This is a genomic window from Mariniflexile soesokkakense, from assembly GCF_039650365.1.
GTDB classification, from domain to species: domain Bacteria; phylum Bacteroidota; class Bacteroidia; order Flavobacteriales; family Flavobacteriaceae; genus Mariniflexile; species Mariniflexile soesokkakense.
Window position 1 is genome coordinate 1 of the sequence record NZ_JAZHYP010000004.1, and the last position, 57671, is coordinate 57671.

Below are 57671 nucleotides of genomic sequence, written 5' to 3' on the forward strand. Positions count from 1 at the left end.
CAGCGGTTTGCACGATGGTAGCACCAGGCGCATTATCAGCAAAGTTTACCGTATAAGTAACCACAGCACCATCAACGCCTGTATCGACATTTTGAGCGATATCACCAGGACAGGCAATGCTTGGGTTTTCGTTATCAGTAATGGTTACATCAAAACTACACGTCGCCGTATTACCAGAGGCATCCGTTACCACAAAGGTATTGGTAGTGGTTCCAATAGGGAATGTAGCTCCTGAAGGTAGACCAGCGGTTTGCACGATGGTAGTACCAGGCGCATTATCAGCAAAGTTTACCGTATAAGTAACCACAGCACCATCAACCCCTGTATCGACATTTTGAGCGATATCACCAGGACAGGCAATGCTTGGGTTTTCATTATCAGTAATGGTTACTGTTTGAGTACAAGTTGCAATATTGCCAGACCCATCTGTTACGGTCCAAGTAAAAGTAGTATCACCAATCGGGAAAGATGTAGGTGCATCATTCGTTACTGAAGCTACTGAGCAATTATCAGCTACACTAGGTGAACCTAGAACAACTCCACTTGCAGTAGATAGACCAGAATCTGTATTTGCATTTACATTTGTAGGACAGGTTATGGTAGGTAATTCATTATCAATTACTGTTACAATTTGTGTACAAGTTGCGGTATTGCCTGATCCGTCAGTTACAGTCCAAGTAACAGTTGTGTCACCTAAAGCGAACGGTTGAACAGCATCATTAGTCACAGAAGCAACTGAACAATTATCACTAGTGATTGGAGAACCTAAAGCAACCCCACTAGCAGTACATAATCCAGCATCAGCACTTACTGAAACATTAGCAGGACAGGTAATAGTAGGTAATGTATTATCTAAAATTGTTATAGTTTGTTCAACATTAATTGAATTATTACAATCATCTGTTACACTATAATTTCTTGTAATTATTTCAGGATTAATACCATTATCAGAAATATCAGAAACAAAAGCAACTATTGGAGGTATCCCTGAATTGTCAGCTTCATCGGTTACCACTAAAATATTAGGATTTGGAACATCGGCTTTACATTGTACAGAAATAGATAGTGGATTACTTGCTGTAGGTGGCTGATTTGTATAATTTAAATAGTTTATGGCTATTAGACTTGGAACAGGAATTGGTTCTCCAACGCATAATCCAGAGGTTTGATAACCTAGAACTAAATCATTTTCAAAGTTAATATTAGAGATTGCTCCTGTACCTTTTACTGTACCATATAGCGCAACATTAGGATCGAATGATGGGTCTAATAACTTAGAACAGTCGGTGGTAACAGTTAATGAAAAACTAATATCTGCCAATACTGTGTCAGGATTTGAAGGTACTGGTAAAGTACCCAAATCCCAAACGATAGAGCCATTTGGGCCTAAACTAGGATTGTAAACAGGAGTATTGGTTGTTGTTAAAGGAGCGTATACGTTACTGATTATATTTAAATTACTAGGATTAATTGAGTTAGGAATTGGCACAGTAATTATGGTATTATTAGTTGCTTCAGTTCCCTTATTTCTTATTTCAATTTTATAGCCAGCTGCTTGACCAGGTTCAAGTGATTGAGTAGGTGGATTTGGATTACCATTAATTGATGTTGTAGTTAAAATACCATCAACTTGTGGCACATATGCATCTACTGAAAATGTAATATTAAATATTATATAGGTGTCTTGAGCAGAACCATATCTAAATGATGTAGATGTTTGATTGTTATTTATAATTGCATTACCAGTATTATTAACATTAAACATAGCTATATCTAATCCAGTATTGTTTTGATAATTAGGATTCCTAGCATTACCACCAGTTAAAATGGATGAATTAAAAAAGTTTGTCGCTGAATTATTACTGTGACTTAATGGTTGATATAAGCCTGTATTTCTCTGTTCTATTTGAAAATAATCACCAGTCCATTGTATATCACCTTCACCAGCCATAAGACCAAGTTTCAGATTTACATCACCATTTTGTACAGCATTAAAGCCAGAAACGTTTATGGTATGGTCAGCAACCCCATTGGTTACATGAGCATGTCCATCGAATACCGTAACATCTCTCCATTTCATTTTGGAGTTTTCGTAAATAACAACCATTCCCCAACCACCATAATAGCCTGTACCATCTACATTACCTTCTCTTAAGGCAATATCAGCAACAAAATAATTCCCAATTCCATATTGTCTAACATAATCAGTAACTTCAGCGTAAGCAGAGTACATATTTCTGTCGTCTCCATTTGTTGGAAATGCTATACCTGTTGCTGTAACTTCAGTATAAGCTGCTGCTGTTGGACCTTTTATGGAAACTTTGCGTTTATTGAAAGTTTTAGTAACTTGAGTTGTTTGTGCTACAGTTTGATTGTAAGTTACGTTTACTAAAGCTCTTGCTGGATTTTGTGACCTAAGAAAAGTAACTTGTAAAGTATAATTTGAATCAGAAAATATCAAATAAGGACTGTTAAATTGCTGTCCATTATTACTGCTATTTGAAGAAATTGTTGTCCAACTTCCATTATTTCTAGATACTTCAATTACAGGAGTGTTATTATTATAACGAAATCGAACATTATCACCAGCACCAGATGAAGAAAATGTAAATATTGTTGGATTGTTACCAGCAATACTCAGACTATAATTAGTGTTGGCTATAGAGTTTCCATTACGTATGTCAAGACCAGTATTTGTTACTTGTTGAGTTGTAGTACCTCCTGTAGGTACAGTTTTTGTAACTTGAAATGTTTCAGAATCGGTTTCGCTATCTCCAAAAGCCCTCCCAGTCCAATACAACCCTGCATAAATAATTTTAGAACAATCTGGTATAGCTCCATTTTCGGTAGAAAATGTTAAATTGGCTGAAGATGAGTTCCATGTATTACTATCGCCATCAATATCAACATATTGCATATCGTTAATGTTAGAAGCATTTGTAGGATATGTAAAACCAGCTAATTGTAGATTGGTATTACCAATCATGGTAAAATCACCTTTAATTTTATAGTTTGTTTTAGTTGGGGTATAGCTTGATGTCCTTGGGGTAAAAGGAACTCTAACTTGACCGTAGCTATTATATATTGTACTTAAAAGCAAAAAGGCAAATAGCATCAATTTAATTGAGCTGCTATTTGTAAATGTTTTGTTAGCGTATAGTTGTTTCATTTCTTAATCTTTTAAATGGATCTTATGCTTTTGCTTTTATGATGGAATTTCATTTTTATAAAAAACTCTGACATTGGAGTCTGTATTCACAAACTCTTTAATTTGTTGCTTAGAGCATTCAAAATAGCATTTTATAAGAATGTATTTTAAACTGTTTAAGCCACTAATTTCGGTTAGGTCTAATTTGCTGTTTAAATCATTAGGATTGTTTAATACTACTGTTATTAACTCAATACTATTAAACTCAGAATTATTTTGATTCAACAGATTGAAAGATTTAGTATCATTAAATGTTAATTTAGAAACCAATGAGTTGTCTTTATATTTTTTGATAACATTATTACCCACATACGAAGTTGGATGTTGCTTGTATATCAGGTTATAAAAATGTTCCCTGTCACCCTTTTTATTTTTATTAGAATTTTCTGACGATCTTGATACATCACTTGAAAATGAATTACTTTCATTAAGTTCATAAATACCATTTTCTTGAGCTATTGTTTCAGTAATAGAAAATAATGAAATACAAATAGAAAATAAAAATGCGTATAACGTTAAAGGAGATTTATTTCTCATGGCCTAATATGGTTATTTTATAATATTAAAATATATTTATAGGCACTAAAAAGGACTAAATTGTACTTGTTTAGTGTCTAGTTATTGATTATCAATAAAAATAATAATAAAGTTTTCGAGGGAAAAAACAGTGAGGGAAAAACATTGAATAACAATGCTACATTTATTTGTGAAATTAGATTTGGGGTCATAACTTTCAATTTTATAGGTGAAACAAATTAACGTATAAGCATATTAGTGGTCAAAATAAAATGATAAATCACTTATATATTCGTTTAAAAGCATCTAAAAACAATTAAACGAAATAATTGGTTTTTCATCGGCATGAATTATTAACGTCCTGATTATTTGATTCTTAAAAAACACTTGTTGATTAATAGCATTTTTATCATTTTGTTTATTAACTTTAATTAGCAAATAAAATGAATATTATCGATAAAAGCAACGTTTTGCCGATAATATTTACACTTAATCGAATATTATGAAAAGCTTAATTTTAGTCAGACACGCAAAATCTTCATGGGAACATAATGTTATAGACCATGAAAGACCTTTAAACGAAAAAGGCGTTAAAGATGCCAATAACATATCCACCTATTTGAGTGCAAATAGTTTAAATATTGATGCAGTTTTCTCCAGTGATTCTGTAAGAACCAAAACTACTGCCAATATCTTTTTTAATAACCTTAAAATAGATAGTTCAATGCTGCAATTAAATCATGAGTTATATGATTTTTCAGGAAGCAATCTTATCCGTGTTATTAAAGAATGTGATGATAATATAAATACTTTAATGGTTTTTGGCCATAACCACGCCATTACAGCTTTTGTGAATACATTTGGTGATGTATATATCGATAATGTACCTACTTGTGGTGTAGTAACAATTGCGTTTGAAATCAATAAATGGAAAGATTTAAATAAAGGAAAAACTGTAAGTACTTTATTTCCAAGAGATTTAAAATAAGAACTTTTTTATTAATATAATTTTTGAATCTATGAATGGTAATTAAATATGTTATCAATACTTAAAAGTCTGCTTAATCATTAGCTTTTAAGCAAATTATTTAGCCTAAATAGAATATATTTGTGAAAGCATCACATCATTATTACCAAGCATGACAAAACCAGAAATCCATTCAAATAGTTACATCAATAGAGAAATAAGTTGGTTGCAATTTAATGCAAGGGTTTTACAAGAAGCTTCAGATGAGAGAGTCCCATTAATTGAGAGATTGCGTTTTTTAGGTATATTTTCTAATAATTTAGATGAATTTTTTAAGGTTAGATATGCTACAGTAAAGCGGATTGTTGATGCTGGTAAAGGAGGGAAAAGTGAGTTAGGAGGTATTAAAGCCAATGAATTACTAGACATTATCACTCAAATAGTTATTAAACAACAAAGTGAAAGCTTAGAAGTTTTAGATTGTATTCAAAAACGCTTAGAATCCGAGAATATTTTTGTAATAGATGAAAATCAGATAGATAGTTCCCAGCACGATTTCATAAAAAGATATTTTATAAGAAAAGTAAGTCCGGCATTAGTTACTATTATTTTAAACGACTTGGTAGTACTACCTAATTTAAAAGATAGTGCTGCTTATTTGGCAGTTAGAATGGTAATGAAGGACGATAGTAAGCAATTTGCTCTTATTGAAATACCAAAATCGATCAATCGTTTTATTGAGTTACCTAAGAAAGACGATAAAAGTTTTATAATAATGATTGACGATTTATTACGTCATTGTTTAGGTTACATTTTTAACATTTTTGACTATAAAACAGTTTCTGCCCATATGATTAAAATAACGCGAGATGGTGAACTGGATTTTGAAAGCGATTTAAGTAAAAGTTTTATAGAAAAAATATCCGACAGCGTAAAGCACAGGCAAATAGGAGACCCGGTACGTTTTGTTTATGATAAAACCATCGATAAAGAAACTTTAGAATTTTTAATGTCTAAAATGGGTATTGATAATACCGATAGTATCATACCAGGTGGACGATACCATAATAGACGTGATTATATGAGTTTCCCAAGTTTAGGGAGAACAGATTTGCTTTATCCTAAAATTGAGGCATTGCCAATTAAAGGTCTTAGTTTAGAATCTAGTATTTTTAAAGCTATAGAACATAAAGATTATTTGCTTCATGCACCTTACCAAACATTTTCATACATCGTTAAGTTTTTAAGAGAAGCAGCCCTGGACCCTAAAGTAAAAACACTAAGAATCACAATTTACCGTTTAGCACAAATTTCGCATATTGCCAGTTCGCTTATTAATGCTGCTATTAATGGAAAATCGGTAACCGTTTCTATAGAGCTTCAAGCACGGTTTGACGAGCAAGCCAATATAGATTATGCGCAGCAAATGGAAGAAGAAGGCATCAACTTGGTTTTTGGTGTAAAAGGATTGAAAGTTCACAGTAAAATGTGTGTTATTGAACGTGAAGAAGGCAAAAAGTTAAAACGTTATGGCTTTATAAGTACTGGGAATTTTAATGAATCTACGGCTAAAATATATACAGATTATACACTTTTTACCGCAGATCAGCGTATTTTGAAAGATGTGACTAAAATTTTTAACTTTTTTGAAACCAACTATAAAATATTTAGATATAAACACTTAATAACATCACCTCATTATACCAAAAAAGCAATATTCAAATTGATTGATGCTGAAATTCAGAATGTAAAAAATGGTAATAAGGGTCTTATCAGATTAAAAATGAACAGCATATCTAGTTATAATATGGTTGATAAACTTTATGAAGCTAGCAATGCAGGTGTTAAAATTCAAATGATTGTTCGAGGTATTTGCTGTTTAATTCCTGGTATACCGGGTATGAGTGAAAATATTGAAGTGATTAGTGTTGTAGACAAGTTTTTAGAACATTCCCGAATTTATTATTTTGAGAATAATGGTAATCCTAAGGTTTATATTTCATCGGCAGACTGGATGACAAGAAATATTGAAAATAGGGTAGAGGTAAGTTGCCCAATTTATGATGACTCCATAAAACAAGAAATTATAGAGACCTTTAATATTTGTTGGAGCGATAATGTAAAGGCACGTGTTTTAAATGAGGCGCAAGAAAATGAATATAAAATAGATAATAATGAGGAAGTAAGGTCTCAGTTCGCTACGTATAATTATTATTTAAAAAAATTAGAAAATTAGTATGCTATCAATTAAAAAATATGCAGCAATCGATATTGGTTCTAATGCCGTTAGGTTGCTTATTTCAAATATTATAGAACAAAAAGGAAAACCCGTTCAATTTAAAAAGAACTCGTTAGTTCGTGTGCCTATTCGTTTGGGTGCAGATGTTTTTGTTAATAATAGAATTTCTAAAGATAATACCCAACGCCTAGTTGATACCATGTTGGCGTTTAAACTTTTAATGAAGTCGCATAAAGTAGTAAAATATAAAGCTTGTGCAACTTCGGCTATGAGAGAATCCGCCAATGGAAAACAGGTTGTGGACTTAATTTTGAAAAATTCTGAGATTAGTATTGATGTTATTGGAGGTGAAGAAGAAGCCGCCATTATTGCTGCCACCGATTTGAATTCTTACATAGACCCAAGCAAAACCTATTTATATGTAGATGTGGGTGGTGGAAGCACCGAATTCACTATTATACATGAAGGCAATCAGATGGCTTCAAGATCTTTTAAAATTGGTACGGTTCGTTTGTTAAATGATATGGTTTCAAAAGAAGCATGGCAAGAATTGGAACAATGGATAAAGTTGCACACAGCAGAATACGATAAAATATCACTTTTAGGTTCTGGTGGAAACATTAATAAAATTTTTAAAGTTTCTAACAAAGCTATGGGCAAACCCTTAACCTATTTCTATTTAACATCTTATTATCAAATGCTTCAAAGCTATTCGTATGAAGAACGTATTACCGAACTGGACTTAAACCAAGATAGGGCAGACGTTATCATTCCTGCCATGCGTATTTACCTATCTTCTATGAAGTGGAGTGGTGCCAAAAACATATATGTACCAAAGATTGGATTGGCAGATGGTATTATAAAAAGTATCTATTATCAGACCGTTTCAAGCAATACACAGTAAAATTTTGCATTTTACCTTTTAAAATTGCACCGATGTAATTTTATAATATATATTCGTACACATAAATTGCTAAAATTTATAACCCAAACCTATTTACTTATGAAAAAAATATTATTAATATTACTACTTGGTTTTTCATTTTATGGATTTTCTCAAGACGTAAAGTATGGTGTAAGAGGTGGTTACAATATTTCAAATTTAGATTTTGATAGCGCAACCCCGATGACAAACAAACACAGAAACAGTATCTACATTGGTTTTTTTGGTGACATTCGTTTCTCTAAAGCAGTGTCTTTAGCGCCCGAGTTACAATTTTCTGCTGAAGGTGCCCGAGTTGAAGTGTGGCACTTAGATTATATTCAAGCGCCTGTTTTATTCAAGTTTCGATTAAGCGAAAAAGTTCGTTTTGCCCTTGGCCCACAAGTTGGATTAAAAGTAAACAAAGTGGATGATGGTGCAAGAAATTTTGCTTATTCTGGTGTAGCCGGAGTAGAATATAAATTATCGCACATGTTGTTTGCCGAAATTAGGTATACCTATGGTTTAGTAGATGTTTTCGATGAAAATTCAGCTATTTCAGCTAAAAATTCTAACATTCAAATTGGTGTAGGATATAAATTTTAACCATGTATAGTTTCACTTTTTCCTAATTTAGCTATTATCTGACTCTCATATTCTAGAAGTTGTTGCCATTTGGTGTCGACTTCTTTTTTTTCGCCATACTTACGTGCAAATCCTAAAAACATGGTGTAGTGGTTGGCTTCACTTACCATAAGATTTCTATAAAAAGTTGCTAATTCTTGATCTTTTAATTCTTCCGATAACAATCTAAAACGTTCACAGCTTCTTGCTTCAATTAAAGCAGCATAAAGCAATCTGTGTACTAACTGAGTCGTTCTGCTACCACCTTTTGGGAAAAACTTGAGTAATTCAATAACATAATCATCCCGTCTGTCGCGTCCTAAAACCCAACCACGTTTTATAATTATATCATGAACCATTTTAAAATGACTAATTTCTTCTTTTACTAAAGCCGTCATTTCTTGTACCAATTCTGTGTATTCTGGAAAACTTACTATTAAAGAAATAGCGGTACTGGTTGCTTTTTGTTCACAAAAAGCATGGTCGGTTAATATTTCTTCTATGTTTTTTTCAACAATATTAACCCATCGCGGGTCAGTTGGTAATTTAAGTCCTAGCATAATTAAAGTATTTCGTCATATTCGAATTCTTTCACTTCGTAATTTCCACTTTTATCAACATCAATTTTGAATGCTAAACAGTTGTCTGTTTCAGGTATACAAAGCTCAACAATCAAAACAATTTTATCATTTAAGGTAGAATTATATTCAGACAGCCATATATTCTGAATTATAATTTTATCATAGAATTCTTTATTCAAATTATAAGAAGGGTCATTTTGAATAATAAAATTTTTATTAACTAGAAAATTAATTACTTTTTTATCTTCTTTGTATATTCTAATTTGAGCATTAAATTCTCTGTAATGATGCTTGAAAATGATAGAATCTTGTTTGAATTCATTCACAACACTATGATTCATATCAGTAAATGTTTTAATTTTCACATTAAAACCATTGCTTAAAATAGTGTCTGAATTTATTTCTGTATATTCTTTTGGTATATATTCTTCAATTTCAAGCGTGCCTAAAGTATCTTTAAATTTTTCAACAGATTCTTTTAAGGTATCGTTTTTTGTTTTTCCACCATTACAACTTATAAAGGCAAAAATAATTAATAAAACGCAAATTAACTTATTCATATATAATAGTTTATATGTCTAAGTCAAACGTTTTTCTTAAAGTATCTATATTGGGGTTTTTCTCTTTAAGTTTTTCAAACTTTTCAAGTGTGGTGTAAGCGTATTGCTTTTCCAATTCTTCGTTTACGGTAACAGATAAACTAATATCAAAATTGCTTAGTGTCTTTCGTATATACAACATCAGGTCGTATTGGTTACGCTCTAACTCTATTTTATTAGTCGCATTTGGATATTCTAAATGAACAACGGTTCCTTTTACTTTTGGCGTATCGATAGATAGAATAGATGCTAAATTATGCTTTCCATCTTTTTGAAGGATTACAATAAATTCGTTCCAGGCTTTTAGTAAATCGGCTTCTGTAAATGGTTCTTTAGGTAGGTTTTCTTCGTCTACCACTACATCCATTTGTTTAATAAGGTGTTCTTTTTTAACCTTTAAACTTTTTAAAGATAAGCCAGAAGCTCGCTTTAAATCTTGTTTTAATTCAATTTTAGCAGGTGGATTAACCTGAAACTTATTTGTGTTATTTGAAGTGCCGTTTACTGCTGTCTCCTCTTTTTTGGAACCATCCGTTTTTTTAACAATTGGTATTGCTTTGTTTTCTTCTTTATTTGACAGTGTTACAGGTACCGGTTTGATACCTTTTTTCTGAAAGTACGAAGGCGGAATTATGAAATGTCTAGAATTTTTTTTTTCTCCATCAAAAGTGATAGAGGCAAGTTGCATAAGGCATAATTCAATGAGTAAGCGTTGGTTTTTGCTGCTTTTGTATTTGAGGTCGCAATCGTTAGCCAGATTAATACCTTGAAGTAAAAAGTCTTGCGAGGCTTTTTGCGACTGTTCTAAATATTTCCTTTTGGTTTCGTCGCCTACTTCCAATAACTCGATGGTTTCGGGAGTTTTACTCACCAATAAATCCCTGAAATGCGATGCTAAACCTGCTATAAAATGGTGCCCATCAAAACCTTTAGAAAGGGTTCTATTAAATTGAAGCAGTAACTCTGGTATTTTGTTTTCTAAAATAAGATCGGTACTTTCAAAATAGGTTTCGTAATCCAGTACATTTAAATTCTCGGTAACCGCTTGTCTCGTTAAATTTTTACCAGAAAAACTAACCACACGATCGAAAATAGACAACGCATCACGCATGGCACCATCCGCTTTTTGAGCGATGATATGCAAGGCATCATCTTCCGCTTTCACACCTTGTTCTTCGGCTATGTATTTTAAATAGTCCTTAGCATCGGTTACTGTAATGCGTTTGAAGTCGAAAATTTGACAACGCGACAGGATGGTTGGAATAATTTTATGCTTTTCAGTAGTAGCAAGAATAAAAATACAGTGCTTTGGTGGCTCTTCCAATGTTTTAAGAAACGCATTAAAAGCCGCTTGCGATAGCATGTGCACCTCATCAATAATATATACTTTGTATTTACCAATTTGTGGTGGAATACGCACTTGGTCGGTTAAGCTTCTAATATCATCTACCGAGTTGTTTGATGCCGCATCCAATTCAAAAATATTGAATGCAAAATCTTCATCCCCCGTTTCAGAACCATCACTGTTAATCATTTTAGCTAAAATACGCGCGCAGGTAGTTTTACCAACACCACGAGGGCCTGTAAATAAAAGGGCTTGTGCTAAATGATTGTTTTCAATGGCATTAAGTAACGTGTTTGTAATAGCCTGCTGGCCCACAACATCTTTAAACGTTTGCGGACGGTATTTTCTAGCAGATACTACAAAGTGTTCCATGGAGATTCTTAAAGTAACAAAGTTAAAAAATGAATTCAGAATTCAGAATTTAGAATTCAGAATTTAATAGGAGTTATTAACAAATGAAAACTAAAAGAATTCAGCTTTTTATCTCCGCTTCTTTTTCCCGCTATACTTAACCTTATTTTTCCGTTGATTAAAAGGAATGGCATCATCAAAGGTATGTTTTGCTTCGCCGCTTGGTTTGTTTTTACGCCATTTATCGTTTTCTGGTAAGAGTACTTTTAATAAATCTTGTCGCCCTAATCTGTTAAGGGTATTTTTTATCCAATCTTTGTTTTCGTGTTTGTACCAAAAGAAAAAACGGTGCTGTTCATCTTTTTCCTGACGCGTTTTTGGGGTATTTACTTTTTTAAGTGTGTACGGATGGTAACCACTATAATAAATAACCGTAGCCACCGTCATAGGCGTAGGGGTAAACCCTTGTACTTGCTCCAATTGAAAGCCCATGTCTTTGGTTTCGGCAGCTAAATTTGCCATATCTTCCACTTCACAGGCAGGATGGTTCGATATAAAATAAGGAATCAATTGCAGGTTCAATTTGTTTTTTATATTTATTCTGTCAAAACGCTCTTTAAATTTATGGAAATAACTGAACGATGGTTTTCGCATCAATTTTAAAACCGGGTCGCTGGTATGTTCGGGTGCTACTTTTAATCTACCAGAAACGTGCTTGGTCATCAGTTCTTCCGTATAGGCATCAAGTTCTTTTGGGTCGGCATTTTTGTTGAATTCCGGCACCAACATATCATGGCGAATTCCACTACCAATAAACGATTTTTTAACTTTCGGATGGCTATCAACCGCTTGGTATAACTGGGTTAATGGCTTGTGCGACGTATCTAAATTGCTACAAATAACAGGCGAAATACATGAAGGCGCTACACACTTATCGCATATAGATTGGATTTTACCTTTCATTTTATACATATTCGCACTGGGGCCACCAATATCAGACAAATAACCTTTAAAATCGGGCATATTTGCCACAATATCTACTTCGCGCATTACAGATTCCTGACTACGGGATGCTATAAATTTACCTTGATGTGCCGATATGGTACAAAAACTACAACCACCAAAACAACCACGATGGATGTTGATGGAAAACTTAATCATTTCAAAAGCGGGAATGGGTCCGCGCTTATCGTATTTTGGATGTGGTAATCGGGTATAAGGCAAATCGAAAGACGCATCAATTTCATCTTCCGTCATGGTAGGGTATGGCGGATTGATCATCAATGTTTTGGTGCCAACTTTCTGAAAAATGCGTCGCGCCGCTAGTTTATTACTTTCCTGTTCAATGGTTTTAAAATTGGTGGCGTATGCTTTTTTGTTTTTTAAACAAGTTTCGTGCGAATTAATTTCAACATCTTCCCAATTACTGTTTTTGGGTACATCGTCTTCATTATCAATTAATATGGCAGTTTGCAATACCGTATTAATGTTCTTAAACGGCACGCCTTTTTGTAACAAGCGCACCACTTCACGCAGGGGTTGTTCGCCCATACCGTAAACCAACATATCGGCTTTTGAGCTTTCTAAAATGGTAGGCATCAATTTATCGCTCCAATAATCGTAGTGGGTTACACGACGTAACGATGCTTCAATACCACCAATTAAAATTGGCACATCGGGCCATTTTTCTTTTAAAATATTGGAATATACCGTAGTGGCATAATCGGGCCTAAAACCAATATCGCCATTAGGTGTGTACGCATCTTTATCACGCTTTTTTTTGTTGGCGTTGTAATTGCTAATCATGGGGTCCATACAGCCACCGGTAACCCCAAAAAATAATTTTGGAGCCCCCAATTTTACAAAATCCTGAAGATTATCGTTTACATTGGGTTGTGGAACAATGGCAACACGTAAACCGTAACTTTCTAAAATACGCCCAATAACGGCGGGCCCAAACGATGGATGGTCTACATAGGCATCGCCACTAAACAAAATAACGTCTAGCGCATCCCAACCCCGTATTTTAACCTCTTTGTTTGTGGTAGGTAACCAATCTGAAAGTTTTAATTCCTGCATAATAGTGCAAAAATAGTCAAAAATTGGTTGGTAAACATGATATGCTAATGAATCGTAAAAATTCAGTTTTGAATTGAGCATTTAGTTATTAACAAAATAAGGTTTTTTGCTGATATGTTTTTGTTGGGTTTGTAGAAAAAATCAACTAATTTAGCTTAGCATTCGATAAAAGGAATATTAATATAATTTCTATTCGTAAAAGAATATTGGGGGGTGTATTTAAAATTATGAAATAATAAGTATGACAAACAGACGAAAATTAACTGATATTCATAAAAAAAGATTAAAAATTTTAGAACCTCAATTAGTTAAGGCAATAAATGAAAAGAATTTAAAAGAGGCATCGAATGTTATTTCTGATTTACAATATATGCTCAAGCCTATTGGTCAAATTACAAAACTTATACAATATAAGAATTGGCTGTTCGAATTAGCTTTAGATTTAGAGAATTATTCTTTGGCTGAACAAGGATTTATCGGAAATAGAAAATTGGTGAATAAAAACACTAGAATTTATTTAGAAGCTACTACTTTACTAGCAATTTGTTATTTAAGAACAAATGAATATGAAAAATCTAAACCTTTGATAAGTGAAGTTTTAAGAAATGACAAAGTAATAAAGACCGAAAGAACAAGACAGATTTTCAAAAAAACAATAATAGAGAGATTTGATGAAGAGGTTTCTTTATATTCCATAAGAGAGGGCTTTATACCAAAATTCGATATTGACCAAATTCAAAATGAGGCTGGAATATTTGTAGCAACAAAGACGGAAGAAGATATTTATAAATATCTAGGTAGTTCAGTTCCGCAAAAAACTAAAAATTTATTATTTGATATTGATAATTTTTCAAAAAATCAATTATCATATGAGGAAAGAAAATTTTTGCCTTCACCAACTGAATTAATTAATAATGAATCAACAGGAAAAACTCTATTTTCCTCATTAAAACGAGTTATATATAATTCTATCTGCGACCCTAATAGTGAAATATATAAAGCTTGGTATTCTAATGGATTAAGTGTTGTTCTTGATAAAAAATACATTGCAGGTGCTGTAGTAGCTTCTTTAACTAGTTTAGGAATAGGCTTAAAAGCTTTAGCTGTATCAGCTGTGGCACTAATTATAAGATTTGGTTTAGATGTTTATTGTGAACATTATAAGCCAACTGGAATAATGGAAAGCCGAAAATTATAAAAAAGTGTGTGCAAATCATAGTATAAAAACGACTGTTTTCATTAAATATACTACAGCAAACACCCTGCGTTAGGGATAGAAGCGGCATCCTTTTGGTTTTTCATTAATAAGACGACTGCCTAAAAATAGACTTATAGTGTTGATAGTGGATTCTTGCCTTCGCAGGAATGACAAAAAACCAAAAGATATAGCGTATAGCCCGACCCCTTGTGGGTAACGCCCAAATTGTTATTTTAATTTTTTATTTGTTGGATATTGCCTGTTAAGTGTTGTACTTTTGCGGGAAGTAAATCGCCTTATCGCTGTCCCGATTCGTCGGGATGGAGGAAAGTCCGAACACCGTAGTGCAACATAGTGGTTAATGGCCACCAGCCGTGAGGTTAGGAAAAGTGCAACAGAAAGTATGTACAGGTAATGCTGTAGTGAAACCAGGTAAACTCTATGTGGTGCAATGCCATGTATACCAACGTTTGAGGGCGGCACGCTCGATTGTTGGAGGGTAGGCAGCTAAAGTGTTTTGGTAACAACGCACTAAGATAAATGATAAGGGTGTTTTGAATTTGTTTAGAGGTAACTTTAAATGGATTTAAGGCATACAGAATTCGGCTTATAGATTTACTTACACATAAATAAGCCCTTCTTTAGTTTTAAAGAAGGGCTTATTCCCTTAAAAAATGCATTGGTTGGTTATTATTTTGATGCGTATGCTAAATCTGGACGCATTTTTCCTGAATATTCTTCAAAACGTGAGGCATGACTCATAACTTTATTGAAAGTTTCCCAACTGTCCGGACCTAAAACAGCTTCGTTTTCTTTGGCTTTTGTAGCACCATCTATTTCATCTTTTGCCGAAACGGCTACTAAATAAAAATCTTCGGAGGTGCCAAAACCATTTCGGTAAATACGGTAGTGTTCTTTTGAGTTTTTTGCTACGTATAGGTCTTTTACCGCTTTCATACCTTCGCGTACTTTAGCTGCGTTTTCGGGCTTAAAATAAATATAAAACCATTTACGGTAGTCTTGTCCTTCTTGGGTCATGCTAATACCTTCGGGCATATAGGTTAAATCTTCTACTAAATGGATGATATAGCTTCCGTGCGAATCGTAACATTTATCAAATTCCTGGAACATTTTTTTCCAATTATCGCCCATTTTTTTTGCCATGTCTGTAAATGGGTCTTCGTCTAAATCTGCCATCTTTTCTATGGGGGAAATGTATAGGTATTTTAAATCGTTGGTATTTGCAACAGCCCAACTTGTTTTGGGGTTGTGCTGCTTACAGGCTTCTGCAAATTCTTTGGCTACTTTTTCGTATTGCATAATCATAGATGGGTTTACATTGTCTTGATGAACCCAAAACGTTTTTTGTGCTTGCGATACATTAAGGCATAGGCACAAAATAAATACCAGTAAAAAAGTTGTTTTAATTGTTTTCATAATTGATTATAGTTTGCTTAATATATGGCTTGTAGTTATTCAGAAGGCATTTCCTCGGCCATTTTAGCCGCTTCAATTTCAGAAATAGTGGCACTTATACCAGATGTATCGTAATAAGCGTATTCTTCAACTATTTTGCCATTTACAAATTGAACGGTTAAATGTACAGGAATAGATAGCTCTTTATCTGTTACTTTTGCTTTACCATGCCATGTATTCCAATAGTTTACCCATGTATCTCCATCTTTATCAATAATCATTTCATATTCTGCTTCTTTAGTATTGAAGCCATACGATGAAAAGTTGGATAACATTTGTTTCATGCCAACCATCATTTCATCTGGAGAAGCTGCTTTATTGGTATTGTGATATATTTTTGCTGTATCAGCAAAATTAGCTCTCCATGTGTCCCAATCTTGGTCTTCATAAGCTTTAATGCCTGTTTTTGTTGTTTCAATTTCGGCAGATTCTTCAAAATAACGTTGTGGCTTGTTATCACAAGCTGTAAATAGAATTACGGCTAATCCTAATAAAAAAAGTTTTCTCATTGGTTTATGGTTTAAAAATTAGTTCATTATTTAACCATAAAATAAGCGTAAGTACACATACTTGAATTTCTCAAGTAATAAATGTAATTTCAAAATGGATAGACACAGGGGACTATCTTAAGGAGGAGTCTAATTTACTTAAAAAAAAGCAATTACGTTGTGTTTTTTTTTTGAAATTTAAACGTTTTCGAAAAAACTAAACATGTTACCGCCGTAACTTTTTGAGTAGCTAAAGTTGTTTAAATGGGAGAGGTCGGTATGTTTGGAATGTTCTACTATTAGCAAACCATCTTCAAGCAATAAGTTGTTTTTAAACACTAATTCTGGAATTTTTGAAAATTCTTCAACTGAAAAATTGTAAGGAGGATCGGCAAAAATAATATTTGCCTGTAATGTAGATTTCTCTAAATAAGTAAACACATCGCTTTTAATGGTTTGTATGGGCATTTTAAAAGCAGCAGCGGTTTCATTAATAAATTTTATGCATCCAAAATCTTGATCTACACAAGTAATTTGTTCGGTACCTCTTGAAGCAAATTCATAACTGATATTGCCCGTTCCAGCAAAAAGATCTAATACAACTAGCTCATCAAAATAAAAGGTGTTGTTTATAATATTGAACAGTGATTCCTTGGCCATATCTGTAGTGGGACGCACTGGTAATTTTTTGGGTGCTACAATTTTCCTGCTTTTATAAATTCCTGATATAATGCGCATTAAAAACTTTTTATTAAAGTGAAATTGGAATGATTGGATTTTGGTGCTTCAACGTATTTAAATGTTTCATTTCGATTACCAAAACCAATGTGCCTTATGTATTTGTAAGCTATGGCATATAAGGCATCATCTTTTGCTACATCTCCTATAAAAACCAAATTAAATGTTTCCGGGTTTAGGTTTAGTTGTTCGGTAGCAAATAAAATATAGTAGATAAAATCTTCAGGTGTGTTGTACTCAAATGTGTTATATAATATAAGCTTAGCATTATCAACTATAATAGTTTCAAAATGGCTTTTACCAACATTTACATACACTTTTGGGGTGCTGGCATTTTTTTCAATCTGTAAAATTTCTTCAATTAAAACGGTAGATACATGCTTGAATGTAAATGCCCCAAACTGGTCGTAAATAAAGTTATTGATATTTATATAGGGCACATAAACATTAATACTATCGTTTATAACTACTTCATCGTGAGCTATAAAATCAGACACTAATATTTTAGAATTAAACTTTAAATAATCAGCAATACAATCTTCATTAAATAAAGGCTTGGGCACTAATGTTGAAAGTTCGTTATCGTGTATAATGTTTATAGAACCATACGTATTTTGGGTAACGTTTTCGGTATTAAAAAGATGTTTTAAATTATCTAAAAGTTCCAATGGGTTTAGCTTTTTTTGAAAGCTAATTTCTTTTAGAGTAGTAATGGTATTGGTATCTCTTTGTAGAATACAAAAAGAAAGTCCACTCAAACTTATTTGAATGGACAATTCTAGATTAGTTAGTTTGTTAAAAGCTTTATTCGTTTGCGCCATAAGTTTTTGGCCAGTTTCCAATGGTTTTTACTTCGTTCATAGAGCCTACTTTTAAAGCGTCTCCATTAACACCATCAACTGAAATTACTTGGTTTTCTTGTATTACCATATCCCTGTCCTGATCGTATAAAATAACATCTTTTTTTACAGATGCTTCAAATACAGGTATATCTATATCATTTTGTTTTAAAATTCCAGCTTGTAATTGAAACTTTTCTCCTGGTTTTCCAACAGGAACATTCATCATGGTTTTGTATCTTGTAGAGTTTTTAAATAAGGAGTCTTTTACAGGAACGTATCCTAATGTATCAATAATTACAATGTCTTTATAAGTATCTACTCCAAAACGTTTTGTTAATTCAGTATCTATAACACTTGCATCTTTACGTTGTACTATAGTGTATTTGCCTGTTTCTATAAATTTAACCAATTCATCAAAATCATCTGTAAACTTACCTTTTACTTGTTTGTAAGCTAGCTGAGAATCTCTTATATCTATTAAATTCTTGATTACTTTTGCATAACGCTTATTCTTTTCTTGATTAAATAAAATTGGTGTGTAAACAGACATGTAAGTTTGATAGCCCAAAAAAGCTATTAAAGCCCAAAGCGCTATATGTAATACAGGCTTGAATTTTGAAGGGATGTATTTATCAACTAACTTAACCAAGCCAATTGTAAGCAGTATGGCTGCAACAGCAATAAGAATAAATTTCAACATAATCGTTTTTTAATTTAAATAGTTTATTAAAGGTCTTTCGCAAATCTACAATTTTTTTTTAATCGTAAAAATCTATTATCGGTAAAAATCATTTCTATCTTTGAATAATTTATAATTTGTAAGTATTAATGTCTTCATCCGAATTTTATTCCCTTATAAAACAGCAGTTTCCGTTTCAACCCACCATAAAACAAAATATTGTTTTACAGCAATTATCAGAATTTATTTTTAATACAGCCCCAAATACGCTTTATGTACTAAAAGGCTATGCAGGTACTGGTAAAACGACCATTGTAGGCACTATAGTTAATAATTTATGGAAAGCAAAAAAATCTTCGGTATTAATGGCTCCAACGGGTAGAGCCGCTAAAGTAATCTCTAATTATTCGGGAAAAGAAGCGTTTACTATCCATAAAAAAATATATTTTCCAAAAAAGGAAAAAGGTGGAGGTGTTTCTTTTGTATTACAACCTAACAAGCATAAAAACACCATTTTTATTGTAGATGAAGCGTCTATGATACCTGATAGCCCTGGTGATTCCAAATTATTTGAAAACGGCTCGTTGTTGGATGATTTAATGCAATATGTGTATTCGGGACACCAATGTAAACTGCTTTTAATAGGAGATACAGCACAATTACCACCTGTAAAATTAGATTTAAGTCCTGCATTGGACGAAAACTCACTGGCTTTAAATTACAATAAAGAGGTCACCCGAATGGAGTTGGATGAAGTTGTTAGGCAAGAACAAGATTCTGGAATTCTAACAAATGCCACCGTGCTTCGTGAAGCGCTATCAAATGGATTTAACTATGCTTTTAAGTTTGATTTAGCACAATATAAAGACATCATTAGGCTTATTGATGGTCAAGAAATCATGGATGCCATAAACGATGCTTACAGCGCCTTAGGGAACGAGGAAACCGCCATTATTGTAAGAAGTAACAAACGGGCCAATTTATACAACCAACAAATTAGAAATCGGATTTTATTTAATGAAAGCGAATTGTCTACCGGCGATTATTTAATGGTAGTAAAGAATAATTATTTTTGGATTAAACCAACCACCGAAGCAGGATTTATAGCAAATGGCGATATTATTGAAGTACTGGAAATTTTCAGCATTACAGAACTTTATGGATTTCGCTTCGCGGAAGTGAAGGCTAGAATGGTAGATTACCCTAAAATGCCACCATTTGAAACGGTTTTATTGTTAGATACTATTGAATCTGAAACACCTTCGTTATCTTACGAAGATTCCAATAGGTTGTACCAAGAAGTGATGAAAGATTTTGAAAATGAAACCAGCAATTACCGAAAGTTTTTAAAAGTAAAAGGGAGCAAACATTTTAATGCGTTGCAGGTTAAGTTTTCGTATGCTATAACCTGCCATAAATCGCAAGGTGGTCAATGGAACACCGTTTTTGTTGAGCAACCTTATTTACCAAACGGTATTGATAAAGAATATTTGCGATGGCTTTATACCGCTGTTACCAGAGCCAAAGAAAAATTGTATCTTATTGGTTTTAAGGACGATTTTTTTGAAGCATAGTAAAACGCGATTTCAGTTGCAGTGGTAGCTTTTTAGAATTTTTTAAATTAAAGTTGTCCCTAATTATTGAAAACTTTATGATGAAATAATAATTATATTTGAGTTTATATATTTGTAAATACTTATAATATTTTAAAGTTAATTAATTGCTATATTATTGGTTTTTAGTTAAATATAAAGTTTGCATCTTGTAAAATTAAAAACCACTAATATTTATTCTATTTTTGACAGAGAATTTAAAGAAGATGAAAATAATATCAATGATTCCCGCACGTTATAGTGCATCGCGCTTCCCAGGAAAACTTATGCAAGATTTGGGAGGTAAAACGGTAATTCTTCGCACGTATGAAGCCACTGTAAACACCAATTTGTTTGATGATGTTTTAGTTGTTACAGATAGCGACATTATTTATAATGAAGTTGTAAATAATGGTGGTAAAGCCATGATGAGTAAAAAAGAGCATGAATGTGGTAGTGATAGAATAGCCGAAGCTGTTGAGTTTTTAGATATTGATATTGTTATAAATGTACAGGGAGACGAACCATTTACCGATAAAGAATCTTTAGAAAAACTAATTGCCGTTTTTAAAGACGATCACAATAAAAGCATCGATTTAGCATCATTAATGGTGCATATTACTAACGAAGACGAAATAAACAACCCAAATACGGTAAAAGTAATTGTAGACCAATCAAACTTTGCGTTGTATTTCTCCAGAAGCCCCATTCCTTATCCACGAGATAAAAATGCAGGCGTTAGGTATTTTAAACACAAAGGTGTTTATGCGTTTAGAAAACAAGCTATTTTAGATTTTTACAGATTGCCTATGCTGACTTTAGAAGCTTCAGAAAAAATTGAATGCATTCGTTATTTAGAATATGGTAAACGTATTAAAATGGTAGAAACTTCTACCGAAGGTGTAGAAATTGACACTCCAGAAGATTTAGAACGCGCCAAAAAAGCATGGAAATAGATTATAAAAACATAAAAGTTATTGGTTTTGATGCCGATGATACGCTTTGGGTAAACGAAACCTATTTTCGTGATGCCGAAATAGAGTTTGGTAAATTACTGTCAGAATACGAAACCTTAAACAAAATAGACCAAGAACTGTTTAAAAAGGAAATTGATAATTTACCACTGTACGGTTATGGCATTAAAGCGTTTGTATTATCGATGGTTGAAAGTGCTTTGGAACAATCAAATTATAATATTTCAACAAAAAGTATAGAAGCTATTTTAAAGATAGGTAAAGACATGCTTAATAAACCTGTTGAGTTGCTTGATGGGGTTGAAGACGTTTTAAAACATGTATCAAAAAAATACCGCATTATATTAGCTACAAAAGGCGATTTGTTAGATCAAGAGCGTAAACTTGAAAAATCTGGTTTAACAAAATATTTTCATCATATAGAAGTTTTAAGTGATAAACAAGAAGCTAATTATTCTAAATTATTGAATCATCTCGATATAAAACCATCAGAGTTTTTAATGATTGGTAATTCGCTAAAATCGGATGTATTGCCTTTGGTAAATATAAAAGCACATGCTATTCACGTTCCTTTTCATACTACGTGGGCACACGAACAAGTTACAGAAAAGGAAACCAATGGTAAAGCCTATAAAACTATAAGTAGTTTACGAGACTTACTGAAATTATTAAATTAATAACCAAGTAAAATCAAAATAGTACTATTTTTACTTTTTGAAAAAGAAAACATATTAAATGAGTTATAAAAACTTTCCAATGGTGTCAAAAGTTGTTTTTGGCAGAGGTAGTTTCAACCAGTTAAGTGAAATTTTAGCCCCAAAACGCTTAAGCATGAACGCTCCGTTTATTTACTTAATAGATGACGTGTTTAAAAATAATTTATGGTTAACATCACGAATTCCGCTAGCTTACGATGATAAAATACTATTTATTTCTACTGAAGAAGAACCAAAAACATCGCAAGTAGATGAGTTGGTCGAGGACATAATTTTAACCACAAAAGAATTACCTTCTGGTATTATTGGTATAGGTGGTGGCTCTGTTTTAGATTTAGCAAAAGCTGTTTCTATTATGCTTACTAATGAAGGTGAAGCAAAAGATTATCAAGGTTGGGATTTAGTAAAACATGCCGCTTTGTACCATGTTGGCATTCCAACCATATCGGGTACTGGTGCCGAAGTGTCTAGAACAACGGTTCTTATTGGACCTGAAAAAAAATTAGGCATTAATTCAGATTTTACACCTTTTGATCAAGTTATTTTAGACTCCGAACTTACTAAAAACATACCCACAGACCAATGGTTTTACACAGGTATGGACTGTTATATACATTGTATAGAATCTTTAAATGGCACGTACTTAAATACTTTTAGCCAAACCTATGGCACTATGGCTTTAGAGCTGTGCAAAGAAATATTTTTAGAGAATAATTTAACAACCGAAGAATCTGAAGAAAAACTCATGATGGCTTCATGGCACGGAGGAATGAGCATAGCGTATTCCCAAGTAGGTGTTGCACATGCCATGAGTTATCCCTTAGCATATTTATTAGGTATAAAACATGGGGTTGGAAATTGTATTGTTTTTGACCACTTAGAAGAGTTTTATCCAGATGGTGTGAGACTTTTTAAAGCCATGAAAGAAAAGCATCAAATTTCGTTGCCTCAAGGTATCTGTAGTGATTTAGGCGATGAAGATTTTGATAAAATGATAAACATTGCTTTAAACTTAGTACCACTTTGGGAAAATGCGTTAGGCAAAAATTGGAAGCAACTTATCACGCATAAAAAGTTAAAAGAACTTTATCAAAAAATGTGATATGCAATGGTTGGCCAAACTTATTTATTTTAAAGTATTAGGATGGAAAGTTGTAGGCAATACCAGTTTATCTAAAAATACTATTAAAAAAGCTGTTATAATAGCAGCACCCCATACCAGTTGGCATGACTTCTATATTGGTATTTTACTACGTGCTGTATTGAAAGTTAAAACCAATTTTGTTGGCAAAAAAGAACTATTCGTATTTCCTTTCGGATATTTTTTTAAAGCCTTAGGAGGAGCTCCAATAAACAGAAGTAGAAATGAAAACAAGGTGGATGCTATTGTTAAACTTTTTAAAGAAAAAGAAGAGTTTAGAATGGCTATGGCGCCTGAAGGTACTAGAAAAAAAGTAAAAGAATGGCGTACGGGTTTCTATTTTATAGCAAAAAAGGCCAATGTGCCCATTATTATGTTTACACTCGATTTTGAAAATAAACAAAATAAAATTTCAGAACCTTTTTACACAACCGGTGATATAAAAGCAGATTTTGAATTTATGCATCATTTTTTTGAAGGTGTTAAAGGCAAAGTACCAAAATACTCTTAATAAATATTATTAAAAATATTCCTTTATAATAATTACCTTTAAACTATTAGCCTCTTTAAAAGGGAAACATACTACTAAATTAAACTAATTACTCCCCATTAGAATAGTTATATTTTTGAGTATTATTCAAAATAAAGTGACTTTTTTTAAAAATTTCAGTCATAATAGTATAACCAACCAAAAAACACCTTGAAAACGAACAGCGAATTCCAAAATCTAACCGATGAGGAACTTGTAGAAAGTATTATTAAAACCAATAATGACATTCTATTTGGAATTCTGTATGAAAGATATTCTCATTTAGTTTATAACAAATGTTACAGCTTTACTAAAACAAGGGTAGAGTCAGAAGATTTAACACAAGATGTTTTTGTAAAACTTTTTCAGAAGCTGTCATCATTTTCTGGTAAATCGAAATTTTCAACCTGGCTTTATGCCTTCACCTATAACATGTGTGTAGATTATGTAAACAAGCATGTTTTAAAAAAGGTTAGTACGAATGATATGGATGTTGAAGATTATAGCCCTTTGCTTATTGAAGTAGCAGATTCTTCTTTATTTCTGTTAAAAGAAAAAACTTTAAAAAAAGCATTGGAAGTTATAGCTCCAGAAGACAAAATGATTCTTTTATTAAAATATCAAGATGATTTTTCAATAAAAAACATTACAACGGTTTTAGAAATTAGTGAAAGTGCCGTTAAAATGAGATTAAAAAGAGCGAAGGCTAGAATAATTGAGGCATATAACAGTATTAGATAAAGATTTATGGAAAACCCATTCAAAAAAATAGCGCACCCCCTACAGGAAGTTCCAAAAGAACTTAAAAACAAAGTTATGGCAGATGTAGCAAGAATCAAATTATTGATGGAAATAACCGATTTATTCACATTTAATTACCCGAGTGCCGCGAAAACATTTTTCGAAAAAAACAAAAAGAAGGAATAACTAAATATATACCAATGGAAACAATTACAAGTATTAAAGAATTAATGGCAGAATCACTTAACCAAATGGCAGTTAACGTTGCAACTGCTGGACCAAAAATACTATTCGCCATAGTCATATTAATTATTGGTTGGATAATCGTCAAAATTACAGCTTACGTTTTAAAACGTACTTTAAATTTTGCCAAAGTTGATAGATTAACTGAAATTATAAATGAAAAGAACCTTTTTGGCAAAGCCAATTTAAAATTTAATGTCACCAACGTTATTGTTGCCTTTATTAAGTGGATTCTGTATTTAGTAGTTTTAATAATTGCTTCAGATGTGATGGATTGGAAAATTGTTTCGGTTGAAATAGGTAATTTACTGCGTTACCTTCCAAGGCTTTTTAGTGCTATCGCTTTATTTATGGTGGGCTTATATATAGCCAATTTTATAAAAAAAGCTATTCAAGGTTTGTTTGAATCGTTTGATTTGGTGGGAGAAAGAGCCATAAGTTCTCTAGTCTTTTACGTCATTATAGTGACAATTACCATTACAGCTTTAAATCAAGCAGGTATTAATACAGACATTATTACAAACAACCTGACCATTATTTTAGGAGCTTTATTATTAACCATTGCCATTGGATTTGGATTTGGCTCAAAAGAAATTATAAAAAGTTTACTTTTCTCTTTTTACTCTAAAAGAAATTTTGAAGTTGGACAAACCATATCTATAGATAACATTACAGGTGAAATAGAATCCATAGATAATATTTGCATATGCATAAAGGTGAAAGATGATGTAATAGTAATTCCAATTAACGAATTAGTAGACAAACGAGTAACTAAAAAGGGGTAATAGATAAAAACATAGATAGAAAAGAAAATACAAAATCTGAAACTTAATTACTAATAATAGTAATTAATAACATTAATTACCAAACTAAGAGATCGATTATTCAATGCTTCAATAATTCTCTCAAAATATTAATAGTGGAGAATAATCGACTCTTTTTATAAAAACCTAATATAAAAAAAATGAGAACATTAATAATAGTATTGGCGGTTTTACTAACCTTAAATAGTAATGCTCAAAAAAAGCAAAAAATTAAAGGAAACAGAGAAGTAATAGAAGTATATGATAATTTAAATGCTTTTAATGAAATTGAAATAGCAGATGATTTAGAAGTTAATATCATGCAAACACTTTCAGAAGGTTATAGACTAAAAGCAGACTCTAATTTAATTAGCAGTATAAAATTTGAAGTAGTAGATAGTGTTTTAAAAATTTACACATCTAATAAAATTACTTCTAGTAAAAGCTTGGAAATATATGTAACCTGCAAAGAATTGAATAAAATCACACTTAAAAACGATGCTGAACTAAACGGGCAAAACAACATAAACGGAACCGATTTAACACTGCTGTGTCTTGACAATTCAGAGTTTGATTTAGATATAAATTCAACTATGTTTTCATTGCAGTTAAACAGTTCAACTAAAGGAAAATTAAACTTAAAAAGTGTTACATCAACTATGGCTTTAAACGATAATTCCTCCTTAAAAGCAAGCCTTTCTATTGATGATTTCGATTTAATATTGAGTAAAAAAGCCGATATGAATATTGAAGGTAATTGTGATAATCTAAATTTAATTACATCAGGGTCTGTAAACGTAAAAGCAAAAAACTTACTAGTTACCAATGCTAAAATAAACGCATCAAACTCATCTGATATCTATGTTTATGCTAGTAAATATTTAAGTCTTTATGCTAAAGATAGAAGTTATGTGTATGTTTATGGTAGCCCAGAAATTAATGTAGAAGGGTTAAATGATAAATCTCAAATTATTAAAAAATAGTAAAAATTTACTTCCTTAAAAACATTAAATAATAAACAGATGAAACTCAGAACGATTATAGGTCTCTTATTTGCTTTAATTATTGTTATTTTTTCAATTCAAAATGCAGAAGTTATAGATGTAAAATTCTTTGTTTGGAAACTATCTATGTCTAGAGTGCTAATTATTTTAGGCAGTTTTGGAATTGGTGTTTTGGTTGGTTATTTACTATTATTAAGGCAAAAAATAAATAGTAAAAAATAATAATTATTGATAAATTATTAAGGTCACATTCGTTTTTACAAAAATATCTACCAAAATTATGAACATTGGAAATCTAAATAACAACCTCGTATCGTTTCTTAATTTATAATAAAAACTAGAATATATGCCAGCACTTTATAAAGTAGAGCTTATTAAGTTTTCAACCATTACAGAATTACCAAATGCATGGAATCTTGAACATTACAAAGATTTGCTTGAGTTAATGGATTATGATGCTATAAATGAAATTCCTCTAGCAGAATTAAAAGAAACATGCTTGATTCTTCTTTCAGAAAATGACCCAACAGAATCAGCAGAAATTATTCTGAAATATATTTTTAATGAACGATTAAACTCTGGGCAAATTGAGAATTTATCTAATGAAATGCAAGAGGAAAAGGTTTATGAAGAATACGCAGATTTATCATTTCATGAAGAACTTTTTAATGCAACGCAATTGCTTTATGAAACCTATAATGGTAAATTTCCGTATCCGGAAGCAGTTCAATTTACATTTAAAGTAACAGCAAATAATACTGAAGATTTAAAAGTATTTGCGTCTGAACCTGAATCTGCATTAATACGTTTATTGGTTAACGGTATGCCAGAAAACACACTAATAAACAGGCTTTACCATGAACAATTAGAAGGTAATGGATTTGAAGAATCTAAAAATATTATTTGGCAGCTAAAAAAAGAAGAAACAGAAGCAAATGCCATAACATTTTCCATAATATCTTCATCCTATTGGTTTAAAGATTTAAAATATACAGAAACTTTTGAAGGTTCAACGTATTCCGATGAAGTTTAAAATTATATAAAAAGCTGTCTGAAAAGTGTCTTTATACTTACTTTGTCAGGTTTGGCTTGTTGAAACCAATGTTGATTATAAATACGTAAAAATGTTTCGACAGGCACGATATGACACAGAATGACACTTTTCAGACAGCCTTTTTTCTTTCGGGTTAACAAAATAAACTAATTATTTAATGAATTTTGACGTTAATGTGTTTACAAAAAGCACATTGCCTATTTTGTTGTATGCATCAAAAAGCTCGATACTATTATCTAATTTCATCATGCTTTCATGAAAACCAATAAGTGTTAAATCGGCGTCAATAGAATACTCATTTATAATATCTATCCTATTTTTATCATGATCTAATGGTAACACTCGGATATTATTGGCAGATATTGGCAGCCTTCCAGAACTAGTAAGTTCTATTAAATTTTCTTGTTCTTGTTTTAAATTTTCTTTAGGAAAAGTAGCAAAAAGTTTTATTTCACCATTTTTCCAATCAGAATGACCTAGGATAATATAGGATAGTAAAATCATTAAACTGGCATTTTCATAATCTTCTTTACGTATCCACACATGTATATCTTTTTTATGTCCAAAACCTTTATCAGAACTCGCTAATATGCACAAATCATATTGTGCAGTTTTAAGGACGCTATAATTATCTATGATATTGGTTAGCCATTCTTTTTTACCTTTTTTATATTCAAAAAGCATCATGTTATTTGGTTGGCCAGAAATACCTGGTTGTTGTATAGCCTGTATAATGGCCGCTGTATTTGAAGGAGAAATAAGGGTTTCTAAAAACACATTTGATTTACTTGTCGAAGCCATTTTAATTAGCTTATCGAGCTTTTCTGCTGCTGCTTTTTTAGATTCTGAAGAAAAATACTCTTTCTCAAAATGGATGTAAGTTCCAAAACCATAACGATGAGAGATCCATTTCATCATTTCTAAAGCCCCAAAACGCTCAAAACTATCTTTAGATAAACACAATACTGCTGGACGCCAATTTTCTTCTGTAATGTCTTTATCTGCCTTTTGTAAAAACACTTGCATTTTTCTGCTGAATTGATGAATAACCCCTTGGAAAATGCTTGCCATTCCTTTGTTATTATCACTTTTAGTTGAAATATAAAAGTATAAAACCACCATTAATGAAATGGCAGCTACAGCATATGGCGTATTTATTTTAAACATTAGGTAAATACACATAATGGCTCCTAAAAGAGAGAGATACCATTTAGACTTAAAGGAAGGGCGATAGGAAGGATCGGCAGCGAAGTGTTGCATAAAAGAAATAAGGCATAAAGACCCATAAGTTACCATGAAAAACATAGATATAATTTCTGCTACAGCATTTACATCACCCATTAAAACAAAAACAATAGCAATTGCACTTGTTAAAATGGTTGCGTTTCTAGGCTCGTTATTTTTTTTTGTTCCTTTTGACACCCAAAAATTAACATATTTGTTTGGAAAAACTTTATCGCCGCCAATTGCCTGTAAAGTTCTTGGTGCTACCATAAAAGAGCCTAAAGCTGATGATATGGTTGCTGCCGCCAAACCAATGGGGATAATAGGCCCCCAATAAGCAATTTTGCTCATTATGAGTTGATTGTTTACCAAATCGGAAGCACTTGCAGATATGGTTAACTTATATGCTATAAAAACATATATAACCATACCTATAATAGTTGCAGCCAATGTACCCATGGGGATGGATTTTTTAGGGTCTTTTAAATCGCCTGACAATCCAACACCGGCAGTCATACCCGTAAATGCTGGGAATATTATGGCAAAAACATAAAAAAACCCTTTGTCTGATTCTATGTTTTTAAATATTTGGGAACTATCAAAAACTTGTGCATAATCTGTTGTCCCCATAAAAAACATAACAAGCGATACTGCTAAAATGGTAACTACAATGTATAGAGCTTTCATACCTAAATCGGCGCCCTTTGTTACCATTAGCCATATTAATAATGATAAAGCAGGAATTGTAAATAATCTGTTATCATATATTTCATAACCAAATTCTGTAACAACCCATGGCTTAATAGCTTCAAAAGCTTCACCAAAAGCAATAACATAGAAAGCGACACTAATGGCTTGAGATAAATATAAAGCAATGCCAATGGCGGCACCAATATTAACACCAAAAGACCGGGAAATTATAAAATACTCTCCACCACCTTCTACTTTTTGATTGGTTGCAATTTCCGCTAATGCCATTGCAGTGGGAATGGTTACTAAGTGTCCAATAATAATGATAAGCAAAGTACCCATAAAACCAACCGATCCAACAGCAAATCCAAATCTTAAAAACATAACAGCACCAAGAATGGTAGAAATCGCTGTTAAAAATACGGGAAGCGTACCAAAACCAGCTTTAGTAGAAGATAGTGATTTACTCATATGTTATAAGTTTAAGGTTTTAAATACTTGTGAGACCCCAAGATTTAGCAAAAGTCACTTATAAATATAATTTGTTTTATTTACATTTATACAAATGTGGCATAGAAATTGTTTTATATTTACTGTGTTAGTAAATGAAACATAAAGTAAACAATATTTTGTTCCTAAAAAGAAACATGACTAGCTCACAAAACAAAAGCTACTTATTTTTGAAGTAGCTTTTTTGTTTTTAATAAAGGAGACCCTGTTGATAATTGTTTAGAATATACTGATTGAACTCTAAATAATTAAAAAGAAGTTTAAATTTTCCCAATAATTTTGTCCATTACCCAGTTGGCATGAAGTGCAGAAAGTCCCATAGATGGATGTACAAAATTATTATGGATTAACATATCTCGCATGCCCTCAACATGTTGAATTTGAATATGTTTTGGGTTGTCAATAAAAAGTGCTTCGGTTTTGGTTTTACTGTCTAATGCAATGGCATTTTCATGGAATATGGAAAATTCAATTTTTCCTTCACTGCCATAAATGGTTACTTTATCTAAAGAATCATGGCAATCAAAATTCCAAGTTCCAGAACCTGTTATGTTATTTTCATGTAGCCAACAAGCTGTAATAGCGTCTTTTGCCGTGTAATTTTTTTGTTGATTTAAACTAATACCGTGAGCTTCTTTGATATTTCCTAAAAGGAAATTAAACAAATCTAGACCATGACTTGCTAAATCATCAAAATAACCAGCAGGAGCAATTTTAGAATCAGTACGCCAATTATAGTCATTTGATTTATCTAAATTACTTGCAGGCTTACTAAAATGCCAGTTAATATGCCTTACTTCACCAATATAGTTGTGGCTTAACCAATCTTTAATTTTTAAAAATCGAGGTAAAGAGCGTCTGTAATAGGCGACAAATAAAGGTAGTTGCTTTTCTTTGAATATATTATAAACTTCTAAACTTTCCGAATAACTGGGTGTCATTGGTTTTTCAATGCAGCATATTTTACCTGCTTCGGCAACTTTTAAAGCATAAAGTTTGTGCGTATCTGGAGGTGTTGCGATATAAATAGCATCTACATTATCATCATTTATTAAATCATCGGCATTGGTATAATAGGTTTTAACACCGTGTCTTATAGCATAATCTTTTGCTTTTTGGGCATCACGACGCATTACTGCTGCCAATTCAAAACCTTCGGTTAATCTATAAGGTGGACCACTTTTAACTTCGGTTACATCACCACAACCGATAATGCCCCATTTAATCAATTTCTTACTCATTACTTATTCTAAATATAATTTAAAAATACAATATCAAATTTAGAACATTTTATTGAGACAATTTTTTTTAAAAACCATAAAACCTTCTTCTAAAAAATTACGTAGGTATGGCATAACACTAAAATCTATAACCTATGAAACGATTAAATTTAATTACAGCCTTAGCCTTTTTTACGTTTTTTTCTGTAGCACTAACATCTTGTAGTAACGACGATGACAATCAAACTAATTTATCAACGTATTTGTTTGCTTCAAACAATTCTAACGGTAACATAACGTATTATGATGTTACAAATTTAAGTACTGTAACTTCAACAACCTTATTAACTACTACTACTGCTGCCGATGGTGTTTATTATGATGAAAAAAACGATGTAATCGTTCAGGCATCTCGCTCTAGTTTTAGTTTAGAAGGTTATTCTAACGCTTCTTTAAATACAACTGGGGCTTCTGTTACTATTGGAATTTCGGGCAGTACAGATATGACAAGTCCCAGAGAACTTGCCGTTAAAGGTAATTTTTATGTAGTAGCTGATAATGCTGATGTAGATGGAGATACCAATACACCAGATGGTCGATTATTTATTTACACCAAGAACGGAAACAGTTTTACATTAAGAAATATTATTACTACCGATTTTAAACTTTGGGGTATTGCTTTTGATGGAGATGATTTATATGCTGTTGTTGATGCAACCAATCAATTAGCTATTTATAAAAACTTTTTGTCAAATTCTACAAATGCTTCTGTTTCTGCGTCTAAAAAGATAGTTATTGAAGGAATTGTTAGAACTCATGGTTTGACATACGATGCGATGTCTAACACTATGGTGCTAACAGATATAGCTTCTGCCATGAACACTCAAGATGATGGTGCTTTTCATGTGATAGAAAATTTCACTTCTAAATTTAATAATACCGCTAATGGAGGAACCTTGACTTTGTCACAACAAACTCGTGTTGCAGGAAGCTTAACTTTATTAGGAAACCCTGTTGATGTTGCTTATGATAATGTTACAAAAACAGTTTTTATTGCTGAAGCTGGAAATGGAGGAGGAAGAATACTAGCGTTTAACAATATTGGTAGCGGTGGTAATTTAATGCCTGTTGTGAATAATGATTTAGCTTCTGCTTCATCAGTTTTTATCAGTAAATATTAATACATTAAAAGTATTCATAATCTATTTAATACTTGATAAGTGCATAGTGAATAACGGGACTTGAGCTAATACAATTATAAGAATTAAATGATTTTGGGCTTCATAATTGCTATGAAAAAGAAAGGCTATCAATTTATTTTGATAGCCTTTTCTATTTGGTATTTTTATAAACTTACTCTTCACTTTCTTCCATGGTATGATATACGTTTTGCACGTCATCATCATCATCTAATTTTTCTAAAAGTTTTTCAACGTCGGCAACTTGCTCTGGGGTTAGTTTTTTTGTAACCTGAGGAATACGTTCAAAACCAGATGATAAAATTTCAATCCCTTTTTCTTCTAAAGCGGCTTGTATGGCTCCAAAACTTTCAAAAGGAGCATAAATTAAAATACCATCTTCATCGGCAAAAACTTCTTCTGCTCCAAAATCTATAAATTCCAATTCTACTTCTTCGGCATCTAAGCCTTCCGCATTAATTCTGAAATTACAGGTATGGTCAAACATAAATACTACCGAACCCGAAGTGCCTAGACTGCCATCGCATTTATTAAAATAACTACGTACATTGGCAACGGTTCTGGTATTGTTATCAGTTGCTGTTTCAACTAAAACAGCAATTCCATGGGGGGCATAACCTTCAAAAATAACCTCTTTATAGTCGCCTTGACCTTTTTCACTTGCTTTCTTTATGGCGCGTTCTACATTGTCTTTAGGCATGTTTACAGCCTTGGCATTTTGCATAACAGCTCTTAAACGTGCATTTCCGGTTGGGTCTGGACCGCCTTCTTTTACTGCCATTACAATGTCTTTACCAATACGTGTAAATGCCTTGCTCATAGCAGACCAACGCTTCATTTTACGTGCTTTTCTAAATTCAAAAGCTCTTCCCATACTAAAATTAAAATTTAAAAGTTTTTTAACTGCTGCAAATTTAAAAAAATCTACGAATTGAAATAACAGATGTTAATTTTTATAATTTAACCATACTGCAAACCGATTACTTGGTTTTAATCCTCGTCGTCAGGTTCTACAATAGCTTCAATGGCTTTAGCTAGTTTGAAATCTTTTTCGGTAACACCATTTGCAGAGTGTGTTGTTAATGAAATAGTTAGAACATTGTAAACGTTAGACCAATCTGGATGGTGGTTTAACGCTTCACACTCGAAAGCGATTCTACTCATGGCACTAAAGCAGTCTTTGAAATTTTCGAATTCAAATTCGGCATGAATGGCATCGTCGTAATACTCCCATTCTGGAAAATTTAATAATCTTTTTTCTATGTCTTCGGCTGATAGCTTGCTCATAATGATGGTTTTTTTGTTGATTGTAAATTTACTAATTTCAAATGATAAACGATTGGTAATTGCTTTATTATATAACGATAACCTACAGGATTTTTTGATGCAGTTTTGTATTTACATCGTAAATACCTCGACTTTAAGGGTTGTATCAAAAAAAAAACCACAGCAACCCCGAAACTTCGGAAGGGGAAACGCCCAAAGACTTTATATGGCTAACTCGCTTATGATGTCTTGACTTATTATTTGCAGGTTTTTGGGGAGTAAATTATATTTTGGCAATACAGCTAAATAGCGATCGTCGTTGGTAGTGTATACGTGTTTGTAAATGGCGTTTTTTAGACCTAAAGATTTTGTAATGTCTTTTATGAATTCGTCGTGGTGTATCAAATCTGTGCTACCTAAGTGAAAAATACCCGATTTGTTTCGATTGATAATGTAGTGTATTTGCAGAGATACTTTGCTATCCGTCGTTACATTCATTATTAAATTAGGGAACACTTCAATGGGTGTTTTTTCGTTTATATTTTGAATGATTTCTTGAGTTCTGGGAGATTGTTTTCCAAAAACCATAGGAAGTCTTAAAATAACAACTTGGTTTTTTGGTAGGCGTAGCAACATATTCTCAATTTTAATTTTGAAATGCCCGTAGATGCTGTTGCTATAGGTTTTGTCTTCTTCGTAACTTGGATATTTGCTATAGGCATCAAAAACATTGGCCGATGACAAAAAAATGATTTTTATTTTTTTTAAAAACACATATTCTGCCATATGTTTATGTGCAATAAACTGGGTTGCAAAATCACCTCGAAGTGCCGAAATAATGATGGTAGGTTTTACAACATCAAGTATTTCATAAACGTCATCTTCTTCAAAATTATATTGAAAAAATTGATGGTTCTTCTCCCATTGGCTGTTGCTGGTGTTGTAGGTACCATAGGTTTTAAAGTAGGGGCAAAGTTCTTTATAAATAGCGTAACCTAAAAAACCACTGGCACCTAAAATTAATATGTGATGCTTCCCTTCTTTTTTTAACATAAGTACAGTGCGTTATTATCTTAAAAAATGGATAGTTTGGTTTTGGTGGTAAATTGCTCGAGTGCAAGCATGCCTAACTTCGAGTTTCCTTTTTTGTTAAGTCCAGGAGACCATGTGGTAATTACAAAATGATTAGGAAGCAATGCTACAATACCACCACCAACACCACTTTTGCCAGGCAAACCAACTTCAAAAGCAAATTCACCAGCTTCATCGTAAAACCCACAAGTAAGCATAATGGCATTTATGCGTTTTGCTTGGGTTTTGGTTAAATGTGCTGTATTTGTTAAACAATAACCTTTGTTTGCCAAAAAGAAAAATGCGTTTGATAGTTGACTACAAGTCATTTCTATAGAACATTGATGAAAATAGAAATCTAAAACATCATCAACAGAATTCACTAAATTGTTAAACGATTTTAAAAGATTAGCTGCTGCAAAATTTTTATAACCTGTGTTTTTTTCAGATTTAGCGACTTCTAAATTGTAGTTTATATTGGTATCACTAGTTAATTCTCGAACATAATTTAAAAAGTCTTCTTTCGGATTTTTTAAATGCGATAAAAGTATGTCTGCAATAACTATGGCTCCAGAATTAATTAGTGGGTTTCTTGGGATGCCATTTTCCAATTCTAATAAAGCTAGCTGATTAAATGGGTGTCCAGAAGGTTCAACATCTACACGTTTCCAAACGGATTCACCAATTAAAGCCATGGCTTTAGATAATGCCAAAACTTTAGAAATACTTTGTATTGAAAAAGGGGTGTTGAAATTACCAGCACCATATTCAATACCATCTAATGTTTTTAAATGAATACCAAAGTTATTTTTATCAATATGGGCTAACTCTGGAATATATGAAGCGACTGTGCCTTTATCCGTTGCATTTAGACCATCGGTATAAATTTCTTCCAAAATAGCCTTGTAGTTTTGCATATTAACCTTTGTAAAACGGTAATTTAACAACCGTCGCTGGTACAGCGTTTTTGCGTATTTGGATGTAGATTTTACTGCCAACTTCAGAAAAAACAGTTGGCACATAACCCAACCCAATACCTTTACCAATACTTGGCGACATGGTGCCCGATGTTACAATGCCTATTTTGTTCCCGTTGCTATCTACAATATCGTAATCGTGTCGTGGGATACCACGTTCATCTAGTTCAAAAGCGATTAATTTACGTTCAGGACCTTGTTCTTTTTCCTTTTTTAAGGCTTCGGAGTTTGTAAAATCTTTTGTGAACTTAGTAATCCAGCCCAAACCAGCTTCTATAGGCGAGGTGCTGTCATTAATATCGTTTCCATAAAGGCAGTAGCCCATTTCTAAACGTAAGGTGTCACGAGCTGCTAAGCCAATTGGTTTGATGCCAAAATCTTTTCCAGCTTCAAATACCTTGTCCCAAACTTGTTTAACTTCGTTGTTTTTACAATAAATCTCAAAACCACCGCTGCCTGTATAACCAGTTGCAGAGATAATAACATGTTCGATACCTGCAAAATCGCCTACAATAAAATTGTAAAAATTAATGGCAGACAAATCATGAGTGGTTAAACTTTGCATCGCCTCAACTGCTTTGGGACCCTGAATGGCAAGTAACGAATAATCGTCGCTTAAATCGCGCATAATGGCTCCAACATTGTTTTTAGACTGAATCCAATTCCAGTCTTTTTCAATGTTACCGGCATTTACAACTAACAAATAGGTGTGTTCTTTAACTTGGTATATAATCAAATCGTCTACAATACCGCCCGTTTCGTTTGGCATGCAACTGTATTGTGCTTTACCAATACTTAATTTTGAAGCGTCGTTGCTTGCTATTTTTTGAATCAATTCTAAAGCATGGTCGCCTTCAATTAAAAACTCGCCCATATGCGATACATCAAAAACACCAACGGCTTTTCTAACGGTTTCGTGTTCTATAGTGACACCGTCGTATTGTACAGGCATATTAAAACCTGCAAAAGGCACTAATTTAGCCCCAAGAGCTTCGTGGGTTTTTGTTAAAGCTGTGTTTTTCATTGAAATGATATGTTTAGTTATTCCCTTGAATCCAGATGAATATCGGGAGGGAATCTCATTAATTTTTACGAAAAACAAATGTATTGAAAATTTATAGATATCGCTTTCGCTGAAAGTTTAAAAGGTTTGTTAAACTTTCGAAGTTGAATATTGGAATTATAGTGTTCGTTTAACGGCATTGTATAAAGAAGTAGTGAATTTTTAAGCATTTACTTTTCGGATTATAACAGACCTTAAATTTATAAAATTCATTTTCATTTATGCACTTTAACCGCTATTTTATATAGTTCTTAGTTGTTTATTTCTACTTCTTAGGTTCTATTTGTAGCGTTGGCAAAGACATACTCTACTGCATTTTTTGGCTTGTGTGTCAATTGGTGCGAAACGCAAGTTCACGAATCCCAAAACAATTTAAAAATACATGAGTAATTGCAAATGTGCATGGCTTTTAGCGTTGGTGTTTCAATTCGATAAAATTTGAACCACTTCATGAAGAAGTAGCTCAAATAAATGTTTAGCCTTTCTTTTTTGTCACTAATTGATACACGCAAGGAATTACAATCAAATTTAAAATGGTTGCGGACAATAATCCACCTAAAATAACCACTGCCATTGGGCTTTGTATTTCGCTACCGGGTTGTCCGCCTTTCAATGCCAAGGGAATCAATGCTAAACCTGTGGTGAAAGCGGTCATTAAAATAGGGTTCAATCTATCCAATGCGCCTAATTTAATGAGGTCTATTCCTGTTTTGCCTTCCTTTCGTAAATCTTCATAGCGAGATACCAACAGAATACCGTTTCTTGTGGCAATACCAAATAAACTGATAAAACCAATGGTGGCCGCAATACTTACAATTCCTGAAGTAAAGTAAACAATCAAAATACCACCAATCAAAGCCAAAGGCAGATTAATCAATACCACAAATGCCAGTTTTACATTTTTAAATTCGTAATACAACAACAAGAATATAATACCAATTGCTAAAAAAGCGGTTATAAATAACAACTGTGATGCTTTTGATTCGCTTTCAAACTGTCCGCCATATTGAATGCGATAGCCTTCGGGCAGATTGATGGTGTTGTTTACCACTTCTTTAATTTCGTTCACTGCACTACGTAAATCCCTGCCTTGCACATTGGCAGCGATTACAATCTTGCGTTGCACATCTTCTCTGCTTATCGTATTAGGACTGCTTACCGAAGCGATGGTTGCCAATTCGCCCAATACGGTTTGTCCACCATTTGGTAAAGTTATAAGGGTCTTTTTGAAGTTTGCTATATTGTCACGAAATGATTTTTCGTAACGCACTACCAAATCGAAATACTGTTGGCCTTCATAAATTTCACCCACTTCTTCACCTGCAAAGGCAATATCTATTTGCTCCATCAAATGGCCAACGGTCATACCATATGCTGCCAATATTTGACGCTTGGGCTGGATTCGTATTTGCGGTACTTCAATTTGTTGGTCAACTGCTACATCCGCTAATCCATCGATGGATTTTATGTTCTGTTCTACTTGTTTACCCAATTCGAATAGGCGTTGCAAATCTGAACCAAAAATCTTTATGGCAATGTTGGCACGTGTACCCGATAACATGTGGTCTATACGGTGTGCTATGGGCTGCCCAAGAGTGATGTTTACACCCGGCACGATACTCAATTTGGTACGGACTTCTTCAAAAAATTCCTCTTTGGTTTTATCTTCCAAAGTAAAAGGCACATCAATTTCGGAAGCGTTTACACCTTGAGCGTGTTCGTCCAATTCTGCACGACCTTGCCGGCGAGTTACTACATTTACTTCGGGCATTTCAAGCAATAAGTTTTCAACTTGTTTCCCTGTTTTATTGCTTTCTTCCAAAGACATTTCTGGTGGCCCAACAACACTTAACACTAATGAACCTTCGTTAAATTCAGGTAAAAAACTTCTCCCCAATTGGGTTGCCACTGCTAAACTTAACAGAAAGACAATTAGAGTCACACCGATAATGGTTTTAGGGATTTTAACAGCCTTATCCAAGGTATTGGCATAGTGCTTTTGAAGCCAGCGTTCTACTTTTGTGCCATCGGCTTGTTTATTTAGAAGCTTTTCATTGTCCAATAAATACGAACATAAAATAGGTGTTACGGTTACAGCTACAATCAATGAGGTTAATACCGATGTTACAAAGGCAATACCAAGAGGTTGTAGCAATCTGCCTTCCATTCCGCTTAAAAAGAATAGTGGCACGAATGACACAATGATGATTAAGGTAGCAATGATGATGGAACTACGGATTTCTACCGAAGCATCACGAACCACCGTAATAACCGATTGTTGTTCTGATTTCGGTAAACGACTGTTTTCCCGCAACCGTTTATAAACATTCTCCACATCGATAATGGCATCATCTACCAATGCACCAATAGCAATGGCCATACCACCTAAACTCATTGTGTTTATGGTGTATCCTAACCATTTTAATATGATGATTGAAACCAATAATGAAATAGGAATGGCTAATAGTGAAATGACTGTTGTACGCCAATTCATTAAGAATATAAAAAGCACAATCACCACAAAAAACGCACCTTCTAATAGGGTCATATTAAGATTACTGATAGAAGCTTCAATAAAATCGGATTGTCTAAAAATCCGACTTTTGATTTCTACTCCTTGAGGTAAGGTTTTTTGCAAATCGGCAATGGCTTCATCCAATTGTTCGGTCAATTTTAAGGTATTGACATCAGGTTGTTTTGCAATGGTTAATATTACTGATTCCTTGCCATTTAAAGAACCATCACCAATTTTATCAGATGCTCCAATTTGAACCGTTGCTACATCTTTTATTTTGATGGTTTGTCCGTTGATTTGTTTCACAACAGCTTCTCGCAAATCTTCCAACACATAGGCTCTACCGCTTCCTTTAATGATGTATTGGTTTCCGTATTGGTTCACTACACCACCTGGTGCATTCACATTGGCTTCCTTAACGTGTTCTACCAATTCGGCAAGACTCACGTTGTAATGTTTCATCTTTTCAGGATTGGCAAACACTTGGTATTGTTTGTATTCGCCACCAATCACCACCACATTGGCAATACCGCCAATGGCTTTGATACGTGGACGAATGGTCCAATCTGAAAGTGTTCGCAATTCCATTGGCGACAAACTATCCGACGTTACACCCAAGAGCATTATTTCACCCATAATGGATGAAATGGGTGCCATTGTTGGCGCTCCAATGCCTTCAGGTAAATTTTCCCGAACCATTGGAATACGCTCGCTCACAATTTGTCGCGCGCGATAAATATCGGTTCCCCATTCAAATTCTACCCAAACAATGGAAACCCCTGCCGCCGAAGAGGAACGGATTCGTCTTACATTGGGTGAACCGTTTAAAGCGGTTTCCAGTTGATAGGTGACTAATTTTTCTACTTCTTCGGATTCCATGCCGTGGGCTTCGGTAAGAATAGTTACCGTTGGCGCTGTTAAGTCTGGGAATACATCGACATTCATCGTCTTTGCATAATACACGCCCAACACGCTTAACACCACCGCACCCAGCAGAATAAGCAATCTGTTATGAAGTGATATATTTAAAATTTTATTTAACATCTATTTTATGTTTAAAGCGACATCCAATCGTTGGGCTACATTGTCCCAATTGATGATGTCCATGATACAATCTACAAATTCTGCTCTGCGGTTACGATAGGTTAGATAATAAGCGTGTTCCCAGACATCAATGACTAGGATTGGGATACAGCCCCATTGTGTTAGTTTTTGATGGTCTGCACAACCCAGCACCGTAAGACGGTCGGTAAATGGTTGATAGGCTAAAATGCCCCAGCCACTTGATTCGACAGCTTTAGAAACTTGAGCAAGTAAAGCCTTTAGATTATCTAAACTGGTAAAACTCTTTTCAATATATTTTAAAAGTGTTCCTTTTGGGTTATTCTTCTTATTGGTCAGATTTGTCCAAAATATAGAGTGAAGAATATGACTCGAAAAATGATAGGAAAGTTTTTGCGTCCAATGGTCAACCAGTTCAAGGTTTCCGTCCAACATGGCTTTATTTATCATTTCAAGGTCTTTATTAGCCCCTTTTACCGCACCACCATGGTGAAATGTGTGATGTAAATAAAGTGTTTCTTCGTCCATGCAAGGTTCCAAGAAATTCTTGGCGTATGGTAAATCTGCTTGTATGAACTCTCCCTTGTCATTCATAAGTTTATCAATGCCTCCCTGTTCTATATTTTGTGCCCATACGCTTGATTGCGGTAGGATGGTTGCACCACCCAATATCATCGAATTTTGAATAAATTTTCTACGTTCCATAATTAATATATTTTAGTGAATAACTATTTTTATAAATAATCCCAAAACCACACAAATTCCAATGGTTTTGAGCATGTTCAGTTTTAACCTGAAGTAAGCGAACAGCGCAATGAGCGTAATAATCAAGGAACCGATATCCAAAGTATTCCAATCAGGAATCATAAAATGAACACCATACGATTGACGCTCTTCAATAGTTCCAAACAACGTATGCAATGTGAACCAAATTCCTAAATTGAGGATAACGCCTACAACGGCAGCTGTGATACCAGACAAAGCGGTACTTAAACTTTTATTATTACGCAAGTATTCTATATATGGTGCTCCCACAAAAATGAATAAGAAACAGGGAATGAATGTTACCCATGTTACCAAGATGGATGCAAGAACGCCTGCCATTACAGGGTCTAAAGCTCCTGGATTTCTATATGCTCCCATAAAGCCAACAAATTGAACTACTTGAATTAGGGGGCCTGGAGTAGTTTCGGCCATCCCCAAACCATCAAGCATTTCTCCCGGTAACAACCATGCATAGGTTTCAACCGCTTTTTGAGAGATATAGGCCAATACCGCATAGGCACCTCCAAAGGTTACAATGGCCGATTTGCTGAAAAATAAGCTCTCTTGCGTGAAAACATTGTCTTTTCCAAGTAGAATACCAATTACAGCTACAGGGACCACCCATAGCAACAACCAAAATAAGGCTGTTTTGATGGTCTTAACTCCACTTGGTTTGATAGTCTGCGCTTCAACGCCAATAACATCTTCTTGAACTTGCGAGTTTGTTTGATGACCTTTAATGACATAAAACTTATCTGCCCAAAGTTTACCGCCCAAAAATCCAATGATACCTGCACCAATAATAATGTATGGGAAAGGAATTTTAAAGAAAAAGATGGCGATAAAAGCTAAAACCGATAGGGTTATCATAACTTCATTCTTTAAGGCACGCTTACCTATTTTTAAAACCGCTCCTACAACAATGGCGAGAACGGCAGGTTTGATACCATAAAAAATGCCTTCTACCCATGTTAAATCTTTCCAAAGGGCGTAGAAAATGCTTAATACTAGAATTGCTAAAAATCCAGGAAGAACAAATAGTGCACCTGCAACGATGCCACCCTTTCTCTTATGCAAAAGCCAACCGATATATGTGGCAAGCTGTTGTGCTTCAGGTCCTGGAAGCAGCATACAATAATTGAGGGCATGAAGGAAACGATTCTCACTAATCCATTTTTTTTCCTCTACCAAAAATTTATGCATGACAGCAATTTGTCCAGCAGGGCCGCCAAAACTGTAGAGTGCAACCTTAACCCATACCTTTACCGCTTCACGATAACTTGGATATGGTATTTTTGAATCTGTTTTCATAAGGTGGTTGTTTTATTTGCATATAGACTTAATGTTCGTGTCCGTGCGCAGGTGTAGAACCTGACATTGATGCCATTTTTACTTGGTATGCTCCTGTGGTTACAACCACATCACCAACCTGTAAACCTTTAAACACCTCTACGTTTTTACCGTTTCGTTTTCCTATGGAAATTGGGCGTCTCTCAAAACTTTCACCAGACAATTGAACAATCACAGAATAGTTACCGTAATCTTCCAATAAAGCCAATTCGGGCACAAGTGTAGTTTGTTTGCCATCACCCATTGCAATTTGTACTTGGGTTAAGCTGCCATCGGGAACATTTATAATATCATTGACTTTAGCGAATACAGAAATAAGTGGACTGTCACGTTCAACATCTTTTGATATGGATAGTATTTCACCTTCTGAATCTGAAATGCTTTTCCAATTCCCTTGTTCGGTTTGATACCAAATATATTTAATATTTTGCATCGTTAGTCCATAAGTAGGAGCTATTTGTGATTTTAGTACTTTGGATTGTTCGGTCGCTACACTTATTAAAACAGTTCCTTGTTCCGCATAATCACCATTGGCAATATTTACACTTCTTATAAAGCCATTAAAAGGGGCTCGTATTTGTTTACTGTCTCCAGACACACCTGAAGCAAGCGATTGGTATTGCGATTTTGCAATAGTATAGTTACTCTCTACTTTTTCAAATTCTGATTTTGGTATGATCTTACTCTCGTAAAGCTCTTTTTTTCTATTATACTCGGATGTGGCTTGGTCGAAGTTCGCTTTGGCTTTAGCTATTTCTGCGCTTAAATTATTGCTTGCCAATCCTTGGCTACTTACATTCATAAGCAATTGACCTTGCTTAACTTCCGTTCCTTCCGTTAGGTTAGTTGTAGTAAAATTTACGGTTCCATTAGCAGTAGCGACCAATGTTTTTACAGAACCCTGTGCAGGCTGCCAGACTCCCGATGTACTAATGACATTGTAGATTTCACCTTTAATGACAGGTGCGGTTTGAAACTCTATTTTCCAAGCCTGTTCTTTTAAAAAGGAAATAGAACCATCTTCACCTTCATTGCCCAATGCTTTATTGGCTTCTTCCAAATTAGCATACACCATCACGTCTTTAATTACAATTTTATCGATGTATTGTGGTGTGGAAAGGTCGAATACCAATTGATGCAATCCTGCTTCCTTTGGTTGAATGATGGGTGAAAATATTCCTGGTGATGATGGATTTTCTACTGTGGCACGAATGCCTTTGTCACCTTTAATTAAACTTACCGTAACCGAACCTTCACTAACCGGTTGGTGTTTGTCCATTACCGTAAAATGCGCTGCAAATTTGCTTGGATTGCCTACTATCAAAGCAGGAAACTCAACAAATAGTTCTGTGTTATCCGTCCAGATAGTATGGCCCAATCGTGGAATTTCATCGCCTACGTGACTTCCGTCCGGATTGTGGGCGTGATTGTCTTCGTTATTTTGCTTACAAGCTATTGCCATAAAAGCAAGCACAATTATTAAATACTTTTTCATTTGTTTTATTTTTTAGTGGTCGTGGTGTTCAGAACCATTATCGTGTTTGTGTGTTTTCTCTTCGGATTTAATTGAATCCTTATCAACGGTAAATTCTTCTTGTTTTAAGTCTTCGTCTTCGTTCATATGACTACCATCAGCATTATGCTCATGTCCGTGGTCATCGTTTGTGTCTTCTTTTTTTGTCTCGCGACAACCTGTAATACTTATTGCAAGGGTTACGGTTAATGCCATTAGATATTTTGATACTGTTTTACTCACAATGAGTTTATTTGTTTTAAGGTGTTCGTGAATCTGTGATTTCATTGTTTTAGATTTTTAAATTGTTAAAGTTGATGTATTAATAATTGAGCTTGAAGCAGTTGTAATTCTTTTTCCATCTGCAGCATTTTGTCGGTGGCATCCTGATAAAACTGCACTTCCATATAATACTCCAAAAAGGAATATTCCCCTAAATTATAGGCTTTAAAAAGCAAATTTTCACTATTTAGGTTTTCTATGGTATTTTGGTATTCGGTGTATTTATCAAACAACAGTTGATATTGATTATATTCCTGTTGCAATTCAGCATACAATAGTTGTTTGGCTACCTGCGAACTGGATTGTTGGTACTCATAATCAGCCTGTGCTGCCTTTACTTTGTTTTTGCTATTCCATAACGGAATGGACAAACCTCCGTAAACACCAGAATAATTGTTGCCATTTATCCCTTGGTAATTATATCCTAAAGCAAGGTTGGGCAAAATTTTATTCTTTTCGAGTTTTACGTTTTGGAGTGCTGAAGCTTCATTGGCTTGCAACTCCAAAAGTTTGGGGTCTTTTGCCATTTTCTCGCTCCATAGTGTTTCAATGGTTTGCAGTTCAAAAGGAATTTCCAATTGAAGATTATCCAATTCAAGCGATTGCCCACCATTTAAGGTTTGCAACACCGTAATTTGGTTTTGGATTTCAGTTTGTAATTGTTCTACTATAAACTGTTCTTGAATCCAAGCTACTTTGGCTTTGTTGAGGTCTAAAATGCCAACTTGTTCTTTATTGAACAATTCTTGCATTTGCTCATACACCTGTTGACTTTGTTGCTTTCTATTGATTTCAATAGTCTTTTGCTTCTGAAGTATATAGAGGCTAATTAACCCTTGTTTTGCTTTTAAGAGTACTTCCTGTCGCTTTTTAGTAAATAGGGCTTGTAACTGTTCTGCTTTCAAGTTATTCCATTTGCTACGCGCTGCATACACCGTTGGAAATTCAAACGACTGCGAAATTTCAAACTCGGTATAATCGTTACTTTGGTGTTCGCCAAAGGGCAAATAATAACCCGAAAGCTGTGGATCTGGTAAATTGTTACCACCTTTATTTTGCAAGTTTTGCCCATCGATGTAAAATTGATAGGCTTTTAACTCGGTATTGTTCTGTTCTATTTGGTTAAGTATTTCAGCTACTGTTTTTGTTTGAGAATAAACTTTACCAACGAACAGGCATACGCCTATGGCGCATACTATTTTTATGTTCATAATGATTTTATTTTAGGTTTATCAAAATAGAATTACAGGGTGTTTTTTGTTTCTACTAACAAAAAACCCTGTATAACTGATTAACCTAAACTTGGCGGCCCCCGAAGTGAGCAATTGGGGAAATATGTGTTTTGAAGTTTATCTGGTGGATGATACCATCTTTCATTTGAGGTATCAACATTTATAAGTGCAAGATTTACGGTTTCAGGAAGTAGTGTTCTTACCGACTCTTTTTCTACGGTAATTTTCTTTACTGTTGATTCCTTAGATACCAACACATCTGTTGTTGTATGGGTATGCACGGGCATTTCTACAAACCAATCGAAAAAGCCTTTTTTAGAAGTATCTTTTTCGGGGGTTTCGTGATGATGTTCGTGATTGTGCGAATGTGCTACTTCATTATGCTGATGCTCTCCTTGATGCTGATGATGCCAATGTGGCACAACTTGGTGCATCAGTAACATACTGAAAATGCTCAAGAAAAATAGTGCCTTTATATTTTGGTGTTTTTGCATCAAAGACAAAAGTAAAGATTTTAATTTATTTTTTTAACACTTGTGCCGTTTATCATGCAAAAAAGCGTTGGCAGGAAACAGCTCTTTTAGTTTTTACTCAAGTCACTTTATTTTTTATTGATGTTCGTGAATCGCTTCGCTTATTTCAGTGTTGGATTTCGCGTTGGCAAAAACCAAATGTGCTGTTTGCGCGGCTAGATTCAGTATGAAACACAACTCTAAGATATACTCAGTTTCAATTGACTATATCGACTACTAAACGAAGTTATTTTTTTCTGATAAAGTCAAATACAGAATAGCGAAACCCAAAAAAAATTATCTCAATAAAAACTGCTTCAAATCCTCATAATTCGAAATAACTACCGATGCTTTTTCTTTCCCCATAACCGACTGAATTTGTTCTGGTAAAGGTTGTTCTTCTTTAATAACAGCTTCAACAACCTCTAAAAACTTAGTTGGATGTGCGGTTTCTAAAAAAACACAATGCGCATCAGGGTTTTCTTTTAAATAAGCTTTACAGCCTAAATAGCCAACGGCTCCGTGTGGATCGGCTACGTAGTTGTAATTATCAAATATTTCTAACATGGCAACCTTCGTTTCTTCATCTGAAAAACTAAAAGACGAAAGATTTTCTTTTAAACTACTAAAATTATTTTTGTAAATTTCTTGAATACGAATAAAGTTACTTGGCGCTCCAACATCCATCGCATTACTTATGGTTTGTATTGATGGTTTTGGTTCGTATAACTGCGATATTAAATAACGTGTTACTACATTATTCGCATTGTTTGACGCTACAAAATGGCTAATTGGTAAGCCTAATTTTTGTGCCATCATGCCAGCGCATATGTTTCCAAAATTACCACTTGGCACCGAAAATACGATGTCTTTGTGCTCTTTATGCAATTGTTTGTAAGCAAATATAAAATAAAACAGCTGTGGCAACCAACGCGCTACGTTTATAGAGTTTGCAGAGGTTAATTGCATGTTATTGGTAATACTTTCATCTAAAAAAGCAGTTTTCACCATATCTTGACAATCATCAAAAGTACCATTAACTTCCAGGGCTCTTATGTTTTGTCCAAGTGTAGTTAATTGCATTTCTTGAATATCACTTACTTTTCCGCTAGGGTAAAGGATTACAACATTTACGCCTTTAACACCTAAAAATCCATTAGCTACAGCGCCTCCTGTATCGCCAGATGTTGCCACTAAAACAGTAACCTCTCTGTTGTTATTTTGATTAAAATAACCTAAACAACGTGCCATAAAACGTGCGCCTACATCTTTAAATGCCATAGTTGGCCCATGAAACAACTCTAATGTAGAAATGTTATTGTTAAGTTTTACAACTGGAAAATCGAACGATAAAGTTTCTTCAACAATGGTTTTTAAAATGTCTTCAGGTATTTCTGGAGATACAAATTGTTTAATGGCTTCAAAAGCAATTTCTGAATATGATAAGTTATCAATATTATCAAAAAAAGCTTTTGGGAGAGGCGTTATAGTGTCAGGGAAATACAGCCCTTTATCTGGTGCAATACCTTTTATAACGGCATTTTTAAAAGTTGAATTTGGTGCTTTATGGTTTAGTGAGTAGTAATTCATTTTTGTTAAAATTGTCCGAAGACCAATGACGGAAGACGGAAGTTTTATATTTTCGTTTTGTTAATCAAAATTAGTTCTGTTATTTAATGTTTTTTTATGCAATCATGTTCATTAAATGAAATGCTTCATCATATAATTCTGTGAATTTTGTTTCAGTAATATACTTTCTTCTTTTTGCTTTAAATACTTCCTCATGGGTCTTCAATCTTAAAGAACCTTAACACCTTCGGTGTTAATTTTAGAGATATGAATATCGAAAGCGATTCCTGTTTTTGAATAAACAGACTTCATGCTACTTGCCACTTTTGTAGCAGATTCAATACCTTTACTTAAAGTAAATATTGAAGGCCCTGAACCTGAAATGCCTCCACCTAAAGCACCTACTTTTAACGCTTCGGTTTTCACTTCGTTATAATATGGAATTAACTTGCTTCTATAAGGTTCTACAATTACATCGTGCAACGATTTTTGAATCAAACTATAATCGCTTGTGTGTAATGCATGAATTAAACTTCCAAAATTAGCCCACTGCGTTATCGCATTGGTTAACGATACTTCTTTAGGAAGAATAGCTCTAGCTTCTGATGTTTTAACTTCAATTTGTGGATGAATGATGGTGGCATACAAATCGTCTGGTGAAGGAATTTCTAATATTTCTAAAGGCATCATGCTTTTAACTAAGGTAAAACCACCAAATAGGGCAGGAGCTAAATTATCGGCATGTTCACATTTACTGGCTAAAGCTTCTCCTTTTACAGCAAATGCTGTTAATTGAGTTTTGGTATATGGTCTTCCTAAAAGTTCGTTCATACCAAAAACACTGCCAACGGCACTGGCAGCACTACTTCCAATACCACTACCAGGTTTTATTTTTTTATTTATTTCAATTTCAAATCCGCAATCAGGTTTTAAAGCATTGTACATAGCTAATGCAGAAACACCGGCGACGTTTAATTCGGCTTCATAAGGTAAATCAAAATCCCCTTCGATTTTAGTGATGTAAATACCTCTTTTATCTGTTTTTCTGATCACCATTTCGTCGCCAACACTGTCTAAGCAAAACCCTAGTACATCAAAACCACAAGCTACATTGGCTACGGTTGCAGGCGAAAATATTTTTATTTCGTTATTCATTAATTTTTTTATATTCGTCATTACGAGAAACGCAGCAATTTAATTCTAATTAAGCAGTTTACTTCGTCATACCTCCTCGCAATGACGTTAAATTTTTAATCGATTTAATCATTACCAATTCTAATAATATCTGCAAACAAACCAGAAGCAGTTACATCGGCACCCGCACCAGCGCCTTTAATAATCATAGGTTGTTCGGGGTAGCGTTGTGTATAAAACATCACGATATTATCTTTTCCTTTTAGGTTGTAAAATGGGTGATCGTTTGGTATTTCTTGCAAACTAACACTTGCTTTACCGTCGTTAAATTGTGCCACATACTTTAATTGGCAATCTTTCGCTTTCGCGGAAGCGTACAACCCTTGATAATGTGCTTCATCTTTAATTAGGGTTTGGTAAAAATCGTCTACTGAATCACTTTTCATACCAGAATCTGATAAGAATGGCGTGTTTTCAATATTTTCTAAATTCATTTCAACACCACTTTCTCTGGCAAGAATTAATATTTTTCTAGCAACATCAACACCGCTTAAATCGATTCTTGGGTCTGGTTCTGTGTAACCTTCTGCTGCAGCTTGTTTCACGACATCGTAAAACTTAGTAGTATCATTAAAATTATTAAAAACAAAGTTTAAACTTCCTGATAATACGGCGTGAATAGACGTGATTTTATCACCCGAAGCTATTAAGTTGCTTAGCGTATCTATAATAGGCAAACCTGCACCCACATTGGTTTCGAATAAATAAGGCGCATTGTATTTTAATGATAAACGCTTCAATAACTTGTAGTTTTCGTAATCACTAGAACATGCAATTTTGTTGCACGCCACCACACCAATACTTTGGCGTAAATATTTTTCGTATAAACCTGCAACATCTTTATTTGCAGTTACATCTACGAAAATACTGTTACGAAGGTTTAGGGTTTTTGTATTCTCGAAAAAGCCATCTAAAGTTGCTTGCTCACCGTTTTCTAATTGTTCTTTCCAATTGGATAAATCAATACCTTCTTCACTAAAAATCATTTTTCTGGAATTAGATAATCCCGCAATGCGTAAGTTGATTTTTAAGTTTTCTTTTAGGTATTTACGCTGTTGCTTTATTTGCTCGACTAATTTTTCACCTACATTACCAACACCTGTAATAAAAATATTGAGTTGTTTGGTTTTGGTTTCGAAAAATTGCTCGTGTAAAGTATTCAAAGCTTTTTTAACATCACTTTGTAAAATAACAGCAGAAATATTTTTCTCTGAAGCGCCTTGTGCAATAGCTCTAATATTAATATTGTTTTTACCCAAAGAACTAAACATTTTACCACTAATACCTTGGTGGTTTTTCATGTTATCGCCCACTAAAGCTATAATTGATAAATCTTTTTCAACAATAATCGGATCAATTTTATGTAAAGCGATTTCGTTCTCAAAAGTGGCATCAATAGCTGTTTGAGCTAATTCTGCATCATTTTCATCTATACCTAAACAAATGGAATGCTCTGAAGAGGCTTGAGTAATCAAAATGACGTTTATTTTTTCTTGAGAAAGCGTTTCAAACAAGCGTTTTGAAAATCCTGGAATGCCAATCATACCACTTCCTTGAAGTGTTATTAAGGCAATGTTACCAATGTTGCTAATCCCTTTTACAGGAGAAGAAGACCTAGTTTCCTCATTAGAAATAACGGTTCCAGCAGCTTCTGGTTCTAAAGTGTTTTTAATATGAATAGGAATGTTCAAGTCCAAAACTGGTTGTACTGTTGGTGGATACAATACTTTAGCGCCAAAATGCGACAATTCCATAGCTTCTTGATACGATATTTTTTCGATAGGGTAGGCTTGTTTTACCAATTTCGGGTTGGTAGTAAACATACCGCTAACATCTGTCCAAATCTCTAACTGCTCAACTTTTAAAGCTGCTGCAACGATAGCCGCAGTAAAATCGGAACCACCACGTCCTAATGTGGTTTGTTCCCCTATTTTAGATTTTGCGATAAACCCAGGCAGTATCGTGATTTGTTGTAATGCCGTATTAAAATATGTCTGCAAGTTTTTGTTGGTAACAGTGTAATCTACTTCGGCTTTAGTGAAGTTGGAATTTGTAACTATTAATTCTTGAGAATTTTTGCAATCGGAAGATAACCCACGATTTTTCATGGTTTCAGCAATGATGTAAGACGACAATAGTTCTCCAAAACTCACCAATTTGTCAGATGTTTTTGGAGATAATTCATTTATTAAAAAGATACCATCTAACAGGCTTTTTAGTGCGTTTAGTTTTTCATCAATAAAAGCTATTATAGAGGAACTTTTATCAAAATTAAGTTCATTAATAATATTAAAATGAATGTCTTTTATTAAATTAAAAGTATCAATATAGGTTGTATCTTTATTTTGGGCTTGTTTGCCAGCTAAAAGCAATTTGTCTGTAATACCGCCAACTGCCGAAACTACACATACCACTCTATCTTTTTTAGCATAATTTTCTAAAATGCTAATAACGTTATTTATGTTTTTTGATGAACCTACAGAAGTTCCTCCAAATTTTAAAACTTTCATGTTTTTTTATTTATTGTTTTTATCGGTCACATATAACTCCATATAATTTTTTTAGGGGGGGCAAGACCTTATTACGGAAGCTTCATGAGTTTTAATGAATTGATGATTTATATAAAATATTAAAGATGCTGTGATTATAAAAATCACAAAGATAGGACGAAGAATATATAATTAGCAACCCCAAAGGGTTGTAATAATTGTAGTTGTTCCAAAAGTAAAAGCGTTCCTTTTTATTGAAAAAGGAAGCGTAATGCTAGTATTTTGGTTGGAATGATTCATTATATCTATAATAGAACCCAAAAATATCACATTTAACCTTATAAAAAAACTAAAATATCTTTTTTACGGTATTCTTATATTCAAACAGTTTTCATTTAAGAAAAATAACTATTTAAAAATAGAATTGAAAAATCTATAATAATAGTAAGTTGAAATTTTAAGATTATGTACCATTTGCTATTTACCGTAATTAACATGGTGCTAAAATTTTAGTTGTCTTCAAGCAATATTTATTAAATAATGTCGTTTAAATACATATTTATTCGTTTAAATGTATTTTTTATAGAATTTTTCATATATTTGCAATGTTAATTAATCTAAAATCCTTCAAAATGAAGCCCCAAACACTTTCAAAAGGAATTTCTACAATTTTATGTTTGTTTTTTGCAGTACTTACGCAAGCACAAATAACCTCAAAACCACCCCAAGAAAAATCTAATATTTCAAATGTTGAAACGCCAAATGTTATTGGTAGTGCAGGTTTAAATAATACAACCAACGAGATAGATATGACTGCAGAGATTTTAGATGATAAAGGAGCTGTTGTTACAGAAAAAGGTTTTGTTTATAGTACTTCTGAAAACCTTCCAACTGTTTTAGACAAGAAGATTGTTGTTGAAGGTAATGAAGAAATTTTTAGTAGTAAATTATCAGACATATTAATAAATACCATTTATTATGTAAGACCTTATGTTATAACGCTAAGAGGCGCATCTTATGGTAGTTTAAATAGAATTGATACCAGCACTCAATCTAATATTAATGTTAACTTAAAAGTGAGACTTAAAACCTATCCCAATCCATCAACAAATTATATTAGTCTTTCGGGTTTAATGGAAACTAAAAACTATATTATTTACAATATGACCGGAAAAGAATTGGTGAGAGGTAGCATATCTTACAACAACAAAATAGATGTTAGATTTTTAGATAATGGATTATACCTTTTAAAATTGGACGACTTTGAAATAATTAAGTTCATAAAGGAATAAATAGTTGTCATTTTAAATAATTAAATCCTTAGCTAAAAATCGGTTAAGGATTTTTCATTTTATAAAAGGACGGTTTGATTTAAAATATAAAAATGCGTAATATTAGTGCTACTTAGAAACACATTGAATACATGAAAATATTTTCAAAAGATCAAATTTACGAAGGTGATAAATTAACTGTTGCCCGAAAAAATATATCATCAACCGATTTAATGGAACATGCAGGTTCACAAATTTTTAAATGGATGCATGTGCGTTTGCAAGGTGCCCAGGTACCAATTCACATATTTTGTGGTATTGGTAATAACGGTGGCGATGGCTTAGTTTTGGCAAGACACTTAATATTAGATGGCTATAATGTTAAAACATATATTGTTAATTGTAGCGACAAACGTTCGAAAGATTTCTTGATTAACTATGATAGAATTAAAAATGTTACAAAGCATTGGCCAACCCTTTTAAGTTGTAAAGAGGATTTTCCTGAAATTAACGCTGAAGATATTATTGTTGATGCCATTTTTGGAATTGGATTAAACAGACCTGTTGATGAATGGGTTAAGGATTTATTTGTTCATTTTAAGAAAACAAAAGCATTTACTTTATCTATTGACATACCTTCAGGTTTAAGCACAGACAACGTGCCTAAAGATGAAAATGCCGTTGTTTGGGCTGGTTACACCTTAAGTTTTGTAACCCCAAAATTAGTGTTCTTTTTGCCTGACACCGGAAAATATACAGCACAGTGGGAAGTTTTGGATATTGGACTAGATGTCAATTTTTTATCTGAAACCGCTACAGCAGTAGAATTAATAGGGAAACACGAAGTACTTCCGTTATATAAGCCTAGAGAAAGATTTTCTCATAAAGGGCAATTTGGGCATGGCTTAATTATAGGAGGAAGTTATGGCAAAATTGGCTCAGTTATTTTAGCTAGTAGAGCTGCGTTATTCTCTGGAGCAGGTTTGGTTTCTGCTTATGTTCCAAAATGTGGGTATATGCCCTTACAGGTATCATTTCCTGAAGCGATGGTAATAACAGATATAGATGAAGAAATAATTACAAATATTAACTTTGATATAACACCCACTTCAATTGGCTTTGGAATAGGAGCAGGAACAAAGGACCAAACCATTGAAGCCTTTGAGAATTTTTTAAAGAAAAACAAAATACCACTTGTTATTGATGCCGATGGGATTAACATATTAGCACAAAAGAAGAGTTTATTAAAATTATTACCGGAACAAACCATATTAACTCCCCATCCTAAAGAATTAGAGCGATTAATTGGAACGTGGAAAGATGATTTTGATAAATTGGATAAGGTAAAATCGTTGTCAAAAAAACACAATATTATTGTTGTTATAAAAGGGGCTAATACCATAACTGTGTTTCAAGAGAAGTTGTATATAAACACTACTGGCAACCCTGGTTTGGCAACAGCGGGAAGCGGCGATGTCCTTACTGGAATTATTACAGGTTTAGTAGCCCAAGGATACAATCCATTAAACGCAAGTGTTTTTGGAGTGTATTTGCATGGAAAATCGGCAGATATTGGGGTAGAAGATTATGGTTATCAAAGTTTAATTGCTAGCCATGTCATAGATTATTTAGGTGAAGCTTATAAAGATTTATTTAAGCAGCCAGAACAACCTGAAGTTCAAGAGGAGGTTGATAGTAAAGAATAGTATTTTTATTTAATAGCCACCAATACACAAATATGACATTTGTGTATTGGTGGCTTTTTAATTTAACTACTTCTTTAAATATTTAATGAAGAAAATAATTCTGTTAAACTTGCATCAGATGGTCTGGGGGCATCGGGCGTTACTATATTACCATTCGGATCTATTAAAATAAATCTGGGAATCCCTTTAATTTTATAATCCAACACAAATTGAGACTGCCACCCATTTGGTGCCAATAACTGTACACCACTTAATTCTTTATCTGCTATCATCGCTTTCCAATCTTCACGGGCTTTATCCCAAGAACCACCGTGGCTTCTGTCATCATCAATAGATAAGCTAACAAATTGGATATTTTTACCATGGTACTTTTTGTCTAATTCTTTTAAAGCAGGGATTTCCGCTTTACAAGGCCCACACCAAGTTGCCCAAACATCTACATAAACATATTTTCCTTTTAAATCGGATAAAGAGGTTTTACCACCCTTATAATTTTCATAGTTTTCAAATATAGGCGAAGGTATTCCTTTTGCTAATTCTGTTTTTAAAGCCACTGATTCTGCTAAATATCCTTTGTAGTAATTCAGCATAGGGTCTATGTTTTTTGACAAACTATTGATTATAAACGTATCTATATCTTTATTAGCGTTGTAAAACTCGGTAAATTTGATTTTTATTTCACCAAATTTTGATTCTAACCCATCCATATCTAAATTACTCAATACATCTAAATCTAAAAGTTGTTCTTGCATTAAGTTGTTTTTTGCCAAAAAATTACTGTGTTCAGCACCAATTCCTGTGTATTTTATGGTTTCATCAAACTGTTTGGTATCTAAAGTGACATTAATATCGAAACCATTTTTTAGGAATATGTTTGAAGATTCGTTGCCATCATAAAAGTTATAGACACCCGTTTCTACTTTTAATGTATCGCTAAAAGTGCCATCGGTATTGACTTTAATAGTTTTTGAAAATGTTCTTGATCTTACTACAACAGAATCACTGCTTTTATCAATAATTTTGCCCGATAGTGTAACGTAATCTTTATGTTCTTGCTTACACGCTATTATGGCAATGGCAGCAGTTAATAAAAGTAATTTTTTCATGTATTTCATTTAGTTTTCAATTCCAAAAGTAAATATTTAATAATTTTCAAGAAGAAATTTTGTTAAACATTAACATTTAGCTACTTAAAATGATAGTATTAAATTTACTAATTATACTTTAGCAGTAAGCGTCCTATAATCAACTATTTCAGGAATGATATTTAATGAAAACAACTCATGTTGCGCATCTATAATAGTCTGTTTGTCAATAAGCTTTTGAGACCATTCTGTAACACTCAACCATTCTTGTACATCATCAATCTTTTGATTATATCTATCTGCAATGGTCTTATCAATACTTGGTATATTTTTAAACTCTGAAGTGGTTTTATTTATAATTCTTAAAATGGTTTTTAGGTCTTCTTTATTCGATTCAATAAAATCCTTTCCAACAGCAATTACAAAACAAGGCCAAGGAGAAGGGCAGTTGCCAATATGCCTAAAAGTACCATTGTCTACAAGAGGCTTTGTGGTAAATTTTTCCCATAAAAAATAATCAGCATTGCCATTTTGTAAATTTTCAATAGCGCCATCTAAACCACCAACAATTTTAAAATCCAAATCGTTTTTTAAATCCCAATCATTGTTCTTTGCATTTATATAAGCCATTAAATGCGACCCAGAACTATATCTACTAATAGCAGCTGTTTTTCCTCTTAAATCTTCAACGGTTTTGTATGCGGAGTCATTAGCAACATGAATACCCCAAATTAAAGGTGTTTGTATAAAAGTCTGAACAATTTTACTTGGGTTGCCATCAATAATATCTTTTATAATACCCTCTGTAAGAATGACGGCTATATCAATTTCCTTTTTTCTAAGAGCTTTACACATGTCTCCAGTGCCTCCTGGAAAATCATGCCAACACAAATTGATGCCTTCCGCTTTGTATTCACCTTTTTTCAAAGTTAAGTACCAAGCCAAATTAAAATGTTCTGGAACGCCACCAATGTTTACATGCTTCATGAAATGAATGGTTTATTCAAAAATTTTATTTAAAGTGTAAGTTATAAGATTTTCAATAGTTTTTAAAGGATTTTTACTAAAAGTTCCATTGGCTCTATTAGCCACTATGGCATTCAACGATAGTGCATGGTGTCCTAAAAGTTTTGAAAGTCCGTAAATGGCAGATGTTTCCATCTCTAGGTTTGTAATGCGAATACCTTTAAAATTAAAGCTGTCCATTTTGTTATTTAAATTAGCATCTTGAAGTGGCAGGCGCAATACTCGTCCTTGTGGGCCATAAAACCCACCAGCTGTTGCTGTCAAACCTTTAAAAATTTTATCACTTTCCAGTTTACTTTCTAACAACTTGCAATTACCAATAATAATGGGTCGTGATTTGTTAGAATGCCAATTACAATGCTTTATAAATGCATCTTCAATATCTGGATTACTAATGCTGCTTATTTGATATGCATGTAGCATGCCATTTAGATCTAAACAATGAGTGCTTAACAGAAAGGAATCAACAGGAATATCTTTTTGTAAAGATCCCGATGTACCAATTCTAATAATATTAAGGCTTGTAAACTCTTTTTTTGGTGTTTTTGTATTAAAGTCTATATTGAAAAGGGCATCCAATTCATTTAAAACAATATCAATATTATCGGGACCGATGCCTGTTGAGATAACTGAAATACGATTACCCTTAAAAGTGCCCGTATGTGTTTTAAACTCGCGCTTTTGAGTTTTGAATTCAATGCTATCAAAGTGTTTTGAAACTTGCTCAACTCTGTCTTGATCGCCTACAAAAACGATGGTTTTGGCAACATGTTCTGGTTTTAAATTTAAATGGTAAACACTGCCATCTGGGTTTAGTATAAGTTCCGAATTTTTAATTGGCATTATAAGCGGTTTTTATTAATTTGTTTTCTTTTTTATTGAATTGAAAATCAAATCTACTAACACCCCCATATATCATTTTGTTATTAATTTCTATAGCAAAATTATGTTGCCCAAGTAACGCTTCATGTCCCTTTCTGTTTAATTTTATAAGGTTTTTTTCTTCTGTAAAAAAGATGCTAAGTTTTTCTATAATCCTAGAAACTTGCAAATCGCCATAGCCGTAATAACCTTGATAGTTAAGCGCATAGCCAAGTAAGTGATGTTTAGATCTTATGGTTTTATCTTTAACTATTTCTAAGATATTGCGTTCCATAATATTTAGTCCGTCTTTAGTTTCGGGAAACCGTTCTAAATGTGCTTTTAAGCAATTACTTAAATATTTAAAAGA

51 protein-coding genes and 1 other RNA gene (1 of these 52 running past the window's edge) are annotated in these 57671 nt (G+C 33.4%); 20 read left to right on the forward strand and 32 right to left on the reverse strand.

Annotated elements, in window-relative coordinates; all coding sequences use genetic code 11:
• Positions 1 to 3169, reverse strand: a 3169-nt coding sequence (locus VP395_RS09640) for an HYR domain-containing protein (RefSeq protein WP_346241796.1), incomplete at its 3' end; no start/stop codon positions are given.
• Positions 3170 to 3205: 36 nt separating this feature from the next.
• Positions 3206 to 3745, reverse strand: coding sequence for a hypothetical protein (locus tag VP395_RS09645; protein WP_346241797.1), 540 nt, complete (start codon positions 3743 to 3745; stop codon positions 3206 to 3208).
• Positions 3746 to 4226: 481 nt separating this feature from the next.
• Here VP395_RS09645 and VP395_RS09650 point away from each other — a divergent pair, with 481 nt between their 5' ends.
• The 4 genes from VP395_RS09650 to VP395_RS09665 all read left to right on the forward strand — a co-directional run bounded on the left by VP395_RS09650 (position 4227) and on the right by VP395_RS09665 (position 8458).
• On the forward strand, positions 4227 to 4712 hold the full coding sequence (locus VP395_RS09650) for a SixA phosphatase family protein (protein ID WP_346241798.1): 486 nt from the start codon (positions 4227 to 4229) through the stop codon (positions 4710 to 4712).
• 151 nt (positions 4713 to 4863) lie between these two features.
• Positions 4864 to 6927 (forward strand): polyphosphate kinase 1, encoded by a 2064-nt coding sequence (gene ppk1, locus VP395_RS09655; RefSeq protein WP_346241799.1) that lies wholly within the window; start codon positions 4864 to 4866, stop codon positions 6925 to 6927.
• A gap of 1 nt (position 6928) precedes the next feature.
• Positions 6929 to 7834, forward strand: coding sequence for a Ppx/GppA phosphatase family protein (locus VP395_RS09660; RefSeq protein ID WP_346241800.1), 906 nt, complete (start codon positions 6929 to 6931; stop codon positions 7832 to 7834).
• A gap of 99 nt (positions 7835 to 7933) precedes the next feature.
• Entirely contained in the window at positions 7934 to 8458 is a 525-nt protein-coding gene (locus tag VP395_RS09665; RefSeq protein WP_346241801.1) for a porin family protein, read from the forward strand.
• On the opposite strand, the gene VP395_RS09670 is transcribed toward VP395_RS09665, so the two are convergent.
• The 4 genes from VP395_RS09670 to VP395_RS09685 all read right to left on the reverse strand — a co-directional run bounded on the left by VP395_RS09670 (position 8455) and on the right by VP395_RS09685 (position 13431).
• Entirely contained in the window at positions 8455 to 9036 is a 582-nt protein-coding gene (locus VP395_RS09670) for a MiaE family protein (RefSeq protein ID WP_346241802.1), read from the reverse strand. The genes VP395_RS09665 and VP395_RS09670 overlap by 4 nt on opposite strands.
• 2 nt (positions 9037 to 9038) lie before the next feature.
• Complete coding sequence (locus VP395_RS09675) at positions 9039 to 9617, reverse strand: hypothetical protein (protein ID WP_346241803.1); 579 nt, start codon at positions 9615 to 9617, stop codon at positions 9039 to 9041.
• 10 nt (positions 9618 to 9627) lie between these two features.
• Complete coding sequence (locus tag VP395_RS09680; RefSeq protein WP_346241804.1) at positions 9628 to 11373, reverse strand: DNA polymerase III subunit gamma/tau; 1746 nt, start codon at positions 11371 to 11373, stop codon at positions 9628 to 9630.
• A 108-nt stretch (positions 11374 to 11481) separates the two neighbouring features.
• Positions 11482 to 13431 carry a YgiQ family radical SAM protein gene (locus VP395_RS09685; RefSeq protein ID WP_346242069.1) on the reverse strand — a complete coding sequence of 650 codons (1950 nt, stop codon included), beginning with the start codon at positions 13429 to 13431 and terminating at the stop codon, positions 11482 to 11484.
• A gap of 241 nt (positions 13432 to 13672) precedes the next feature.
• On the opposite strand from VP395_RS09685, the gene VP395_RS09690 reads away from it, so the two are divergent.
• Together VP395_RS09690 and rnpB are read left to right on the forward strand one after the other, a co-directional pair.
• Positions 13673 to 14629, forward strand: coding sequence for a hypothetical protein (locus VP395_RS09690; RefSeq protein WP_346241805.1), 957 nt, complete (start codon positions 13673 to 13675; stop codon positions 14627 to 14629).
• Between the two features lie 283 nt (positions 14630 to 14912).
• Positions 14913 to 15255, forward strand: an RNA gene (gene rnpB / locus VP395_RS09695) — RNase P RNA component class A.
• A 64-nt stretch (positions 15256 to 15319) separates the two neighbouring features.
• Here the strand turns inward: rnpB and VP395_RS09700 are convergent.
• From VP395_RS09700 to VP395_RS09720, 5 genes are all read right to left on the reverse strand, one after another.
• Positions 15320 to 16066: a hypothetical protein gene (locus VP395_RS09700; RefSeq protein ID WP_346241806.1), complete on the reverse strand. Its 747-nt coding sequence runs from the start codon at positions 16064 to 16066 to the stop codon at positions 15320 to 15322.
• Positions 16067 to 16101: 35 nt separating this feature from the next.
• Positions 16102 to 16614: a nuclear transport factor 2 family protein gene (locus VP395_RS09705; RefSeq protein WP_346241807.1), complete on the reverse strand. Its 513-nt coding sequence runs from the start codon at positions 16612 to 16614 to the stop codon at positions 16102 to 16104.
• 177 nt (positions 16615 to 16791) lie between these two features.
• Positions 16792 to 17331: a 16S rRNA (guanine(966)-N(2))-methyltransferase RsmD gene (gene rsmD / locus VP395_RS09710; protein WP_346241808.1), complete on the reverse strand. Its 540-nt coding sequence runs from the start codon at positions 17329 to 17331 to the stop codon at positions 16792 to 16794.
• Positions 17331 to 18152 (reverse strand): DUF3822 family protein, encoded by an 822-nt coding sequence (locus tag VP395_RS09715; RefSeq protein WP_346241809.1) that lies wholly within the window; start codon positions 18150 to 18152, stop codon positions 17331 to 17333. The genes rsmD and VP395_RS09715 overlap by 1 nt, the downstream gene beginning before the upstream one ends.
• The gene (locus tag VP395_RS09720; RefSeq protein WP_346241810.1) at positions 18136 to 18873 is read right to left on the reverse strand and encodes a hypothetical protein; all 738 of its coding nucleotides are present in this window, start codon (positions 18871 to 18873) and stop codon (positions 18136 to 18138) included. Before VP395_RS09720 ends, VP395_RS09715 begins: the two co-directional genes overlap by 17 nt.
• Positions 18874 to 19001: 128 nt before the next feature.
• Here VP395_RS09720 and VP395_RS09725 point away from each other — a divergent pair, with 128 nt between their 5' ends.
• From VP395_RS09725 to VP395_RS09775, 11 genes are all read left to right on the forward strand, one after another.
• On the forward strand, positions 19002 to 20426 hold the full coding sequence (locus VP395_RS09725) for an ATP-dependent DNA helicase (protein WP_346241811.1): 1425 nt from the start codon (positions 19002 to 19004) through the stop codon (positions 20424 to 20426).
• Between the two features lie 245 nt (positions 20427 to 20671).
• Entirely contained in the window at positions 20672 to 21400 is a 729-nt protein-coding gene (gene kdsB, locus VP395_RS09730; protein ID WP_346241812.1) for a 3-deoxy-manno-octulosonate cytidylyltransferase, read from the forward strand.
• Positions 21391 to 22095: an HAD family hydrolase gene (locus VP395_RS09735; RefSeq protein ID WP_346241813.1), complete on the forward strand. Its 705-nt coding sequence runs from the start codon at positions 21391 to 21393 to the stop codon at positions 22093 to 22095. The genes kdsB and VP395_RS09735 overlap by 10 nt, the downstream gene beginning before the upstream one ends.
• Positions 22096 to 22153: 58 nt before the next feature.
• A complete protein-coding gene (locus VP395_RS09740; protein ID WP_346241814.1) occupies positions 22154 to 23236 on the forward strand; it encodes an iron-containing alcohol dehydrogenase family protein in 1083 nt (360 codons plus the stop codon).
• Position 23237: 1 nt separating this feature from the next.
• Positions 23238 to 23786, forward strand: a complete 549-nt coding sequence (locus tag VP395_RS09745; protein ID WP_346241815.1) for a 1-acyl-sn-glycerol-3-phosphate acyltransferase — start codon at positions 23238 to 23240, stop codon at positions 23784 to 23786.
• Between the two features lie 189 nt (positions 23787 to 23975).
• Entirely contained in the window at positions 23976 to 24545 is a 570-nt protein-coding gene (locus VP395_RS09750; RefSeq protein ID WP_346241816.1) for an RNA polymerase sigma factor, read from the forward strand.
• A 6-nt stretch (positions 24546 to 24551) separates the two neighbouring features.
• Positions 24552 to 24731 (forward strand): hypothetical protein, encoded by a 180-nt coding sequence (locus VP395_RS09755; RefSeq protein WP_346241817.1) that lies wholly within the window; start codon positions 24552 to 24554, stop codon positions 24729 to 24731.
• A gap of 14 nt (positions 24732 to 24745) precedes the next feature.
• The gene (locus tag VP395_RS09760; protein ID WP_346241818.1) at positions 24746 to 25573 is read left to right on the forward strand and encodes a mechanosensitive ion channel family protein; all 828 of its coding nucleotides are present in this window, start codon (positions 24746 to 24748) and stop codon (positions 25571 to 25573) included.
• Between the two features lie 179 nt (positions 25574 to 25752).
• Positions 25753 to 26574 (forward strand): head GIN domain-containing protein, encoded by an 822-nt coding sequence (locus VP395_RS09765; protein ID WP_346241819.1) that lies wholly within the window; start codon positions 25753 to 25755, stop codon positions 26572 to 26574.
• 39 nt (positions 26575 to 26613) lie between these two features.
• Positions 26614 to 26817, forward strand: a complete 204-nt coding sequence (locus tag VP395_RS09770) for a lipopolysaccharide assembly protein LapA domain-containing protein (protein WP_346241820.1) — start codon at positions 26614 to 26616, stop codon at positions 26815 to 26817.
• Positions 26818 to 26941: 124 nt separating this feature from the next.
• On the forward strand, positions 26942 to 27628 hold the full coding sequence (locus VP395_RS09775; protein WP_346241821.1) for a hypothetical protein: 687 nt from the start codon (positions 26942 to 26944) through the stop codon (positions 27626 to 27628).
• A 171-nt stretch (positions 27629 to 27799) separates the two neighbouring features.
• Here the strand turns inward: VP395_RS09775 and VP395_RS09780 are convergent, their stop codons facing one another.
• Together VP395_RS09780 and VP395_RS09785 are read right to left on the reverse strand one after the other, a co-directional pair.
• Positions 27800 to 30034, reverse strand: coding sequence for an amino acid permease (locus tag VP395_RS09780; protein ID WP_346241822.1), 2235 nt, complete (start codon positions 30032 to 30034; stop codon positions 27800 to 27802).
• 299 nt (positions 30035 to 30333) lie between these two features.
• On the reverse strand, positions 30334 to 31314 hold the full coding sequence (locus VP395_RS09785; protein WP_346241823.1) for a Gfo/Idh/MocA family protein: 981 nt from the start codon (positions 31312 to 31314) through the stop codon (positions 30334 to 30336).
• A gap of 134 nt (positions 31315 to 31448) precedes the next feature.
• Between VP395_RS09785 and VP395_RS09790 the strand changes: the two genes are divergently transcribed.
• A complete protein-coding gene (locus VP395_RS09790; protein WP_346241824.1) occupies positions 31449 to 32474 on the forward strand; it encodes a hypothetical protein in 1026 nt (341 codons plus the stop codon).
• 172 nt (positions 32475 to 32646) lie between these two features.
• On the opposite strand, the gene VP395_RS09795 is transcribed toward VP395_RS09790, so the two are convergent.
• The 15 genes from VP395_RS09795 to thrA form a co-directional block, all read right to left on the reverse strand.
• Positions 32647 to 33366 carry a YebC/PmpR family DNA-binding transcriptional regulator gene (locus VP395_RS09795; protein ID WP_346241825.1) on the reverse strand — a complete coding sequence of 240 codons (720 nt, stop codon included), beginning with the start codon at positions 33364 to 33366 and terminating at the stop codon, positions 32647 to 32649.
• Positions 33367 to 33482: 116 nt separating this feature from the next.
• Positions 33483 to 33779 (reverse strand): 4a-hydroxytetrahydrobiopterin dehydratase, encoded by a 297-nt coding sequence (locus tag VP395_RS09800; protein ID WP_346241826.1) that lies wholly within the window; start codon positions 33777 to 33779, stop codon positions 33483 to 33485.
• A 201-nt stretch (positions 33780 to 33980) separates the two neighbouring features.
• Positions 33981 to 34811, reverse strand: a complete 831-nt coding sequence (locus VP395_RS09805; protein WP_346241827.1) for a sugar nucleotide-binding protein — start codon at positions 34809 to 34811, stop codon at positions 33981 to 33983.
• A gap of 20 nt (positions 34812 to 34831) precedes the next feature.
• Complete coding sequence (locus VP395_RS09810) at positions 34832 to 35746, reverse strand: glutaminase (protein WP_346241828.1); 915 nt, start codon at positions 35744 to 35746, stop codon at positions 34832 to 34834.
• Between the two features lies 1 nt (position 35747).
• Complete coding sequence (gcvT, locus tag VP395_RS09815) at positions 35748 to 36830, reverse strand: glycine cleavage system aminomethyltransferase GcvT (protein WP_346241829.1); 1083 nt, start codon at positions 36828 to 36830, stop codon at positions 35748 to 35750.
• A gap of 514 nt (positions 36831 to 37344) precedes the next feature.
• Entirely contained in the window at positions 37345 to 40428 is a 3084-nt protein-coding gene (locus VP395_RS09820) for an efflux RND transporter permease subunit (protein ID WP_346241830.1), read from the reverse strand.
• Positions 40429 to 41151: a superoxide dismutase gene (locus tag VP395_RS09825; protein ID WP_346241831.1), complete on the reverse strand. Its 723-nt coding sequence runs from the start codon at positions 41149 to 41151 to the stop codon at positions 40429 to 40431.
• 12 nt (positions 41152 to 41163) lie between these two features.
• Positions 41164 to 42522: a chromate efflux transporter gene (gene chrA, locus VP395_RS09830; protein WP_346241832.1), complete on the reverse strand. Its 1359-nt coding sequence runs from the start codon at positions 42520 to 42522 to the stop codon at positions 41164 to 41166.
• 28 nt (positions 42523 to 42550) lie between these two features.
• On the reverse strand, positions 42551 to 44056 hold the full coding sequence (locus VP395_RS09835; protein ID WP_346241833.1) for an efflux RND transporter periplasmic adaptor subunit: 1506 nt from the start codon (positions 44054 to 44056) through the stop codon (positions 42551 to 42553).
• 12 nt (positions 44057 to 44068) lie between these two features.
• A complete protein-coding gene (locus tag VP395_RS09840; RefSeq protein WP_346241834.1) occupies positions 44069 to 44362 on the reverse strand; it encodes a hypothetical protein in 294 nt (97 codons plus the stop codon).
• A 20-nt stretch (positions 44363 to 44382) separates the two neighbouring features.
• Positions 44383 to 45567 (reverse strand): TolC family protein, encoded by a 1185-nt coding sequence (locus VP395_RS09845; protein WP_346241835.1) that lies wholly within the window; start codon positions 45565 to 45567, stop codon positions 44383 to 44385.
• 80 nt (positions 45568 to 45647) lie between these two features.
• The gene (locus tag VP395_RS09850; RefSeq protein WP_346241836.1) at positions 45648 to 46082 is read right to left on the reverse strand and encodes a hypothetical protein; all 435 of its coding nucleotides are present in this window, start codon (positions 46080 to 46082) and stop codon (positions 45648 to 45650) included.
• A gap of 315 nt (positions 46083 to 46397) precedes the next feature.
• A complete protein-coding gene (gene thrC, locus VP395_RS09855; RefSeq protein WP_346241837.1) occupies positions 46398 to 47690 on the reverse strand; it encodes a threonine synthase in 1293 nt (430 codons plus the stop codon).
• 207 nt (positions 47691 to 47897) lie between these two features.
• Positions 47898 to 48824 carry a homoserine kinase gene (locus VP395_RS09860; protein WP_346241838.1) on the reverse strand — a complete coding sequence of 309 codons (927 nt, stop codon included), beginning with the start codon at positions 48822 to 48824 and terminating at the stop codon, positions 47898 to 47900.
• Between the two features lie 104 nt (positions 48825 to 48928).
• A complete protein-coding gene (gene thrA, locus VP395_RS09865; protein ID WP_346241839.1) occupies positions 48929 to 51373 on the reverse strand; it encodes a bifunctional aspartate kinase/homoserine dehydrogenase I in 2445 nt (814 codons plus the stop codon).
• A gap of 611 nt (positions 51374 to 51984) precedes the next feature.
• Here thrA and VP395_RS09870 point away from each other — a divergent pair.
• Together VP395_RS09870 and VP395_RS09875 are read left to right on the forward strand one after the other, a co-directional pair.
• On the forward strand, positions 51985 to 52644 hold the full coding sequence (locus VP395_RS09870; protein ID WP_346241840.1) for a T9SS type A sorting domain-containing protein: 660 nt from the start codon (positions 51985 to 51987) through the stop codon (positions 52642 to 52644).
• 131 nt (positions 52645 to 52775) lie between these two features.
• Positions 52776 to 54329 carry an NAD(P)H-hydrate dehydratase gene (locus tag VP395_RS09875; RefSeq protein ID WP_346241841.1) on the forward strand — a complete coding sequence of 518 codons (1554 nt, stop codon included), beginning with the start codon at positions 52776 to 52778 and terminating at the stop codon, positions 54327 to 54329.
• A 74-nt stretch (positions 54330 to 54403) separates the two neighbouring features.
• Here the strand turns inward: VP395_RS09875 and VP395_RS09880 are convergent, their stop codons facing one another.
• From VP395_RS09880 to VP395_RS09895, 4 genes are all read right to left on the reverse strand, one after another.
• Entirely contained in the window at positions 54404 to 55435 is a 1032-nt protein-coding gene (locus tag VP395_RS09880; RefSeq protein ID WP_346241842.1) for a redoxin family protein, read from the reverse strand.
• Between the two features lie 111 nt (positions 55436 to 55546).
• Positions 55547 to 56401, reverse strand: coding sequence for a substrate-binding domain-containing protein (locus VP395_RS09885; RefSeq protein WP_346241843.1), 855 nt, complete (start codon positions 56399 to 56401; stop codon positions 55547 to 55549).
• 12 nt (positions 56402 to 56413) lie between these two features.
• Positions 56414 to 57283 (reverse strand): nucleoside phosphorylase, encoded by an 870-nt coding sequence (locus VP395_RS09890; RefSeq protein ID WP_346241844.1) that lies wholly within the window; start codon positions 57281 to 57283, stop codon positions 56414 to 56416.
• Positions 57273 to 57671: the end of a DUF1835 domain-containing protein gene (locus VP395_RS09895; protein WP_346241845.1), read on the reverse strand. It continues 543 nt past the right edge of the window; only the last 399 of its 942 coding nucleotides appear in the window; its start codon lies off the right edge, out of view; it ends in the stop codon at positions 57273 to 57275. Before VP395_RS09895 ends, VP395_RS09890 begins: the two co-directional genes overlap by 11 nt.

Bases quoted from the DNA above. Each gene is read 5' to 3' on its own strand.
- VP395_RS09645 (WP_346241797.1), bottom strand. From the start codon at position 3,745: ATGAGAAATAAATCTCCTTTAACGTTATACGCATTTTTATTTTCTATT.
- VP395_RS09650 (WP_346241798.1), top strand. From the start codon at position 4,227: ATGAAAAGCTTAATTTTAGTCAGACACGCAAAATCTTCATGGGAACAT.
- ppk1 (WP_346241799.1), top strand. From the start codon at position 4,864: ATGACAAAACCAGAAATCCATTCAAATAGTTACATCAATAGAGAAATA.
- VP395_RS09660 (WP_346241800.1), top strand. From the start codon at position 6,929: ATGCTATCAATTAAAAAATATGCAGCAATCGATATTGGTTCTAATGCC.
- VP395_RS09665 (WP_346241801.1), top strand. From the start codon at position 7,934: ATGAAAAAAATATTATTAATATTACTACTTGGTTTTTCATTTTATGGA.
- VP395_RS09670 (WP_346241802.1), bottom strand. From the start codon at position 9,036: ATGCTAGGACTTAAATTACCAACTGACCCGCGATGGGTTAATATTGTT.
- VP395_RS09675 (WP_346241803.1), bottom strand. From the start codon at position 9,617: ATGAATAAGTTAATTTGCGTTTTATTAATTATTTTTGCCTTTATAAGT.
- VP395_RS09680 (WP_346241804.1), bottom strand. From the start codon at position 11,373: ATGGAACACTTTGTAGTATCTGCTAGAAAATACCGTCCGCAAACGTTT.
- VP395_RS09685 (WP_346242069.1), bottom strand. From the start codon at position 13,431: ATGCAGGAATTAAAACTTTCAGATTGGTTACCTACCACAAACAAAGAG.
- VP395_RS09690 (WP_346241805.1), top strand. From the start codon at position 13,673: ATGACAAACAGACGAAAATTAACTGATATTCATAAAAAAAGATTAAAA.
- VP395_RS09700 (WP_346241806.1), bottom strand. From the start codon at position 16,066: ATGAAAACAATTAAAACAACTTTTTTACTGGTATTTATTTTGTGCCTA.
- VP395_RS09705 (WP_346241807.1), bottom strand. From the start codon at position 16,614: ATGAGAAAACTTTTTTTATTAGGATTAGCCGTAATTCTATTTACAGCT.
- rsmD (WP_346241808.1), bottom strand. From the start codon at position 17,331: ATGCGCATTATATCAGGAATTTATAAAAGCAGGAAAATTGTAGCACCC.
- VP395_RS09715 (WP_346241809.1), bottom strand. From the start codon at position 18,152: ATGGCGCAAACGAATAAAGCTTTTAACAAACTAACTAATCTAGAATTG.
- VP395_RS09720 (WP_346241810.1), bottom strand. From the start codon at position 18,873: ATGTTGAAATTTATTCTTATTGCTGTTGCAGCCATACTGCTTACAATT.
- VP395_RS09725 (WP_346241811.1), top strand. From the start codon at position 19,002: ATGTCTTCATCCGAATTTTATTCCCTTATAAAACAGCAGTTTCCGTTT.
- kdsB (WP_346241812.1), top strand. From the start codon at position 20,672: ATGAAAATAATATCAATGATTCCCGCACGTTATAGTGCATCGCGCTTC.
- VP395_RS09735 (WP_346241813.1), top strand. From the start codon at position 21,391: ATGGAAATAGATTATAAAAACATAAAAGTTATTGGTTTTGATGCCGAT.
- VP395_RS09740 (WP_346241814.1), top strand. From the start codon at position 22,154: ATGAGTTATAAAAACTTTCCAATGGTGTCAAAAGTTGTTTTTGGCAGA.
- VP395_RS09745 (WP_346241815.1), top strand. From the start codon at position 23,238: ATGCAATGGTTGGCCAAACTTATTTATTTTAAAGTATTAGGATGGAAA.
- VP395_RS09755 (WP_346241817.1), top strand. From the start codon at position 24,552: ATGGAAAACCCATTCAAAAAAATAGCGCACCCCCTACAGGAAGTTCCA.
- VP395_RS09760 (WP_346241818.1), top strand. From the start codon at position 24,746: ATGGAAACAATTACAAGTATTAAAGAATTAATGGCAGAATCACTTAAC.
- VP395_RS09765 (WP_346241819.1), top strand. From the start codon at position 25,753: ATGAGAACATTAATAATAGTATTGGCGGTTTTACTAACCTTAAATAGT.
- VP395_RS09770 (WP_346241820.1), top strand. From the start codon at position 26,614: ATGAAACTCAGAACGATTATAGGTCTCTTATTTGCTTTAATTATTGTT.
- VP395_RS09775 (WP_346241821.1), top strand. From the start codon at position 26,942: ATGCCAGCACTTTATAAAGTAGAGCTTATTAAGTTTTCAACCATTACA.
- VP395_RS09780 (WP_346241822.1), bottom strand. From the start codon at position 30,034: ATGAGTAAATCACTATCTTCTACTAAAGCTGGTTTTGGTACGCTTCCC.
- VP395_RS09785 (WP_346241823.1), bottom strand. From the start codon at position 31,314: ATGAGTAAGAAATTGATTAAATGGGGCATTATCGGTTGTGGTGATGTA.
- VP395_RS09790 (WP_346241824.1), top strand. From the start codon at position 31,449: ATGAAACGATTAAATTTAATTACAGCCTTAGCCTTTTTTACGTTTTTT.
- VP395_RS09795 (WP_346241825.1), bottom strand. From the start codon at position 33,366: ATGGGAAGAGCTTTTGAATTTAGAAAAGCACGTAAAATGAAGCGTTGG.
- VP395_RS09800 (WP_346241826.1), bottom strand. From the start codon at position 33,779: ATGAGCAAGCTATCAGCCGAAGACATAGAAAAAAGATTATTAAATTTT.
- VP395_RS09805 (WP_346241827.1), bottom strand. From the start codon at position 34,811: ATGTTAAAAAAAGAAGGGAAGCATCACATATTAATTTTAGGTGCCAGT.
- VP395_RS09810 (WP_346241828.1), bottom strand. From the start codon at position 35,746: ATGCAAAACTACAAGGCTATTTTGGAAGAAATTTATACCGATGGTCTA.
- gcvT (WP_346241829.1), bottom strand. From the start codon at position 36,830: ATGAAAAACACAGCTTTAACAAAAACCCACGAAGCTCTTGGGGCTAAA.
- VP395_RS09820 (WP_346241830.1), bottom strand. From the start codon at position 40,428: ATGTTAAATAAAATTTTAAATATATCACTTCATAACAGATTGCTTATT.
- VP395_RS09825 (WP_346241831.1), bottom strand. From the start codon at position 41,151: ATGGAACGTAGAAAATTTATTCAAAATTCGATGATATTGGGTGGTGCA.
- chrA (WP_346241832.1), bottom strand. From the start codon at position 42,522: ATGAAAACAGATTCAAAAATACCATATCCAAGTTATCGTGAAGCGGTA.
- VP395_RS09835 (WP_346241833.1), bottom strand. From the start codon at position 44,056: ATGAAAAAGTATTTAATAATTGTGCTTGCTTTTATGGCAATAGCTTGT.
- VP395_RS09840 (WP_346241834.1), bottom strand. From the start codon at position 44,362: ATGAAATCACAGATTCACGAACACCTTAAAACAAATAAACTCATTGTG.
- VP395_RS09845 (WP_346241835.1), bottom strand. From the start codon at position 45,567: ATGAACATAAAAATAGTATGCGCCATAGGCGTATGCCTGTTCGTTGGT.
- VP395_RS09850 (WP_346241836.1), bottom strand. From the start codon at position 46,082: ATGCAAAAACACCAAAATATAAAGGCACTATTTTTCTTGAGCATTTTC.
- thrC (WP_346241837.1), bottom strand. From the start codon at position 47,690: ATGAATTACTACTCACTAAACCATAAAGCACCAAATTCAACTTTTAAA.
- VP395_RS09860 (WP_346241838.1), bottom strand. From the start codon at position 48,824: ATGAATAACGAAATAAAAATATTTTCGCCTGCAACCGTAGCCAATGTA.
- thrA (WP_346241839.1), bottom strand. From the start codon at position 51,373: ATGAAAGTTTTAAAATTTGGAGGAACTTCTGTAGGTTCATCAAAAAAC.
- VP395_RS09870 (WP_346241840.1), top strand. From the start codon at position 51,985: ATGAAGCCCCAAACACTTTCAAAAGGAATTTCTACAATTTTATGTTTG.
- VP395_RS09875 (WP_346241841.1), top strand. From the start codon at position 52,776: ATGAAAATATTTTCAAAAGATCAAATTTACGAAGGTGATAAATTAACT.
- VP395_RS09880 (WP_346241842.1), bottom strand. From the start codon at position 55,435: ATGAAAAAATTACTTTTATTAACTGCTGCCATTGCCATAATAGCGTGT.
- VP395_RS09885 (WP_346241843.1), bottom strand. From the start codon at position 56,401: ATGAAGCATGTAAACATTGGTGGCGTTCCAGAACATTTTAATTTGGCT.
- VP395_RS09890 (WP_346241844.1), bottom strand. From the start codon at position 57,283: ATGCCAATTAAAAATTCGGAACTTATACTAAACCCAGATGGCAGTGTT.